General features: G+C 41.3%; 51 protein-coding genes. 39 read left to right on the plus strand and 12 right to left on the minus strand.

Going from position 1 to position 52,662, the window contains the following annotated elements:
- The 7 genes from LUCIF_RS14865 to ppsA form a co-directional block, all read left to right on the plus strand.
- Window positions 1–317, plus strand: a 317-nt coding sequence (locus tag LUCIF_RS14865; RefSeq protein WP_279386963.1) for a group II intron maturase-specific domain-containing protein, incomplete at its 5' end; no start/stop codon positions are given.
- A 186-nt stretch (window positions 318–503) separates the two neighbouring features.
- On the plus strand, window positions 504–2,429 hold the full coding sequence (locus tag LUCIF_RS14870) for a sigma-54-dependent Fis family transcriptional regulator (RefSeq protein ID WP_122628677.1): 1,926 nt from the start codon (window positions 504–506) through the stop codon (window positions 2,427–2,429).
- A gap of 203 nt (window positions 2,430–2,632) precedes the next feature.
- Window positions 2,633–3,832 carry a CaiB/BaiF CoA transferase family protein gene (locus tag LUCIF_RS14875; RefSeq protein ID WP_122628678.1) on the plus strand — a complete coding sequence of 400 codons (1,200 nt, stop codon included), beginning with the start codon at window positions 2,633–2,635 and terminating at the stop codon, window positions 3,830–3,832.
- 43 nt (window positions 3,833–3,875) lie between these two features.
- Window positions 3,876–4,787, plus strand: coding sequence for a hydroxymethylglutaryl-CoA lyase (locus tag LUCIF_RS14880; protein ID WP_122628679.1), 912 nt, complete (start codon window positions 3,876–3,878; stop codon window positions 4,785–4,787).
- Window positions 4,788–4,901: 114 nt separating this feature from the next.
- Window positions 4,902–6,131 (plus strand): MFS transporter, encoded by a 1,230-nt coding sequence (locus LUCIF_RS14885; protein WP_122628680.1) that lies wholly within the window; start codon window positions 4,902–4,904, stop codon window positions 6,129–6,131.
- A gap of 272 nt (window positions 6,132–6,403) precedes the next feature.
- The gene (locus LUCIF_RS14890; RefSeq protein ID WP_207857754.1) at window positions 6,404–7,024 is read left to right on the plus strand and encodes a TetR/AcrR family transcriptional regulator; all 621 of its coding nucleotides are present in this window, start codon (window positions 6,404–6,406) and stop codon (window positions 7,022–7,024) included.
- Between the two features lie 2 nt (window positions 7,025–7,026).
- Complete coding sequence (ppsA, locus tag LUCIF_RS14895) at window positions 7,027–9,651, plus strand: phosphoenolpyruvate synthase (RefSeq protein WP_122628682.1); 2,625 nt, start codon at window positions 7,027–7,029, stop codon at window positions 9,649–9,651.
- A gap of 122 nt (window positions 9,652–9,773) precedes the next feature.
- On the opposite strand, the gene LUCIF_RS14900 is transcribed toward ppsA, so the two are convergent.
- Window positions 9,774–10,763, minus strand: coding sequence for a sodium:calcium antiporter (locus tag LUCIF_RS14900; protein WP_122628683.1), 990 nt, complete (start codon window positions 10,761–10,763; stop codon window positions 9,774–9,776).
- Window positions 10,764–10,978: 215 nt separating this feature from the next.
- Here LUCIF_RS14900 and LUCIF_RS14905 point away from each other — a divergent pair, with 215 nt between their 5' ends.
- Window positions 10,979–11,479 (plus strand): GNAT family N-acetyltransferase, encoded by a 501-nt coding sequence (locus tag LUCIF_RS14905; RefSeq protein ID WP_207857762.1) that lies wholly within the window; start codon window positions 10,979–10,981, stop codon window positions 11,477–11,479.
- 30 nt (window positions 11,480–11,509) lie between these two features.
- Here the strand turns inward: LUCIF_RS14905 and LUCIF_RS14910 are convergent, their stop codons facing one another.
- Window positions 11,510–14,302: a sigma-54-dependent transcriptional regulator gene (locus LUCIF_RS14910; RefSeq protein ID WP_122628684.1), complete on the minus strand. Its 2,793-nt coding sequence runs from the start codon at window positions 14,300–14,302 to the stop codon at window positions 11,510–11,512.
- Window positions 14,303–14,588: 286 nt separating this feature from the next.
- On the opposite strand from LUCIF_RS14910, the gene LUCIF_RS14915 reads away from it, so the two are divergent.
- From LUCIF_RS14915 to dhaL, 6 genes are all read left to right on the plus strand, one after another.
- Window positions 14,589–15,050 (plus strand): PTS sugar transporter subunit IIA, encoded by a 462-nt coding sequence (locus LUCIF_RS14915; protein ID WP_122628685.1) that lies wholly within the window; start codon window positions 14,589–14,591, stop codon window positions 15,048–15,050.
- A 50-nt stretch (window positions 15,051–15,100) separates the two neighbouring features.
- Window positions 15,101–15,382, plus strand: coding sequence for a PTS sugar transporter subunit IIB (locus tag LUCIF_RS14920; protein WP_122628686.1), 282 nt, complete (start codon window positions 15,101–15,103; stop codon window positions 15,380–15,382).
- Window positions 15,383–15,595: 213 nt separating this feature from the next.
- Entirely contained in the window at window positions 15,596–16,951 is a 1,356-nt protein-coding gene (locus LUCIF_RS14925) for a PTS galactitol transporter subunit IIC (protein ID WP_122628687.1), read from the plus strand.
- Window positions 16,952–16,996: 45 nt separating this feature from the next.
- Window positions 16,997–17,662: a class II aldolase/adducin family protein gene (locus LUCIF_RS14930; RefSeq protein WP_122628688.1), complete on the plus strand. Its 666-nt coding sequence runs from the start codon at window positions 16,997–16,999 to the stop codon at window positions 17,660–17,662.
- Between the two features lie 12 nt (window positions 17,663–17,674).
- Complete coding sequence (locus tag LUCIF_RS14935) at window positions 17,675–18,682, plus strand: dihydroxyacetone kinase subunit DhaK (RefSeq protein ID WP_207857764.1); 1,008 nt, start codon at window positions 17,675–17,677, stop codon at window positions 18,680–18,682.
- A gap of 17 nt (window positions 18,683–18,699) precedes the next feature.
- A complete protein-coding gene (gene dhaL / locus LUCIF_RS14940; RefSeq protein WP_122628690.1) occupies window positions 18,700–19,332 on the plus strand; it encodes a dihydroxyacetone kinase subunit DhaL in 633 nt (210 codons plus the stop codon).
- Window positions 19,333–19,454: 122 nt separating this feature from the next.
- Here dhaL and LUCIF_RS14945 read toward each other — a convergent pair whose 3' ends face one another.
- Complete coding sequence (locus LUCIF_RS14945) at window positions 19,455–20,120, minus strand: helix-turn-helix transcriptional regulator (RefSeq protein WP_207857766.1); 666 nt, start codon at window positions 20,118–20,120, stop codon at window positions 19,455–19,457.
- A 26-nt stretch (window positions 20,121–20,146) separates the two neighbouring features.
- Window positions 20,147–20,344 (minus strand): helix-turn-helix transcriptional regulator, encoded by a 198-nt coding sequence (locus LUCIF_RS27330; protein WP_370745519.1) that lies wholly within the window; start codon window positions 20,342–20,344, stop codon window positions 20,147–20,149.
- A gap of 761 nt (window positions 20,345–21,105) precedes the next feature.
- Here LUCIF_RS27330 and LUCIF_RS14950 point away from each other — a divergent pair.
- The 8 genes from LUCIF_RS14950 to LUCIF_RS26130 all read left to right on the plus strand — a co-directional run bounded on the left by LUCIF_RS14950 (window position 21,106) and on the right by LUCIF_RS26130 (window position 30,337).
- On the plus strand, window positions 21,106–22,431 hold the full coding sequence (locus LUCIF_RS14950) for a replication-associated recombination protein A (protein ID WP_243638734.1): 1,326 nt from the start codon (window positions 21,106–21,108) through the stop codon (window positions 22,429–22,431).
- Window positions 22,432–22,535: 104 nt separating this feature from the next.
- On the plus strand, window positions 22,536–22,856 hold the full coding sequence (locus tag LUCIF_RS26125; RefSeq protein ID WP_122628691.1) for a hypothetical protein: 321 nt from the start codon (window positions 22,536–22,538) through the stop codon (window positions 22,854–22,856).
- 89 nt (window positions 22,857–22,945) lie between these two features.
- Window positions 22,946–24,430: a HAMP domain-containing sensor histidine kinase gene (locus LUCIF_RS14960; RefSeq protein ID WP_122628692.1), complete on the plus strand. Its 1,485-nt coding sequence runs from the start codon at window positions 22,946–22,948 to the stop codon at window positions 24,428–24,430.
- Window positions 24,427–25,116, plus strand: a complete 690-nt coding sequence (locus LUCIF_RS14965) for a response regulator transcription factor (RefSeq protein WP_122628693.1) — start codon at window positions 24,427–24,429, stop codon at window positions 25,114–25,116. The genes LUCIF_RS14960 and LUCIF_RS14965 overlap by 4 nt, the downstream gene beginning before the upstream one ends.
- 173 nt (window positions 25,117–25,289) lie before the next feature.
- Window positions 25,290–26,438: an efflux RND transporter periplasmic adaptor subunit gene (locus LUCIF_RS14970; RefSeq protein WP_122628694.1), complete on the plus strand. Its 1,149-nt coding sequence runs from the start codon at window positions 25,290–25,292 to the stop codon at window positions 26,436–26,438.
- Window positions 26,438–29,584, plus strand: a complete 3,147-nt coding sequence (locus LUCIF_RS14975; RefSeq protein ID WP_122628695.1) for an efflux RND transporter permease subunit — start codon at window positions 26,438–26,440, stop codon at window positions 29,582–29,584. The genes LUCIF_RS14970 and LUCIF_RS14975 overlap by 1 nt, the downstream gene beginning before the upstream one ends.
- Window positions 29,585–29,650: 66 nt before the next feature.
- Window positions 29,651–30,070: an early set domain-containing protein gene (locus LUCIF_RS14980; protein ID WP_122628696.1), complete on the plus strand. Its 420-nt coding sequence runs from the start codon at window positions 29,651–29,653 to the stop codon at window positions 30,068–30,070.
- 117 nt (window positions 30,071–30,187) lie between these two features.
- Window positions 30,188–30,337, plus strand: a complete 150-nt coding sequence (locus LUCIF_RS26130; RefSeq protein ID WP_165866015.1) for a hypothetical protein — start codon at window positions 30,188–30,190, stop codon at window positions 30,335–30,337.
- Between the two features lie 295 nt (window positions 30,338–30,632).
- On the opposite strand, the gene LUCIF_RS14990 is transcribed toward LUCIF_RS26130, so the two are convergent.
- Both LUCIF_RS14990 and LUCIF_RS14995 read right to left on the minus strand, forming a co-directional pair.
- Window positions 30,633–31,505 carry a metallophosphoesterase family protein gene (locus tag LUCIF_RS14990; RefSeq protein ID WP_207857770.1) on the minus strand — a complete coding sequence of 291 codons (873 nt, stop codon included), beginning with the start codon at window positions 31,503–31,505 and terminating at the stop codon, window positions 30,633–30,635.
- 358 nt (window positions 31,506–31,863) lie between these two features.
- Window positions 31,864–32,262: a hypothetical protein gene (locus tag LUCIF_RS14995; protein WP_122628698.1), complete on the minus strand. Its 399-nt coding sequence runs from the start codon at window positions 32,260–32,262 to the stop codon at window positions 31,864–31,866.
- A 255-nt stretch (window positions 32,263–32,517) separates the two neighbouring features.
- Here LUCIF_RS14995 and LUCIF_RS15000 point away from each other — a divergent pair, with 255 nt between their 5' ends.
- Window positions 32,518–32,964, plus strand: a complete 447-nt coding sequence (locus LUCIF_RS15000; RefSeq protein WP_122628699.1) for a MarR family winged helix-turn-helix transcriptional regulator — start codon at window positions 32,518–32,520, stop codon at window positions 32,962–32,964.
- Here the strand turns inward: LUCIF_RS15000 and LUCIF_RS15005 are convergent.
- Complete coding sequence (locus LUCIF_RS15005) at window positions 32,959–33,186, minus strand: hypothetical protein (RefSeq protein WP_122628700.1); 228 nt, start codon at window positions 33,184–33,186, stop codon at window positions 32,959–32,961. The two genes, LUCIF_RS15000 and LUCIF_RS15005, sit on opposite strands and share 6 nt — an antisense overlap.
- Before the next feature lie 330 nt (window positions 33,187–33,516).
- Entirely contained in the window at window positions 33,517–34,632 is a 1,116-nt protein-coding gene (locus tag LUCIF_RS15010) for an acyltransferase family protein (protein ID WP_122628701.1), read from the minus strand.
- Window positions 34,633–35,056: 424 nt separating this feature from the next.
- Between LUCIF_RS15010 and LUCIF_RS15015 the strand changes: the two genes are divergently transcribed.
- From LUCIF_RS15015 to LUCIF_RS27025, 4 genes are all read left to right on the plus strand, one after another.
- Window positions 35,057–35,635, plus strand: coding sequence for a DJ-1/PfpI family protein (locus LUCIF_RS15015; RefSeq protein WP_122628702.1), 579 nt, complete (start codon window positions 35,057–35,059; stop codon window positions 35,633–35,635).
- Window positions 35,636–35,816: 181 nt separating this feature from the next.
- On the plus strand, window positions 35,817–36,134 hold the full coding sequence (locus LUCIF_RS15020; RefSeq protein WP_122628703.1) for a hypothetical protein: 318 nt from the start codon (window positions 35,817–35,819) through the stop codon (window positions 36,132–36,134).
- Between the two features lie 640 nt (window positions 36,135–36,774).
- Complete coding sequence (locus LUCIF_RS15025) at window positions 36,775–38,277, plus strand: IMP dehydrogenase (protein WP_122628704.1); 1,503 nt, start codon at window positions 36,775–36,777, stop codon at window positions 38,275–38,277.
- 233 nt (window positions 38,278–38,510) lie between these two features.
- A complete protein-coding gene (locus LUCIF_RS27025) occupies window positions 38,511–38,645 on the plus strand; it encodes a hypothetical protein (RefSeq protein WP_279386964.1) in 135 nt (44 codons plus the stop codon).
- A 227-nt stretch (window positions 38,646–38,872) separates the two neighbouring features.
- Here the strand turns inward: LUCIF_RS27025 and LUCIF_RS15030 are convergent, their stop codons facing one another.
- The 4 genes from LUCIF_RS15030 to LUCIF_RS27575 form a co-directional block, all read right to left on the minus strand.
- The gene (locus LUCIF_RS15030) at window positions 38,873–40,384 is read right to left on the minus strand and encodes a nitrilase-related carbon-nitrogen hydrolase (RefSeq protein ID WP_122628705.1); all 1,512 of its coding nucleotides are present in this window, start codon (window positions 40,382–40,384) and stop codon (window positions 38,873–38,875) included.
- Window positions 40,362–41,249: an AraC family transcriptional regulator gene (locus tag LUCIF_RS15035; RefSeq protein ID WP_122628706.1), complete on the minus strand. Its 888-nt coding sequence runs from the start codon at window positions 41,247–41,249 to the stop codon at window positions 40,362–40,364. Before LUCIF_RS15035 ends, LUCIF_RS15030 begins: the two co-directional genes overlap by 23 nt.
- A 185-nt stretch (window positions 41,250–41,434) precedes the next feature.
- A complete protein-coding gene (locus LUCIF_RS15040; protein ID WP_243638735.1) occupies window positions 41,435–42,322 on the minus strand; it encodes a sulfite exporter TauE/SafE family protein in 888 nt (295 codons plus the stop codon).
- A 43-nt stretch (window positions 42,323–42,365) separates the two neighbouring features.
- Window positions 42,366–42,638 (minus strand): anaerobic C4-dicarboxylate transporter family protein, encoded by a 273-nt coding sequence (locus tag LUCIF_RS27575; protein WP_503100505.1) that lies wholly within the window; start codon window positions 42,636–42,638, stop codon window positions 42,366–42,368.
- Window positions 42,639–42,671: 33 nt separating this feature from the next.
- On the opposite strand from LUCIF_RS27575, the gene LUCIF_RS15050 reads away from it, so the two are divergent.
- From LUCIF_RS15050 to LUCIF_RS15105, 12 genes are all read left to right on the plus strand, one after another.
- A complete protein-coding gene (locus LUCIF_RS15050; protein WP_122628709.1) occupies window positions 42,672–43,100 on the plus strand; it encodes a DUF1259 domain-containing protein in 429 nt (142 codons plus the stop codon).
- Window positions 43,101–43,293: 193 nt separating this feature from the next.
- Window positions 43,294–44,121: a DUF2935 domain-containing protein gene (locus LUCIF_RS15055; protein WP_122628710.1), complete on the plus strand. Its 828-nt coding sequence runs from the start codon at window positions 43,294–43,296 to the stop codon at window positions 44,119–44,121.
- A 215-nt stretch (window positions 44,122–44,336) separates the two neighbouring features.
- A complete protein-coding gene (locus LUCIF_RS15060; RefSeq protein ID WP_122628711.1) occupies window positions 44,337–44,630 on the plus strand; it encodes an FTR1 family protein in 294 nt (97 codons plus the stop codon).
- A 97-nt stretch (window positions 44,631–44,727) separates the two neighbouring features.
- Window positions 44,728–45,537: a hypothetical protein gene (locus LUCIF_RS15065; RefSeq protein ID WP_122628712.1), complete on the plus strand. Its 810-nt coding sequence runs from the start codon at window positions 44,728–44,730 to the stop codon at window positions 45,535–45,537.
- Window positions 45,538–45,542: 5 nt separating this feature from the next.
- Window positions 45,543–45,974 (plus strand): hypothetical protein, encoded by a 432-nt coding sequence (locus LUCIF_RS15070; protein WP_122628713.1) that lies wholly within the window; start codon window positions 45,543–45,545, stop codon window positions 45,972–45,974.
- A 113-nt stretch (window positions 45,975–46,087) separates the two neighbouring features.
- Window positions 46,088–46,783 carry a phosphoglycerate mutase family protein gene (locus LUCIF_RS15075; RefSeq protein WP_122628714.1) on the plus strand — a complete coding sequence of 232 codons (696 nt, stop codon included), beginning with the start codon at window positions 46,088–46,090 and terminating at the stop codon, window positions 46,781–46,783.
- 378 nt (window positions 46,784–47,161) lie between these two features.
- Entirely contained in the window at window positions 47,162–47,725 is a 564-nt protein-coding gene (locus LUCIF_RS15080; protein WP_207857772.1) for a GrpB family protein, read from the plus strand.
- A 588-nt stretch (window positions 47,726–48,313) separates the two neighbouring features.
- Window positions 48,314–49,141 (plus strand): GNAT family N-acetyltransferase, encoded by an 828-nt coding sequence (locus tag LUCIF_RS15085; protein ID WP_126720603.1) that lies wholly within the window; start codon window positions 48,314–48,316, stop codon window positions 49,139–49,141.
- Between the two features lie 140 nt (window positions 49,142–49,281).
- On the plus strand, window positions 49,282–49,803 hold the full coding sequence (locus tag LUCIF_RS15090) for a GNAT family N-acetyltransferase (RefSeq protein WP_122628716.1): 522 nt from the start codon (window positions 49,282–49,284) through the stop codon (window positions 49,801–49,803).
- Between the two features lie 636 nt (window positions 49,804–50,439).
- The gene (locus tag LUCIF_RS15095) at window positions 50,440–50,988 is read left to right on the plus strand and encodes a histidine phosphatase family protein (RefSeq protein ID WP_165866017.1); all 549 of its coding nucleotides are present in this window, start codon (window positions 50,440–50,442) and stop codon (window positions 50,986–50,988) included.
- A gap of 293 nt (window positions 50,989–51,281) precedes the next feature.
- Window positions 51,282–51,785 carry a CD3072 family TudS-related putative desulfidase gene (locus tag LUCIF_RS15100; protein WP_370744767.1) on the plus strand — a complete coding sequence of 168 codons (504 nt, stop codon included), beginning with the start codon at window positions 51,282–51,284 and terminating at the stop codon, window positions 51,783–51,785.
- A 516-nt stretch (window positions 51,786–52,301) separates the two neighbouring features.
- The coding region (locus tag LUCIF_RS15105) for a YybH family protein (RefSeq protein WP_122628718.1) at window positions 52,302–52,662 on the plus strand (361 nt) is incomplete at its 3' end.

Genomic DNA, 52,662 nt, shown 5'->3' on the forward strand with positions numbered 1-52,662 from the left:
TCAAGAGGACAACCAGCCGGAAGAAATTTAGAGCGAAGTTGAAATACTTTGCTGAATGGCTCTATCAAAATATGCACACTGAGATAGGAGACTTAATCAAGCAGATAAATGCCAAGCTGGCTGGGCACTACCGCTACTATGGGGTGACCGACAACAGCAACGGAATTCATGCGTTTGGATACCGCATACGGCGCAAGATACTTGAAGTGCTCAATCGTAGAAGCCAAAAGAACAGCCTGACTTGGGAAGGATTTGCAAAACTCGAGGAGAGATTCCCGCTAGTTAACGCGAGAATCTATGTAAATATCTATGGCTAGACGTAAGTAAATGCTGCTATGAAGAGCCGGATGCCTTAATAGGGCAAGTCCGGTTCTGTGAGGGTTGCGCGTCGCAAGGCGCGTTTCTACTCGACCTGACTTACTGCTGTCCCCTGACTTACTGACTTATAAACTGACTCATGCTGATGTAGGGTCCTGAAACTAATCCGAGTTGAGGGGGAACGCATGGATAATCTAAATGGCAGCCTAAAAGCGGAACCGGTGCGTCTTGCACTAATTTATACTTATCCTAAAATGGCGGAGACATTCTCCGCGTTGGCAAAGCAGGAAAATCTCAAACCATACGTCGCTTTTGCAGCACTTGATGAAGCCGCCGCTATTGCAAAAGAAATTGAACCGAATATAGACGCTATTCTCAGCCGAGGAGGGACTGCGGAATATATCAAACAAGCAGTGTCGGTTCCTGTAATCTCTATCCCCATTACTCCGTTTGACGCTGTAAAATCAATAAATAGCATAAAGGATATCGGCAAAAAGATAGCTCTTTTTAATTATGGAAGTAACATGTACGGTATTCGAGATATCGAAAATATGTTTAATGCAACGATTCGCGAATATACTTTTTTTAATGAACAGGAAATAGAAGCAGGTATAATCAATGCAAAGTCGCATGGAATCGAAATTGTTATTGGCGGTATAATTACCATCAACCTGGCGGAGCAGCACGGCTTGAAGGGAGTCTTAATTGAAAGCGGTGAAGAAGCGGTTTACCGGTCAATGATTGAAGCAATCCATATAGTTGAGGCAAGTCGCATGGAACGCCGTAAAGCTGTAAGGTTTAAAGCTGTGCTTGATTCGATTGCGGAAGGCATTATTTTCACTGATGATCAGAACCGGGTTATTGTGTACAATCCAGCGGCCGAGCGAATTTTTCGATTGCCGGAAAGGGCAGTAGTCGGAAGCTTTGTTCAAGAGACAATTCCGAATACCAGGATGCACACTGTTTTTGAAACTGGAAAATCTGAGTTAGGTGAGTTGCAAGAAATTCATGGCGGGATCATCGCAACAAGTCGTAGCCCTATTTTTCTTGATGGAAAACCAATCGGGGTAGTTAGTGTATTTGAGGACATTACTAAGATCCAGCAATTGGAACAGCAGATACGAAAGCAAATTCATGCTAAAGGTTTTGTTGCAAAACACCGCTTTCAAGATATTCTGACAGTTAACCCGCAGGTATCTGAAGTTAAAGAACTGGCTGCGTTATATGCAACTACCGATTCCTCTGTATTGATTGAAGGGGAATCGGGCACCGGAAAGGAGCTGTTTGCCCAGAGTATTCATAATGCGAGCAAACGGGCTGGCCGACCGTTTGTTGCCGTAAACTGCGCAGCGATTCCGGAATATCTGTTGGAAAGCGAACTATTCGGCTACGAAAGCGGTGCATTCACAGGGGCTAAAAAAGGAGGAAAGCAGGGCCTCTTTGAACTGGCGCATAACGGCACAATATTTCTTGACGAAATAGGAGAAATCCCGAAGGCATTACAGGCCAGATTGCTGAGGGTATTGCAGGAAAAAGAAATTATGCGGGTTGGCGGCGACAAGCTGATACCTGTGGATATACGCATTATAAGTGCGACAAACAAAAATCTTGAGAGTAAAATAGAGCAAGGAGAATTTCGGGACGATTTATACTATCGGCTAAATGTATTCAGTCTGAAATTACTTCCGCTTAGAGAACGGAAGGAAGATATTCCGTTACTTGCGTCGTCTTTTTTGCAGCAGCTTAATGCTCATGCTGACTATGAGCTATTGGAAAAGGAGTTGGCTCCGGCGTTGAAGGCATACAATTGGCCGGGTAACATCCGTGAACTGCGCAATATATGCGAGCGGTTAGCTTTACTGCTCGAACGTCCGGAACAAAAACTGACTTCAACGGAGCTGTTTAAAAAAGTGATGAATGTATTCCCGGTTGACGATGGAGATTCATTAACTGTGAGAATAGAGCTCGAAGGCAATTTAAAGCAAGTAATCGACAGTGTAGAGAAAAAAATTCTCGATTATATGCTTGAAAAATACGGGCGCGATCAAGATGCAGTAGCGAAAAGATTGGGGATTGGCCGAACTACTCTTTGGCGAAAAATAAATACGTGATATGTTTCAAATATGAAAAACGAATTTCAAAAAAGAATAATGGATGCAGTGTGTTAAAACTATAGGCTTGATTGAAGAGTCAAGTATGTTTTCTTTCCAAAAATGAAAATAGATGTTCGAAAGCATGCCAATACTAAAGGATTTTAGTATTGGCATGCTTTTTGCGTTTAAATAAAGCGAAACCCCAATAAGGAGATGGAGATATGAGTAATCGCAAAGGAGCACTGGAAGGTTTGACGGTGCTGGATTTAACCAGGGTATTAGCAGGGCCATTTTCCACAATGATGCTGGCCGATATGGGGGCCAATGTCATTAAGATCGAAGAAGCCGGTAAAGGTGCGGATGAACGCCAAATGGGGCCGTTTCAAAACGGTGAAAGCGCTTATTTTATGAATCTAAACCGCAATAAAAAGGGGGTTACTTTGAACCTGAAAGATCCGAAGGGCAAGGAAGTCTTTAAAAAGCTTGTCCGGAAGGCTGATATCGTGGTTGAAAACTATCGGCCCGGTACAATGAAAAAACTTGGCCTGAGTTATGACGTGCTTAAAGAAATTAATCCCCGGATTATTTACGCGGCGGTTTCAGGTTTCGGACAATACGGTCCTTATACCAAGCGGCCGGGATATGACATTATTAGCCAAGCTATGAGCGGTCTTATGAGCACAACCGGCTGGCCCGGCGGTGAGCCTACCCGGTCGGGAACCGCGATGGGAGATGTACTCGGGGGACTATCCGTAACTATTGGCATTTTGGCTGCCGTATATAACAGAAATCATACCGATCAGGGGCAAATGGTCGATGTAGCGCTGGTGGATTCGGCGGTGGCGAGCCTTGAAATCATCAATATGATTTATTTTGTCGAGAAAAGATTACCACAGCGCATAGGAAACCGCTATGAATCGGTCTATCCTTATGATTCCTTCCAGGCGAAAGATGACCTGGTTATCATCGGTGCTGGCAATGACAAGTTGTGGGGCTTGTTCTGCGGCGTAATTGGCTGTCCCGAACTAACTAGTCATCCCGATTTTCTGCGGTCACGTGATCGGGTGGAGAATCATGAAGCCGTCAAGAAAATCGTTGAAGAGTGGACACAAACAAAAACGGTTGAAGAAGTGGTGGATGAACTCTTAGCGGCCGGCATACCCGCAGCACCAATTTATAACATCGAGCAGGTTGCACAAGATCCCCATATCGCAGGTGCCCGGGAGATGTTCGTTAAGACGGAGCATCCAAAGGCAGGCGCAGTAACCCTGACCGGTTCGCATATCAAGCTTTCCGACACGAATCCGGCTATTCAAACTCCTGCTCCCAGCCTAGGCCAGCACAACCATGAGGTTTTGGCGGAGTTGGCCGGACTGACGGAAGCTGAGATTGAAGAGCTCAAGTTGCGTGGGACCATTTAATTAACATAAAAAACTTGTTGATCAATAATTTGAGGTGAATAACATGATTGCTTTGCCCAAGAACATTGAATTTGTGGAGGTTGGTCCTCGCGACGGATTCCAAAATATAAAAGAGTTTATTCCCACGCAAACCAAGTTAGCGGTAATTGAGAAAATGATTGCTGCCGGAGTGCGGACCATGGAAGTGACATCTTTCGTTCATCCCAAGGCTATCCCTCAAATGGTGGACGCGGCGGAGGTGGCTAAAGCCATTGTTGCTAACTATCAGGATCACGGCCTAAAGGCAATGGCCTTAGTTCCTAACCTGACGGGGGCCAAAAAAGCGTATGAGTGCGGTATTAAGGAAGTTACCTATGTCATATCCGCCAGCGAGAAGCACAACATGGCTAATATTAACCGCACCCGGGAGCAGTCTTTGGCGGATTTGCAAGGCATCACTGCCGAAATGCCGGATTTGAAAATAAGGATCGGTGTGGCAACCTCCTTTGGATGCCCCTTCTTGGGGAAGGTGGACTATGACTTGGTTCTCAGCCTGATCGAGGCGGTGGTGGGCTACGGGGTAGATTCCATTATTCTCTGCGATACCATTGGCATTGCTAATCCTAAGCAAGTATCTGAGTTGGTGACAGCCGTGAAAGAAAAATTTAAGAATATTAGGCTTGGTCTGCACCTGCATGATACCCGGGGAATGGGCCTTGCCAATACGTTAGCTGGCTTAGAGGCAGGTGTAACCATCTTTGAAACATCGGTCGGTGGACTTGGCGGCTGCCCCTTTGCGCCGGGGGCCGCGGGAAACACGGCCTCCGAGGATATGATCAATATGCTTCATGCCATGGACATTGCCACAGGGGTTGACCTGGACCAATATCTGGAGGCAGTCAAGATTGTGCGTGAGCAAATCCAGCCGGTTCTTACTGGACATATGGCCTATGCTTGTAAGTACGGGAATGTCTAGGTTGGTAATATCGAATCCCTTGTTAAGCGGCGTATAGAAGGGAGGGGAACAAAAACTGTAATTTACGGAAACAGAGAAATGGATTAAACGACTAAAAATTGGGGGTATGGTTAAGTGAATGAGCTAATGGGTCAATCGAATAAAAATCAGAAATGGACTATGTTATGTTTAATGTGGCTGACAATGTTTGTCTCATATCTTGATCGGGTTAATATTGCCGTCGCCGGACCAACTATGATGCATGATCTGAATATGAGCCCGTGGATATTCGGTAGTGTCTTGTCCTCATTTACTTTTGGCTATGCGCTAATTCAAATTCCGGGTGGATATTTGGCAGATAAATTCGGAGCCAAACGGATGATGCTTATAGCAATTATTTGCTGGTCAATCTTTACAGGATTGACAGGAGTTGTTTCGTCAGTAAGTTTGTTGATTGCGGTACGCGTATTATTCGGTATAGGAGAAGGCATAGCTCTTGGGGCCCAATTCAAGCTGGTTGCCGACTATTTTTCCTCAGAAGAACGTTCCTCAGCGAATGCTTTCTTCTTGACTGCACTGGCAATTGGACCGGCTTTTGTGGGACCAATTGCGGCATGGATCATCGGTTTGACCGGGTGGAGGGAACTGTTCCTATATTTTACTATTCCGGGTTTGGTTATGGCGGTTTTACTTTTTAAATTTTTGCCCGAAAAACCGGTGGCAGGGGTAGTCCATACTGAAATTCTGAACAAACACGGTTCAAAAGCAGGGTGGAAAGATATAGTAACTTATCCGACGGTCTGGCTTTTGTTTTTTACTTATATGTTTTTTAACATAGCCTTTTGGGGATTTCTTCTTTGGATACCCAGTTATTTGAGTCTTGCCCGTCATATTGAATTGAAAACAATGGGATTTTATGCATCAATGCCTTATATCTTTGGATTCTTTGGAATGATCATTTTGGGTTGGCTCGGAAACAAAATTATGAAACATCAAACGTCTTTAGTTGCCGTTGGTTACCTAATGACGGGTTTCGCGCTTTATGTCGCTTTTACCCAGGAATCAGCGCTGGGCTGTCTGGCGGCCCTATCCTGTGCCGGATTTTTCCTATATGGCGGTTTTGGCCCGTTCTGGGCAACAGCGCAAGACCAAATACCTGATGAATTGCGCGCTACCTTTAGCGGTTTCGTGAACTTCGGCGGGCAAATAGGAGGCTTTTTCGCCCCTATAGTCGTTGGCGCGATCGTTTCGTTTACGGGATCTTTTTGGGGTGGTTTCCTATTTTTGATTAGTGGACTTATACTGGCGGCTGGCATGCTGTTTATATTGCAGATCCTTTCGGCGCGTTCGCGAATACTTCGTTAGTATAGAGTAGTTAAACAGCCTCTAAAGCTTATGAAGTAATATGATTGAACTCATGCTAGTGAGCCAAACTAAGCCTTAGAGAAGAAATAGTCCGGTAACTGCGGTTGCCGGATATTTCTATACTATGCATGCAAGGGGGCAGGTTGCTTGTCCCTCCAATAAATTGTGAAATTGCTTCTTATCGGAACATTACATATTTCTGGTTAATTTGTATAAAATAAATATGACAATATTGTCATATGACATGATTGTCATATTCGGCATGTTATGCTATGATGGCTTTAAAAGGAGATGATGGCGTGCCGAAAGACACTTTCCATAATTTGAGTGATGATAAGAAACGGAAAATTTTTGATGCTGCCGTACAGGAATTTTCAACCCGACGTTTCAGCGAGGCGTCCATCAACCAGATCGTGAAGGCTGCCGGCATACCCCGAGGAAGTTTTTACCAGTATTTCAGCGGTAAAGAAGACATCTTTTGTTATATGTTCGAAGAGATTCTAAAAGAAAAACGGGATGTTATCCGCCAGTCAGAATCCGTTGACCCGGATGCCGACGTTTTTGAAATTTGTATACAAGCAACCGGCGCTTCCTTCGAATGGGGGCGCTTGAATCCGAAATATAGCCAGATAGGAATGCTGATGGAGATAGACAACAGTGAGTTTATTACCAAACTTCGCGGCGCGTCATTCGAAGGTTTGCGAAAAATGATCGAGCGCGATAAAAAGCGCGGCCTCATAAAGCCGGAAACCGATTCCGACCTGGTCGCGGATATGATTTATGCCCTGATCTGGAAGCAGTATTCCTTGGTTGGGTTTAACGAAGAACTGTTCTTAGAAAAGGTTAACGATGGCTTCAAGATAATCAGGGAAGGAATTGCGGGAGGGAAGTAGATATGAATTCATATGTGCTTAGTTTTCCGGAGATTGATAAAACAAAACTCATGGTAGTCGGGGGTAAGGGTGCCAACCTGGGGGAACTATCCAGGATTGAGGGTATACAGGTACCGGAGGGCTTTTGTGTTATCACCGAAGCGTATAAAAAGATGATCGGGCAAACGCCGGAACTTGACTTGTTGCTCGATCAACTATCACAGCTCAGAGTGGGAGAACGGGAAAAAATCAGTGATATCAGCGGCAAGATTCGCAGTTTCATCGAAGGAATCGCTATTGCCGAGGATATCAAGGAAGCGATTGCCTACCACCTCTTAAAGCTTGGTGAGAAAAATGCCTACGCAGTACGTTCCAGCGCTACGGCAGAAGACTTGCCTAACGCTTCCTTTGCCGGCCAGCAGGATACGTATTTGAACATCAAAGGAAAAGATGCCATCCTGGCGCATATCAGCAAGTGCTGGGCGTCTCTGTTTACCGACCGTGCCGTAACTTATCGCATCCAAAACGGCTTTGACCATCGCAAGGTCTATCTATCCGTCGTCGTCCAGCGGATGGTCTTCCCCCAGGCCGCGGGGGTCATGTTTACGGCTGATCCCGTCACCTCCAACCGGAAAGTACTGTCCATCGACGCCAGCTTTGGGCTTGGCGAGGCGCTTGTTTCCGGCTTGGTGAACGCGGATGTCTATAAGGTGTGGGACGGCGGCATCGCCGCCAAGAAGGTGTCCGCCAAGAAACTGGCCGTCTACGCGCTGGCAGAAGGCGGCACCCAGGAGCGGGAGATCGAGCCCGGGCGGCAGAACATACAGGCGTTGACCGATGAGCAGATTTTGCGACTTGAGCGCCTCGGCCGGAAGGTCGAGGCCTATTTCGCCTGTCCGCAGGACATCGAATGGTGCCTTTATGAAGATACCTTCTTTATCGTCCAGAGCCGTCCTATCACCACCTTGTACCCGATACCGAAAGCGGGCGACGGGAAGAATCGCGTGTATATATCGATGGGCCACGGGCAGATGATGACAGATGCCATCAAACCGTTGGGCATATCCTTCTTCCAGCTTTTATCCGGGGATGTTCCCATGTATAAAGCAGGCGGGAGGCTGTTTATCGATCTTTCGCACGATTTGGCCTCCCCCGTCGGGCGCAGGATCGTAATCGGTATATTGGGTCGAAACGACCGCCTGATGCGGAGCGCGCTATTGAACGTATTGAGTCGAAAGGCTTTCATCAAATCGTTGCCGCGCGGCAAGAGGGTCATTCGGATAAGCCGGGAGGGGATGTCCTGGGCAATGTTTGTTCAGGCCGTCCTGCTTTACTTCAAAAACGACGTAGCGCCCATCCGAGCGCTCATTGCCCGTAACGAGACGTCAATCGGCGAACTGCGGCGGAAAATCGCCAACATATCGGGTGATGAACTGTTTTCTTTTATCATGGAAGACCAAAAACAATTAAAAGAAATCATGTATGACCCACGTGGCTTTGGCGCGATTTTCCTTGGGGCGTATGTTGTGAACTGGCTCAACAAGAAGATGGAGAAATGGCTGGGCGAAAAGAGCGCGGCCGACCCGCTTTCCCAGTCGGTGGCCAACAACATCACGTCGATGATGGGGCTGGCGCTGCTCGACGTGTCGGACGTCGTCCGGCAGTACCCGGCGGTGATCGAATATTTTCAGCATGCCAATGACGAGACCTTCTTCAGCGATCTGACCGGGCTGGACGGCGGCGAAGCCGTCAGCCACGCAATAAGGGCCTATCTTGAAAAATACGGGATGCGCTGCACCGGCGAGATTGACATCACCCGCACCCGCTGGAGCGAGCGGCCTACCTCCCTCATTCCGATGATTCTCAGCAACATCAAAAATTTCGTTCCGGATTCAGGCCGGGTTAAATTCGAACAGGGGCGGCTGGAGGCCAAACGGAAGGAACAGGACCTGTTAAGCCGGTTGTCGGAACTGCCCGGTGGCCGAAAAAAAGCCGAAAAGACGCAAAAGATGATCAGCGTGCTGCGCAATTTCATCGGCTTCCGGGAATATCCCAAGTACGCCTTTATCCAGCGGTACTGGATTTATAAGCAGGCGTTGCTGAAAGAGGCTGCCATGCTCGCGCAGGAGGGTGTCATACGGGAAAGGGAGGATATCTATTATCTATCGTTTGAGGAACTGCGGGAGGCCGTTCGTACAAAGCGGCTGGATTACGGCATCATAACCGAAAGAAAGGAAGAATACGAAGTCTACGAAAAGCTGACGCCGCCGCGGGTCATGACTTCCGAGGGCGAGGTCATAACCGGCGAATACGACGCCGGGAATATTCCGCGTGGCGCATTGCCGGGCCTGCCCGTTTCGGCTGGCGTGATCGAAGGACGGGCGCGGGTCGTATTAAAGATGGAGGATGCGGCTATCGAAAATGGCGATATTTTGATCACCGCCTTCACCGACCCCAGTTGGACGCCTGTATTCGTATCCGTCAAAGGCTTGGTGACGGAGGTGGGCGGGCTAATGACCCACGGCGCCGTCATTGCCCGCGAATACGGCATTCCCGCGGTGGTGAGCGTGGAAAACGCCACAAAGCTGATCAAAGACGGCCAGCGAATCCGGGTGAACGGAACGGAAGGGTATGTGCAGATCTTATAGCAGAAAAGATTGCATTTTCACAATCAAATGACGGAGAACATTATGATGGAATAAGGAACGTCCTAGGTGTCTTAACAGCAAGCTCGGCAACCCCGTCCCTGACAGTTATTAATGTACAGACATTATTTAATTAAAAAGATGGAAGCAAAAATCAAATAGAAAAGTCCTGCATAAGTTAAACGAACAGGTGATAGCTTGTCTCTCCTAAGGGTCATTAATAAGTAAATAATGACTAGTAATGTTACAATTCCGGCCCAAAGCAGATGTGAGTCAAATAACCAAGGAGTAAAGAATAGACCAAAGGCACTTGGTACAGTAGCCTGAATCATCATTGCACCGCTAATATTACCCAAGGCAAGGGTCTCTTTTCCTTGTCTAACCCATATAACTGCATTGAGAATTTCCGGAAGTTCTGTAGCAACCGGACTTAGGAGAAGTGATACAATAAGCGGCGATATATTCCAATAAGCACTTACGACTTCGAGGTTTTTTACAAATAAGTGTGAGCTAATAAAGATAAGTATTAATGCTATTACTGTCTGTACGATAACCCAGGATTTTTGTGGCTCTGTTTTAGATGGTTGAAATTTAAGCGGATCGAGAATCAAACATTCATCTATACATTCGGCACGCATTTCTTTGAAGAAATATAAGCCATAAGCTGTTAGAAATAAAACACCTAATAAAGGTTTAATATTAAAAATAAACAGTCCCAATAAAACTTTAAAAATGAATATGGATACAAACCATAATTGATCCCGACTCAATTTTTTACTATCAATATCAATATCTGTTCCTATTTCGCGTTTTTTTCGGAAAAGAATAATGCATATCCCTACAACAGCATAAGCAATTGTGCCAAGTACGAGAGGGCCACCTAATGCTGCTCCCACCCCAATAGCTTTTTGTTCGCTGCTAGCATTAAAGGCCACTGCTACGAAAGTAACAACACTTTCAGGCAGGGCAGTTCCCAAAGCTGCTAAAATAGTTCCTACAGCACATTGTGAAACACCAAATTTTTTACCGACCCACTCAATACCGTTAACAAAAAGTTCACAGCTATAATAGATTACGAGTACGGATACTAATAGAGTTAAATAAACAGTAAACATAGACAGCCTCCATTTTTATAGAATAGGTAAAAATAAAAAGACCTAGGCGCTATTAAAAGCGCCATAGGTCTCATTACGCACTTTTTATGCGGATACTACCAGGCAATTGCCAATATGTTGATAGTATCTAGTTAATTACTCCCCTAAAGCAGTTAAATTATATCCAAAAATGATAAAAATGTCAAAACAATTCCATTATAAGGGAGGACTATGCCGTGGATAGATATATTTTTCAAAAGGCAATAAATAAAGATGTTGATGAAATTTTGATACTTATACAAAAACGTATAAAATGGATGGATGAAAATAACATAAGTCAATGGAATAAAACGAATTATCTTAAATACTATCCCAAAAACTATTATGAAGAATTAGTATCAAAGGGTCAACTTTATGTTGTTAAATATGGGAATTTAAATAGTGTTATAGGAGCATTTGCATTATTAGAACAAGATAAGTGTTGGAATGACAGTTCGCAAAGTTACTATATTCATAATTTGGTTACCGACATAGGGGTTTCGGGTATTGGAGCGACTATAATTAAATTCTGTGAACAAATTGCAATTAAACATGGTAAAAATAAAATTAGATTAGATTGTCAGGCTTCAAATCATAAGTTAAATGAATATTATAATGGACTTGGATTTGAGTATGTTGGAATGGTTCAAGAAGGTAATTATACTGGAATCAAACGAGAAAAGAAACTTAACTTATAAGTAAACCGCAAATGGGGTTGTTTTGATGCTTTATATGCGATATTTTATAATTTTAACAATATAGCAGACCTCATCGTCGTTAATTACCGTATCATACTCATTTGCTAAATCATTAATAATATTACGAATCTGTTCAAAATCAGCCTGATTTTCTTTTCTAAAAGAATGGATGTTTTCAAATAAGATAGCATCCTTATGTATACAGCGGTCAAGCATACATCCCATATGTACAATCAGGTCCAATAGCAAGTCTTCATTACTCGGTACATTGTGAATTTTATCGATACATTTTTTTATACTAATAACTGCAAACTTGGGATTAATATATTTTACATATTGCTCTAGCATTTCTTTGGCTGTTTCGTATACCGTTTTAGTTGTTTGAACGGCGGGAAGTGTATTTTGCAGATTACTGTCTAAAAGGTGGAAAAATTGCTTTTGAAACGAGGTATCCAATAACTTATTTATAGGAAAGTAAGGCAATCCAAGATCAGGGTTAATATTGCCGATAACAGCAACGACATCATAGTTCTGTTGAATTGTGGGAAGTTGTTTTTTTGCATCCAGATAATTGACGATAATAATTTTTACTGTTTCATGATAATGCCTATTTATTAATTCTTCTAGGATGTTTTTAGCTAAAAGACTAGAACCTTTTCCTGTTATGCATACGGATAAAATCGCCGTTTGCTTTTTTTTCACAGGTATCGGCGCTATGTTCTTTTGTGCTGTCAATGCATCATACAAAGTGTCTAAGTCATCCATTTTATAAAGCACATTGCGTAATACTTCCAGTGCCAGCGGAGTTGATACATTATCAATTGTTTTAACTTTTATGCCGGTATCGGTCATTAATTGTTCGTTAAACTTCATTAGAGAACCCATATCTACCAATAAGAGAATTCCCTTGCCCCGGTTAATCGCATAGGCTGCATTTTTGACTTTATTATATGTTTCATTAATTGTGGCATTAAGCGGCATATCGATCGCTTTGATCCAGTCTGCGTTAAGCAGGGAATTGGCTACATTGGCAATACTTGTCGCCGTAGCTTCACCATGGCAAACAATAATAACCCCAATTTTTTCATCATTTGGCGACTCGAGCTTATTGTGAGCAAGCAGCAATGCCAAAAAGCCCTTTTCCGCTTCCGGAATTAGAATGCCAAATTTTTCACTTAGAATTTTTACTAATTCTTTTGCTAAGCGGAACTCTTTTGGATTTTCCCGTTTTATTTTGGCCAGATGATTATTTTGAATAAGTTTTCCTTCTTGTATACGTTTTAATAATGCTTGAATATGAAAAGATAAACCAAAAATAAATTTATTATTAAACTTTGTAACTAAATAATGTTGAGAAAATTCTATCAGTTCCGAGGTTATATCCACAATTTCCTTAGGAATTAGTTTATAAAGCATAGTAATATTTATATGAGCATTGTGAAAATTTTTCATAATGCCGCTAAAATACTGGTCGACCTCTTTTTTCAATGATTCATTTATATTTTCACTGCTTAGTCCCTGTTGCTTTAAATCATTTAATTTATTAGATATTAAATCATAAATATCATTTTTTATTTCAAATGGATAATAGTCATATTCCTTAGTCGGCGAAATAATAATATTTTCCGAAAATACATTCAGGTAATTTTTTACATCCTTTTCCTGTTTGGCATAATTAAAAAGTCCTTCGCGAATCTCTTTAGTCAACATCGAAAATTCGATACTGATGGCCTGATTATTTTGCAAGTGCTGCAAAAACGCTTTAGCGCATAACAGTTTAATTTCTGAACGGAGCTGGCCGATATTTCCCACTTTAAAATCATAAATAGCAAGGGCTTTAAGCACTTCCGGGGTAATTGCGATTCGCTTATTTAAATTTACTGCTTCTACATAGAAAAAGTGTTCAACAATTTCTACTTTCTCGCTGATTGGCTTTTCAATAAAAGATGGCAGCGTAATGGTCACTGGAATTCGCCGTATAAAAGTGGCTAATAAAGACCCATTCGGTTCTTCTGTTGTTGCACCGATAATTAAAAGGTTGCTGATCCGTTTGCTGCCGGTTTCGCCCAGTCGGTTATACTCTCCTTTATCCATAAGATGAAAGAGCATTTCTTGTCCGTCTGGAGGCAGCCGATGTATTTCGTCTAAAAATAGGATTCCGCCATTTGCTTTTTCAACGAGCCCTTCTTTATCTTTGTCAGCGCCGGTAAACGAATTTTTGGCATGCCCAAATAACTGTGATAATAGTAAATGGGGATTATTAAAATAATCTGCACAATTAAACGTTATGAAGGGGAATTCTTCTAATGTTTTATTTTTTAGCAGCATCCCATACTCATGCATGGCCGAAGCAAAAGTTGTTTTTCCAACGCCGCTTTCTCCCAATATCAGCGTATGCAAGCCCTTAGGCGGATAAACAATCGCCGCTTTAGCCTGGCTAATTTGATTAAGCAGACTACTGTTATTACCCAATAATCGTAAGAAGGGATCCTTTTGTGTTTTCTCTACATTAAAAGTTATAAGCGCGTGTTTTAGTTCAGTAAATGTATACATATTTTTTCGTCCAAGAGAACATTCCTTTGTAATTTGCGTTAAGATATGGCCGGGAAAAAATGTAACAGGGCGGCTGCTGATTTTTATCAGGCGGTTTTGTTTCCAAAGATTATTTAATATCGTACTTGCATTATTGCGGATAATTCCCAGTTCCTGTTGAATTTGTGCAGCATCAATTCCAGGATTCATATCTTGCTGTATTTTATTGATAAAACTATCATAAGAAACATTATTTTCAATAAACTGCATAACAAGATCCAGCTTTTTCAATCGTGATCACTCCATAAACTTTATAACGGTATAGAGCCTGCTTTTTCTATAAATAAAAAATATTTTTAGCGACCATAAAAATTATGCACTAAACAATTTATAGAATTCTAACATCAAAAAGGCTTGTATAATCTTTCTTAGATTATACACTAGTCAAAGATTTGTTGAAAAGTGCATAAAAAAATTCTCTGAAGCATTCCCTTTGCAGAGTTTATCCGCTAGACACTAATATGGCATGATATTTGCGAATAATAAATGCATTCACTTAAACAAGGAGGTCATTCGCATGACTACGTCGCTGCTACATGAAGAATTAGTATTTTTAGACTATAAAGCCCAGGAAAATGAAGAGTTGCTCAAAAATCTGGCAACTATTTTAAATCATAAAGGGTATGTAAAAACCAGCTATGCCAACGCAGTTATCAGCAGAGAAAGAGTTTTTCCTACGGGATTAAATACGTTAGGCGTGAAAGTTGCAGTTCCGCATACAGATCCCGAACATGTAAATAAAGCTGCTATTTTAGTCGCTAAATTGTCAACTCCAGTCCGTTTTAAGGAGATGGGAAATAGTGGCGGCGATGTTGACGTTCAACTGCTTTTTATGTTGGCGGTTACTGATCCTAAAGAACACTTGGCAACATTAAGTAAGTTGATGTCTATCTTTTCGAATGGAGATAAGCTGTTAGATTTGTACCAGTCCGATACCAAAAAAGCCATTATTAACAAATTAGATGAAATCCTGGCGTAAATACCGGTTTTATCCGGTGTTTAAAATAATAAAAAAGAGGAGTGTTTGGTATGAAAAGAATCTTTGTGGCATGTGGCTCAGGTGTTGCAACATCTCAAACGGTGGCATCCAAGATAAGCAGCATGTGTGAAGACGAGGGACTTGCTGTAACCGTTGAAGCCGTCGATATCAAATCGCTGGAAAGTATCATTGACCAATGTGACATTTATGTATCAATTGTTTCTACCGGCGCCAATAACTGGAATGTCCCAACCATTAGCGGAATTCCATTTCTAACAGGTGTTGGTATGGACGAAGAATTTGAAAAATTAAAAGAATTTATTAAAAAATAATCGGATGTGGCGGCTTTTATAAGAAAAAAAGCTTCTTTGCTAAAAAACAAAAGAAGCTAAAAAAAGTAATCCAAATTTATTATATCATTTCGGCTGCTAAAGTGTAAGTGAAGTGGTGTAATTGATCCTAAGAGAAGATGAATCGTGCGATGATTAACGGGTTAATCAATTATGTACCGGTGTAATAAAAATAAAATTTAGGGGATGGGAAGAATGCAAGCGGTATTAAATTATATATTGAGTCTGGGTGCGGCGATATTTTTGCCGGTTATTATGATTTTGCTCGGTTTACTGATGAAAATGAAACCGAAAAGAGCAATTATAGCCGGGTTGACATTAGGGGTTGCTTTTACCGGAATGAATGTTGTATTAGGCTTTATGTTTAATGCGATTAGTCCGGCGGCGGCGGCGCTAGTAAAACGCACCGGATTGGAACTAACCGCAATTGACGTTGGCTGGTCACCCATTGCGGCCATTGCCTGGGCTTGGCCGTATGCGCTGGTACTATTCCCGATACAGATTATTATTAATCTAATTATGTTAGGCTTTAAATGGACAAATTGTTTAAATGTTGATTTATGGAATGTATGGGGCAAGATCTTTGTAGCCAGTATGGTATCGTACTTAACCGGCAGTTTAATGCTGGGTTATGCGGCTGCTGCAATTCAAATAATTCTGGAACTTATTAACGCCGACCTGATTCAAAAACAGCTAAACCATATTTCCAATATTCCTGGTGTTACCTGTACACATCCGATGGCATTGCAGAGCGCATTTTTAGCCCTTTTAAACCGGATTCTCGATTTTATTCCCGGCATTAATCAGATTAATTTAAATGCTAAAGAGCTGAAAGATAAACTTGGTATTTTTGGTGAAAACAGCATTATGGGTTTTATTGTTGGTGCGTTAATTGCACTAATGGGCGGCTATGCCGTCAAAGCAGTTTTGACAACGGCAGTGCAGGTTGCAACCTCACTGGTGCTGTTCCCCATGGTGGCAAAGCTGTTTATGCAGGCGCTGGCTCCCATTGCAGACGCTACAAGCAGCTATATGAAAAGTAAATTTAAAGGCAGAGATTTTTATGTCGGTCTCGACTGGCCTTTCCTGGCAGGTCAAAATGAAATTTGGGTAACGGCGATTGTATTGGTGCCGTTTGAATTGGTCTTAGCGTTGGTTATGAGTAAAATGGGCATGAACAACGTGATTCCGCTTGCTTCTATTATTAATGTTTGTGTCGCAGTTCCTGCTCTGATTGTTACAGGTGGCAATTTATTCCGGATGATCCTTATATCTATCATAGCGACTCCTATGTATCTGGCTGTGGCAACCAGCTTTGCTCCTATGATAACCAAAATGGCGGCTTCGACCGGAACGCTGCAAGTGCATGCCGGACAATTCATTACCTGGATACAGCTCGAAGCACCGGAATTCCGTTGGTCACTTGTCCATGCTTTTAACGGAGAGATGCTGGGAATCGCCGCACTAGCCGGATTTGGCATACTATTTGTCTGGTACTACAACTATATGAAAAATCTTAATAAAAAGTTAGATGAAGTGAAATCGCATTGATCATACGGCGATTCCGATTATAAAAGTAAAGTGGAGTTGGTATATATGTTGGAAGAATTAAAACAGCAAGTCGTAAAATATGCGCTAAGCGCTGACCGTTCCGGATTATGCAAACACAGAGCAGGTAATTTCAGTGCGCGGGATCTCCAGAGCGGTTATGTATGTATAACTCCTACCGGGGTAGACAGAGAGGAACTTAGTTATCATGATATTGTGGTTATTGATTTAGCCGCCAACGTGATTGAAGCGGAAACCGGCTTAAGGCCAACCAGTGAAAGTTTAATGCATTTAGCAGTTTATAGATCAAGAGCGGATGTAGCGGCCATTGCGCATACTCATTCACGCTATGCAACGGCTTTTTCCGTTCTAAAAAAGGAAATTCCCGCTATTGTCTATGAAGTTGCCGGACTTGGCTGCAAAAAAGGCTATATTCCGGTTGCCGGGTATGGCCGGCCGGGCACGCCGGAACTGGCGGAATCCGTTATCGGACCGTTACAAATATCCGATGTCGCGCTAATGGAAAGCCATGGTGTTATTGCCGTAGATAAAGTATTAAAAGAAGCTTTATTAAAAGCACATTACGTAGAAGAACTTGCCGAAATATATTATCGGACATTGATGCTTAACAATGGAAAAGAGCCGCACGTTGTGCCATTGGATGAGTTGCAGAAATGGGAATATCCGAAACAAATTAAATTATTGAAAAAATAAAAAGGAGCCGCAATGATGAAAAAGCTGATTAATAAACCGGAAGATTTTGCCCGGGAAACTGTGGAAGGTATCGTACTTGCGCATCCGGAATCTTTAAAAATGTTAAATGGCAGTTATCACTGCCTGGTAAGAGCGGACCGGAAAAAAACGGGTAAAGTAGCGATCGCGACAGGCGGAGGCTCGGGCCATTTACCGGTATTTTTAGGTTATGTAGGCTATGGGCTCGCTGATGGTGTAACGATTGGCAATGTTTTTGCTTCACCAAGCGCGGAAGCGATGCATGAAGTCGATAAAGCAATTCATGCGGGAGCCGGCGTTCTTCACTTATATGGACGGTATGGCGGCGACATAATGAATTTCGGGATGGCGAAAGATCTGGATGAGATGGAAGGAATTGAAGTTACGGAAGTTTTAGTTTCGGACGATGTCGCTTCGGCGTCCAAGGGCAAAGAAGATAAGCGGCGTGGCGTTGCCGGTCTGGTATTTGCATATAAAATAGCCGGCGCCGCAGCCGAAAAAATGGTATCCCTTGCGGAAGTAACCCGGATTGCGCAGAAAACCGTAGACCGTACAAGAACAATGGGGGTTGCCTTAACGCCCTGTATCGTTCCTGAAGCCGGCAAAGCAACGTTTTCCATTGGTGAAGACGAGATGGAAGTCGGCATGGGCATCCATGGCGAACCTGGCATTCAGCGTACGAAACTAAAATGCGTCGATGAGGTAGTAGAGGACATTTTGCTCAGAATTATCGAAGATTTGCCCTATAGCGCCGGGGATGAAGTTGCTATCTTAGTGAACGGCTTAGGAGGAACTCCCAAAGAAGAACTTTATCTTGCATATCGTAAAGCACATGAAATTTTGCAAGAAAAAGGGATTGCCATCCACAGAAAATATATTGGTGAATATGCTACTTCACTGGAAATGGCAGGAATGTCAGTTAGTTTGTTAAAATTGGATGACGAATTAAAAGAACTAATTGATGCGCCGTGTTACTCTCCATTTTTCGAACAATCCAGGTAGAAAAGGGTGAATTTATAATGGGAAAGATAACCAAGGCGGCTATGAAAGATGTGTTAGCTTCTATTGTCGCCATATTAGAAAAAGAAAAAGCATATCTTATTGAACTGGATGGCTCTATGGGTGATGGTGACTTAGGTCTTACTATGCATACCGGTTTTCTGGCTCTATATAATGAAATGGATGCAATTCATGAAACGGATATGGGAAAGGTTTTTATGAAATTGGGGATGAAAATGAATTCGGTTGTTCCATCGACAATGGGGACGCTGATCGCAACCTGTTTCATTAAAGCCTCCGCAGTAGCCAAAGGGAAAACGGAGTTGGAATTACATGACCTGGCGGCGATGGGCCAAGCGGCGATCCAGGGTGTTATGGAGCGCGGTAAAAGCAAAGTTGGCGATAAAACTATGCTGGATGCCTTATATCCAGCCATAGAGGCATTAGACAAAGCAATGAATGAAGATAAACCAGCGGCTGACTTATGCAAAGCTGTTTATTACGCAGCAGTAGACGGCGTTGAACAAACCAAAAAAATGCAATCAGTCCATGGAAGAGCCGCCTATTATAATGAAAAATCAATTGGAAAACCTGACCCGGGTGCGACGGCTGTTATGTTTATCATCAAAGGAATTACGAATCGGTTCTGCTGATAATAAGTGGATTTCTATTGTGTTTTTGCGAAAAAATTCAGGGTATAAAAATAAAAGCAAAGGTTAGTTAGTTCCTCAAAACCCCAAGAAACCTTAAAAAGATCAAGGATTCTTGGGGTTTTTCAGCTTTTTTTATAAGCAGCCAATAAGTTTTCAATTCTGCGAATCACTTCTGAACGGACATTTTCTGGTGCTAAGTATTCACATTTATCACCTAAGCGAAGCAGCATATTATACCAAAACTCATCTTCCACAAATGGACAGTGAGCTATAAATTTATTATCTCCATAGGATTCAATGTTTTCCTCTCCGCAAAATTCCACCATCAAGTCTCTTATTGAATCGTCAATAAGAAGTTTAACGGTAGTAGCTTCACGTCCTGTTCTGAATGAAAAGTCTTGCGATTTATAATTAAATTCCCTGGGAAGAAAGGTTTCTTTAAGGATTTCAAGTGACGAAGTACGGGAGAGTCTAAAAATCCGAAAATCCTTTCTGGTAGTACAGTATCCCTGTATATACCAATTCGAATCCTTTAATACTAACCGATAGGGTTCGACTATTCTTTGGCTTTTCTGGCTAAGCCGGTCAGAATAATCAAAAGACAGGAGGCGGTTTTCGCTAATGGCAGTTTTAATCTCCTCAAGCTTCAGCCTTAGGCTTTTATTTCCAAACCAAGGAGTATGGTCAATGGCAATCTGACTTGATTTTGATTCAATAGCTCTCATTTGTTCCGCTGGGACTAAGCCTTTCACTTTTGCTATAGTATTAAGGATATCTTCACTGGACATGGTTGGGTGAATACTTCCAAGACCTATTAATAAGGCGGTGATATTTGAAGAGTAAATAACCTTTTTTCTATCTTGTACTCCTCCATAATGCCAATGCCGCCATTAACTCTGGGATAAGTTACAATTGGAATACCCGCCGAGTTTATGGTTTCTATATCTCTGTAGATTGTTCGAGGCGTTACTTCAAACATTTCCGCGAGCTTAGTGGCGCTGATTTTTTTTATGTTCGAGCAGCAGCATAATAATGGATACTAATCTGCCTAGTTTCAACGATATCACCTTAGATTTTTATTTTATCCTATCATAAAATATGACACATAGATGTCAAGGTTTCTTGGTTATAATAAAAATATATTGGTCAATGACGTAACCGGTTGATCAATTTTATATGACCAGGAACTATCATGGAACAATGAAAGCAATTGCCAAGTTTAAATTTAATTTATTAAAGGGGGATTTTATATGACCCAAATTTATAATGATTTACACCAGTTTACGGATTATATTGAACCAATCAACCTATCTCTTCATCAATATTTATTACTATCTGCAGAGCCCACTCTAATTCATACGCAGAGGTTATAGAACGCAGTTGGGAAGATGCTGTTGCCAATTGTGGTATCGAATCTATACCCAATAAAGAAATGCAAGATAAACTGCTAAATAACCTCAAAAGTATTAATCTAAAATTCGTAGCCACTGGGCACGGTGTATGCATTAAGCTATAGAAAAGGATCATTCTTTAATACGACAGAAATAATGCAAAAAGGGAATAAAAGCTGATTTCTGTATTATGCAGGATTCAGCTTTTATTAATAATTATGAGATAATATTATTTTAGGAGTGCCTATTTATGGAAATGAATAAAAAGCCATTTATATTTGAGCTGGTCTTTGTATTTGATCTTGTTAAGGCTCTCGAACAATTAGTAATTAGATGATAATATATAAAATAGAACCATGTAAATTCGAGGAAATTGGGTGTAATGATGGCTTTTGTACAAGGCACCTTTTTTGAAAATATGCATAGAGCTCCTTTGGCTGACCGGCTCAGGCCAAGAACTTTAGATGAATACATTGGTCAGACACATATCCTTGGTAAAGACAAGGTACTGAGACAGCTCATAGAATCAGATAATATTACTTCGATGATTTTATGGGGGCCGCCTGGGGTTGGTAAAACTACCCTTGCGATGATTATCGCCAATATAACCAACGCTAAATTTATGAACTTTAGCGCTGTAACCTCTGGTATCAAAGAGATCAAGGAGATAATGGCAAAAGCGGAACAGAGCAGGCTGATAGGCGAGCGGGTTTTAATCTTTGTAGATGAAATTCATCGCTTTAACAAAGCGCAGCAGGATGCTTTTCTTCCACACGTTGAGAAAGGCAGCATTATTCTTATTGGCGCTACTACCGAAAATCCTTCTTTTGAGGTCAACGCAGCCTTGCTATCGAGAAGTAGAGTGTTTGTTCTGCATTCTCTGCAAACAGAAGATATTGTGAAGCTATTAAAGCATGCCTTACAGGATCAAAGAGGCTACGGGGGTCAAAATATTGAAATTGCCGATGAACTGCTGGAATTAATCGCCGTATATTCAAATGGAGATGCCAGGACGGCGCTTAATGTGCTGGAAATGGCTGTAACGAGCGGTGATAGGCAGAGTGACACCACGATTATAAGTAAAGGTGTCGTAGAAGGTTGTATCCAACAAAAAGCATTGTTATATGATAAAAACGGGGAAGAACACTATAATCTTATCTCTGCCTTGCACAAATCCATGCGCAACAGTGATCCTGATGCCGCGGTCTACTGGCTGGCCAGAATGCTTGAAGCCGGAGAAGAACCGCTGTTTATTGCCAGAAGGCTTATCCGCTTTGCGTCAGAAGACATCGGACTGGCTGATCCCAGAGCTCTGGAAATGACTATTGCCGTATATAATGCCGCCCATTATCTAGGCATGCCCGAGTGTAACGTGCACTTAACTCAGGCGGTAGTATATCTTTCTATTGCAGCTAAGTCCAATGCGCTATATATAGCTTATGAAAATGCCAAGAAAGATGCGCAAAACACACTTGCCGATGGTGTGCCGCTGCACCTTCGGAATGCTCCCACCAAGCTGATGAAAAGCCTTAACTATGGTAAGGATTATCAATATGCACATGATGCCAAGGATAAAGTTGCCAACATGCAATGCCTGCCGGAAAATCTGAAAGACCGCCAATATTATCAGCCTACTGAACAAGGTCTTGAAAAAAATATAAAAGAACGTTTGGAGCTTATCAAAAAGCTCAAAACAAAGAAACTTTAGGAATCAGTTAAGGAAGAACAAGTTATATATTAATTTGAAATGTGAGCCTCAATACATAGATGAGATAAGAGAACTAAATAAAGATGTCCTAATTAGAAATGCACATGCGGAAATACCTTCCCGCCCAGCTCACTACCACCTTTCCAATTTTTCATAAATTAGTTGCCGAAAGTGAATCCACCCTCCAAACCAAAATTTTATATATTATACTTGTTATTAAACCACGTAAACTCCTGCCCAATGTGCAAAATTTGGCAGGAGTTTTGTTTTATCCCATGGCGTTATTTGGCGTCATCACCGGCAGAATATTAAATAGTCGTATTGTTACCGTTCCGCCAAGAGAAACCAAGAATGGTATCGAATCGTATACCATTCCGTTTTTTCCATTACTGTTTTATACTAATATTGAGCTAATCTTGTTGTGAATGCTCTGTCGTTTATCCATGGGAGTAACAAAATAGATGTAATCTCCTTTGCGCCTCTCTAAATTACATAAAAGAATTGAGGCATCATTATGACAATAAAAGAACGGCTTTCTATTTCCAACATTCTTATGATTATTGTGCCGGTGATAATCACGACTATTATTGCTGCCGTCTGCCTTGAAATTGTTTGGTTGGCTATGATAAACGGCGCTGGCTTTGTTCTGAAGGATTCTCCGCATTTTTATAATGCAAGTCAAAGGATTTCATCTATAGCAGAAAACTTTTTGAATACAACAGACCCAAATGAACAAACCGAACAAATTAAGCATCTGGAAGAGCTGTTAAATCAAGGTTCGTTTTCCTTGACTATTAGCGCATTAGGTGTGGAACGATATCATTTTGGCAAAGATGTAAAATTAGATAATTCCAAGCTGTTGGCAGCCATGGCGGCGTTAAATGGTGAAGGAGTAATATCTAGTAATGGATACAACTATTATGTTCATCAGACAGAAATTAAAGGAACTTTGTATAGCATAAGTATTTTAGGTAAAAAGATAGAAGATTCCCCTCATTTAGGCCAACAGATAGAAGATTCTCCTCATTTACGGCATGGAATGCTAATACCATTCGGAATAATCCTAACTTTAGGTATTTGTCTTTCCGTTTTTTTAACAAATAAATTTTTAATTAGATTTGTGTTTCAAAAAATTGAAGATCCAATGAATATCTTATCAAGTGGCGTGCGACAGATTCGAGATGGCAATTTAGATTGCCGAATCAAATATGACCATAAGGATGAATTTGCATCAGTTTGTGCCGACTTCAATGATATGGCAACTCGTCTAAAGGAATCTGTTGACTTGTTGCAACGGCAGGAGGCAAGCCGTAAAGAACTATTAGCAGGGATTTCCCATGATCTGCGTTCACCGCTGACCTCTATACGCGCCTATGTGGAGGGATTATTAGACGGGGTGGCCAAAACGCCGGAGGCACAGCGCAGCTATTTGGAAACAATCAAGACCAAATCCATAGATATTGATCAAATGGTGTCAAAAATTTTCCTATTTTCTAAAATGGAAATTGGTCAATGTTCAGAACACCCTGAACCGTTGAATCTGGCAAAAGAAATCGACACACTTATTCATGAGGTCGGTGCAGAATATAAGGAAAAGGGCCTGCAAATAACAATGCAGGATTTGTTACCTGTCACAGTATTTGGTGACCCGGATTCACTGCGCCGAATTCTGGTCAATATCATGGAAAATAGTTTGAAATATAAAAATAAGGTGATGGGTCAGCTTACAATTTACTCCACACAGACAGAGGCTGCCTATGTGATACTTACGTTGTCGGATGATGGTCCTGGCGTATCGGAAGAATCACTCCCCCGGATTTTTGATACTTTTTATCGAAGCGATCCAGCTCGGCAAAATCCACAGAAGGGCAGCGGGTTGGGGCTTGCTATTGTTTCCAAAGCGGTTAGTCAAATGGGCGGTACAGTTACAGCCAAAAATGGAAAAAATGAGGGACTAACTATGGAAATCAAATTACCTATACAGGAGAATAAAAAATGAGCAAAATTTTAATTATTGAAGATGATAACGATATTGCCATGATTGAACGGGACTATTTAGAAATTGACCATTTTACGGTTGAAATTGCCTCAGACGGACTTTCCGGAGTAGATCAAGCTCTGCGCGGTAATTTTGATCTAATTTTATTAGATTTAATGTTGCCGGAAATGGATGGTTTTTTAGTCTGCCGAAAACTTCGCGAGCAACTGGACATTCCCATCTTAATGGTAACTGCACGCCAGGAGGATATTGACAAAATTCGCGGCCTTGGACTAGGTGCGGACGATTATATCGAGAAACCATTTTCGCCTGGGGTACTGGTTGCACGTGTCAAAGCGAATCTGGCTCAGTATCAGCGACTCAAGAATAGTTGCAAAGAAATGTCCGATAAAATAACCATCGGCCCTATTTGTATCTACACTAAATCACATCGTGTTTTTGTAAGAGGACAAGAAAAGGAATTGAAAAATAAAGAATATGAGTTGTTGCTTTTTTTAGTGATGAATGCCGATGTTGTATATAGCCGTGAAACTCTTTATGACCGTATTTGGGGTTATAATGCATTGGGTGAGAATGCTACCGTTGCGGTTCATATCAATCGACTTCGGGAGAAGATCGAGGAAAATCCGGCGGACCCCCGTTATATCCAAACTGTCTGGGGTGTTGGATACCGTTTTAAGGTATGAAAGATTTTATAAACAGTTTAAATTTAATTAAAGTTTAGTTTAATTCATTCGTTTATACTGATTTTATAGCAGATAAGCGAATGAATTTTTTTTCGTAAGCGAATACCACAGGCAATACAGGTGGTCCCAAACAAACTCTTAAGGTGCGAAATTTAGAAGAAAGGTGTTTGCTAATGGAAAGTAACTTGTACAAGCATAGATTCGTATGGACGGTTTTATTGTTAGTCCTTTCTAGCCTTATTTTTGGCTGTGGCGATAAAAAGGCCGCTTCTCCATCAACGGTTGCCGTTACGGTAGGCAAGGTAGAAACGCGCACTATGCCTATCCAACTCGACGCGGTGGGGAACGTACAGGCCTATAATTCTGCGGCAATTACGCCTCTGGTAACTGGACGGGTACTGCAGCTTCACTTTCAGCAAGGGCAAGATATAAAGGCCGGTGATCTTCTGATTACAATTGACCCGGAACCGTTTGAACAACAATTGGCTCAGGCCAAGGCTCAGCTGACCCATGACAGAAACCAGGCGGCTTTTAACCAGGCAACTGCTAAACGTTATGATTATTTGCTCCATAACGATGCTGTATCACGGCAGGATTATGAGCAAATGGCCACCGCCGCGAGCACCGAAAATGCTACGGTTGCGCAGTCGGAGGCGGCGGTGGAGAATGCTCGTATCAATCTCAATAACTGTTATATCCGGTCTCCCATTAACGGACGTACCGGCGCTATCCTGGCAAATATAGGTACATTGGCCACCGCGAACCAGACTCAACTAGTCGTGGTCAATCAGATTACTCCTATTTTTGTTCAGTTTAGTATTCCTGAGAAATACCTGGCGGCGGTAACTGCCGCTCAAAAAAACGGCCCGCTACCGGTTATGGCCAACATTTCCGATCAGGGGATGCGGGTTACTGACGGGGTGCTGACCTTCATCGATAATACGGTAGACACTACCTCCGGTGTAATTCAAATGAAAGCCCAGTTTCCCAACACTAACCGGCAGCTCTGGCCCGGACAGTTTGTCCGTATTACCGTCAAACTGGGTGAACAGTCCAATGCTGTCGTAGTGCCTGATGCGGCAATAATGGATGGACAGCAGGGCAAATATGTTTTTATAGTAAAGGATGATCTGACGGTAGAAGTACGCCCGGTGACAGTGGACCGGGTATTTGACGGATTAGCGGTAGTTACCAAAGGATTGGATCCTGGAGAGACAGTCGTCACCGACGGGCAAGTCAACTTACGTCCCGGAGCTAAAGTCAGTGTCAAACAGGCAGTTGCCGGCAATGCTCAATCTATTGCCCAAGGTGGTGGTGCATAGTGAATATCTCCGCTATTTGGATCCGCCGTCCGGTAATGACTATTCTTATAATGATTACGCTGTTGTCTTTCGGGGTAATCAGCTACTGGAAACTGCCGGTTAATGATCTGCCGGATGTAGACTATCCGGCGATTCAAATTTCTGCCAGCTTGCCGGGTGCCAACCCGGAAACAATGGCATCATCGGTGGCTCTACCTTTAGAAAAACAGTTGTCGACAATTTCCGGTGTGGACTCGATGACTTCGATAAGCTACACGGGTACAACGACCATTAGTATGACTTTTTCGTTGGATCGTGACATTGACGGTGCAGCGAATGATGTTAGCGCCGCTATATCGGCGGCTACCAAACGGCTGCCAACGAATATGCCGTCCCCGCCGACTTATACGAAAACCAATCCGGCCAATCAGCCGGTCATGTACTATGTAGTATCCTCAAAAACGATGAAAATGCCGGAGATAGAGGACTATGTTCAATCTCAACTTATACCGGCTGTATCCGCAGTCAACGGTGTTTCGCAGGCGTTGATTTTTGGGCAGGCCCAATATGCTGTGCGTCTCAGAATGGATCCGGATAAGATGGCGGTCCGCGGTGTAGGTATCAATGAAGTATCGAACGCTATCATTAATGGCAACGTGAATCTGCCGGGAGGGACATTAAACGGACCGGACGTTACCTACAATATCGATTCGTCTGGCCAGCTTATGAATGCCAAAGAATACAATTCTTTAATTGTCGCCTACCATAACGGCAATCCGATTCGCCTTCGAGATATTGGCAAAGCCACCGATAGCAGCGAAAACGAAAAAATTGTGAAGAATGTCATTACTCCCGGTGAAGAAGCGCCGGGCGTATTAGTGGCGATATTTAAGCAGCCTGGGTCCAACGCTGTACAGATTGCCAGCGATGTCAGGAAGAAAATGGAAACAGTAAAGAAATCGCTTCCCCAGAGTCTCACCGTATCATTGTTGTATGACAAGGCTAATTTCATTCATGCATCGGTTGATGACGTGGAAGCCACCTTGGCCTTAACGGTGCTGTTGGTCATCTGCGTCGTTTTCCTCTTCTTAGGCAGCCTTCGAGCCACGTTAATTCCCGGTATTACCGTTCCCCTCTCGTTAATGGCGACCTTTGCAATCATGAAAATCTCCGGCTTTAGTCTGAATACCATATCATTGATGGCGCTATCCTTGGCGGCGGGTTTTGTTGTTGACGATGCCGTGGTCGTAATGGAGAATATTGTCCGGCGGGTTGAGAAAGGCGAAACTCCAATGGCAGCCGCCTTCTCCGGCTCAAGGGAAATCTGTTTCACCATTCTGTCAATGACCATTTCGCTTGTTGTTGTCTTCGTACCGATTCTGTTCATGAGTGGTATTATTGGCCGTTTATTCCGTGAGTTTGCAGTCAGCATCGCTGCGGCGATCCTATTTTCCGGCTTCATTTCCCTGACTTTGACCCCGATGATGTGCGCTTATATTATCAAGCCCAAGAATGGTGACAGTAAACCGAGCCGCATTATGGAGATTTCGGAACGGGTTTTCGAACGGGCCAGGAACTTCTATGGACAGACGTTGACAATAACCTTAAATCACCCGCTGCGGGTGCTGGTGTTTATTCTCGGAGTATTTGTTCTGGCGGGATTTCTGTACACCAAAATTGACAAGGGATTTATCCCCAGCCAGGACATGGATATGTTTACCATTCGGACCCAGGCCGATGACCGGTCTTCCTTTGACTATCTTAAGAATCATCAGGAAGAGATAAACAAGATATTGGAGAAATTACCGGGGTTGAGAGGGGCGGTGTCCACCGTTGGCTCACCTACATATAATACGGGTTTTATTATAGTCAGCCTTGAGGATCGAAAAAACCGTGCCGAGTCCGTGGACCAGATTATTAATCGGCTCAGGCCGGAATTTAACAATGTTCCTGGACTGCGGGTAACCTCATACAATCCCCCGCCGATTAGCATGGGAAGCCGCCAATCCTATGGCGTTGGCCAGTATACTATTACCAGTCCCAACCTGGACCTTTTGTATAAAGCGGCTAACGATATGGAAACGCAAATAAAAACGATCCCCGGAATTACTGATGTGGTTTCCAGCCTGCAAACAAAAGTTCCTACAATGTATCTCACGATTGACCGGGACAAGGCGTCGGCTCTCGGGCTTTCCGCCAATCAAATCCAGGATGCCCTTTATTCCGCTTATGGTGATCGTCAGGTGAGCACCATTTATTCTGCCAGTAACGAATATGATGTATTCTTGGACCTAGGGGTCAACTTTCAGACCGACCCGTCGGTACTTAACAAGTTGTATGTGAAGACCGGGTCATCTCTTGGACCTTCCGTTACCACGCCGGCGTTGGTTCCGCTGTCGACGATCGGTAAGCTAACGCAAACAATGATGCCGTTATCAATAAATCATAGCGGCCAGATGCCGTCAGCTACTATTCAATTCAATCTCAAGCCGGGATATGCGCTTGGTACGGCAGCTGCTGAAATTCAAACCCTGGCCCAAAAGACCTTGCCTTCAAGCGTAGTGGGCTTTTTTGAAGGCAATGCTTCAGCTTACCAGAGTTCGTTTAAAAATATGGGATTTCTCCTGCTCATTACCGTATTTCTTATCTACGTAGTGCTGGGAATTTTGTATGAAAGTTTTATTCACCCGATTACCATCCTGACCGCATTGCCGCTCGCCGGCGCCGGGGCACTGATATTCTTGATGCTATTCCATATGGAACTCGATATCTATTCCTATGTAGGGATTATTATGCTCATTGGTCTTGTCAAGAAGAACGGGATCATGATGGTCGATTTCGCCCTGGAGTTAGCGGAGAAACAGGGACTCCCCTCTAAAGAAGCTATTCACCAGGCTTGTCTGATTAGGTTCCGGCCGATTATGATGACGACAATGGCTGCGGTGTTTGGCGCGTTGCCGATTGCCTTGGGATACGGTTCCGGTGGTGAGGCTCGACAGCCTATGGGAATTGCAGTGGTTGGCGGGTTGGTATTTTCTCAGTTTTTAACCCTGTATGTAACCCCGGTTTTTTATGTATGGTTTGATCATTTGCAGCAAAAATTGAAAGCCAGACGACAGGAGACGGAACGCTATGTTCCACCCCGGAGACGACAGATGTTTGAGTAAGGAATCATTAATTTGTGTTATGAACCTATAAACAGGCAAGAAAAATCGGAAATAGAGGAGAAGAAGATGAGAGTTTACAAAATAGCATTGGCGTCAATCTGGATGCTTTGCGTTGTAATTTCAGCTCAAAACATAGCACCGGCGCTGGTGTCAGCTCAAAACGCTAAAACCCTGGAAGCAGCGCCGCAAGATAGGGCAAGGATGACGGTGCTGCCCCCATATCAGGTCCTGCCCGATAACCGGGTGACATTCCGCCTCAAGGCTCCGCAGGCAACGAGCGTCGAGGTGGAGGGTGAGTGGCCGGGCGGCCTGGAAGGATGTAGTACTATTCCTATGATCAAGGATAAACAGGGTATTTGGACCGTGACGGTCGGTCCACTCCCGTCTGATATCTGGAGTTACAGCTTTGTTGTCGGCGGGGTACCTGTTATGCCCTCTTTTGGGCCGTTTGGCGGGCCAACGTCCTTATCGCCGGCAATTTCGTAATCCCCGGTCCATACGGTGACGATTTTGCCCCTCACGGTGCTCCCCAGGGAGTAGTGGAAGGTTATGCAAGAAGGATCGAAGCTTCAAAGTGCGAGACCACGACAAATTAGGGGCATAATGGATGAGATTCAAACAATTCGCAATAAAGCATTAAGCGAAATACGTGGGCAGCTTGACCAAAATCAGCAAGCCGTTTTTGATCAATGGTCAGCTCAGCGGCAAAGTGAAAATGAAAGAAAAAAGGAAATGCTGAAAAGCGTGGATTAACTAGACAGCAAAAAATTCAAATTGCCAAAATTAGTGAAAGCTCCGAAGAAGCCGCCTGGAGAATAGTTGGCGATAACTCAATTACGAAAAGTGAACTCCGTCAACAACTTACCCAGCTGCGTGCCAATACCATGCGAACGATTCGTCAGCAACTTACGCCAGAGCAGCAGGTTAATTTTGACACATGGCAACAGCAAAAATAAACGTGACGTTTCCTAATTACACCACAAGGAAAGCAGCTGCCTTATGCGTTTTAACTGTCTATCAAAGAAGGATGGGGTAATTATATGGTAAGCTATACACAAGGCTTTTTAGGCAAACCGAAGACTCTGTGCAAATCCGGGGATGACACACCATGTCTATTCACAAAAAACTGAACAAAATTATAACTGTTATAAATTAAAGGTATTGATGTATCCAACGGTGCTCCTGCTCCACCCGTAAGCACGTAATCCGTACCTATTCCGACTATCAACTCACCTGTAGGACTTAGGCTGATGAATTGTTCATCATAGGCGTGCACATGGCTGACAAGTACCTTTTTCACTTTATGCCTAAACTGCTCAATCAATTGAAAAAACCGCTGACTTTCCGGTGTGTCAACGGGAAAGCCGTCAAGGGTACTCCATCTTCCGATGCTCGGTTGAGCATGCATTGCTACTATGGTATTCCGCGGACTGATCTCCAATTGATGCCCAAGATAGTCCAATTCCAAATCAGTAAAACCATATATGCTATTGCTGGGGCTGATGATATTGTTCAGGGAAAAACAGCGGAAGTCAAATTTCGGAATATCAATTTTCCAGTGTACCTTACCTATTGTAGCTTCAAAATTCTCTACATTGCTTTGATTTAGAAACAACTCGTCATGATTCCCGATGGCGACGAACATAGGTATATCCGGGACATGTTTCTCCACGTAGCGTACAAAATGCGCCAAGTATTGCACCTCGCCCGTAAATACCGTATCTCCGCCATGAACAATAAATAAAGGTTTTAATTTCAATGTCTGCTCTAAAACCAGCTCAAATTCACCGGCCATTGTAAAACAACCATCCGCTGGTCCCCTTCCCCTGCTGTCGCCCATAAAGACGAAACGGAATTCTTGGCGATGTAAGTTTCTTATTTTACTCTTAAGTAATTTTTCAGAGCGTTCATGCAGTGTCACGGCTGTTCTCCCCTTCATAAAATTCCTGCATCGAATTAACATTATGTCTACTCTAATATATGAAGGGAAGGTTCAAAATGTGTAGACTGTATCCTGTCCCAATTTTGAATGAGGCACCAATGCCGTGCAGCGTCACCAACACAGTATAAGAGCTATTAAGAAAATTTAGTCCCGAAATTAAGATGTCGTTTACTGGCATTTTAATTTAGTTATGTTATGCACCCAGCAAAAGCAAAGTACTTGACCGCTGTACTCTTCTCACTAAACACCGTCTTTTCAGGTAGAGTTGTGCAACATGCCGAATATTACTTTCGCCATCAGCAAATAATATTTTAATACTCATATATCGAATGCCTTCCTAGGAATACCTGGTGATAGTGTCCACTAGTCGGCCTTTTCTCATCGACTCGACTGTGGTAAACGGAGAGAATACATTAACGGCCTTTAGCTCACGTACTGTCACACAAATTCCATAAAAACGGAACGCTCCTGCTAACAGACACTTGATAAACTCTTCTAAGCTCCAATCCTCCAGCCATTTTATAAATTGATCAGAAAATTGGCCGTTCTCGAATTCGTCCTCCATTTTGATGACATATCGTTTACAGACTTTTTCTGCCTTTAATGCATTGGTTAAATCAGTGATGTACATTAATTTATCATATACTATTACATGAACATTTAAATCCTCGATATAGTTCTCTTGATGACTGACTAACAACACATTCTCAGTGATGCTTTTGTAAATTTTAAACATTTCATCCTCCGTTCTGTCGCTACCGCTGGCGGCGTAAATAATAATTATATGTACTTAACATTTTTCATTTTTTCTAGACCATAGTAGTTCATAAGATATATGGACGCCGACCTTTATTTGTGCTAAAATATTATTAAATGACAATTATTAATAAAAATATAAAATATCGTTATGTATATAGTGCGCAAATGTTAACTATATATAAGTGTATACTTGTTTTGCAGTGTTGTCAAGAATAATAAGGGGTGAAATTTTTTGGATAACAACAAGGGAGAGAACGCTGTTGAGCAATTAGCCCAATTAACGATGCTTCTTCAGAAGAAGATTGCGAGGACTGTAATGCATCATTCTAAGGTAGACCTTAGTTCTTTGCAAATTCATGCATTGGAAACACTTAGAGGAGAGAAGATCGTCACAATGACAGTGTTAGCAAACGAATTACGGATGCCTAAAACCCAAACAACCCGTATTGTCGATAAATTAGTTTCTCGCAAACTTGTTCAGCGAGAATATGATTCAACCGATAGGCGAATTATAAAAGTAAGTCTTACCGAAGCTGGTTTAGAGTTATTAAATTTTGTGGTAAATGACGCTATCGAAATATTGGCTGACAAACTCAAGTCTTTGGATGAGAAAGACTTGTCGGTTTTAAGCAGTACTGCAACCAGGATGATCGAGGTTGTCAAAGCGTTGCCTTTATGAAATGGTAAAGAGTTTTAAGTTTTTGTATTCGAATTTGACGAAATCTTGGAATTTAACAAGCGGCATTCTTAAAAGGAAGGGGCTGCGGAATGCAGTATACCTGCCGGATAGGCTGGCGGGAATTTTTTCTGTTTTGCGATGAGGGGCGTTGGTTTGTGGAAAAAAAGTAATAGTTGCCCGGTGGTTTCGGCTGCCAGGCTTTTTATTTGTTTTCAACCGCATGGAGTGTCGCTAACCCCCATCCCCATGACACGTCCTGGTAATCTTTTACTACGGAGGGGAGATTCAATGAAGGGGATAAAAGGGGACGTTCCTGTGCACCAAGAGGCGCACAGGGTATAGCGGGTGGGAATCCCGCCTGGGAAGGCCTAGCCAGCCACTCGGTATCTAGCCTTGGGAATTGGATAAGGTAAATAAATTATCTATCATAGCACACATTGAGTGTGAACATTAACAACCCGAAAACTTATACTTTCCGATCCCATAAAAAACGGCAAGGTTCAGAATTTCTGAAGCCTTGCCGTTGCTGTGTTTTAAATGGCGCGCCGGGTACTATAATACTTTGTTTAAAAGTGGTATTCTCCGGATGACAAAGTGTGTTATAGCAAAACATAGCGGTATACAAATGACGCATAACATGACCCATTTAACTATTGGTAATAATGCTACAGACCCAAATAACAGAGCGACCGCGACAATAATCGGGGGATGAAACATATAAACAGCAAAGGAATTATCTGACAGTGTCTTGACAAATCTGCTTTGATAATTGAATTTTTCTCTAAATACGGCGATCAGCCCGATGCTCATGGAAACTGCCACAAATGATTCCCACAGAGAATATACTGCGCTCTCCCAGGTCACCCCTCCGAAAAGGGCGGTCATTCCCCCTGGCACAGCGCTGGCTCTCTTTGTCAAAACCAACCAAAATAGCAAGCCCAGGACAATACCACAGATAAGCCATCTTTTACCGGTCTGATAGCCGATCCTTGCAAACAGGTTGTTTCTGTAAGCTACAATACCCACGATGAACAGTACGATATACGAGGCAAAAAAACAGAGTTGCATATTCAAAATATTTGTTCCGATCGGCTCGACGGTCCTAATTAGAAATGCACATACGGAAATAATCAGGATAAGGATGACTGCATTGATCAATGATGGCCTGACTCGCTCCCTATCAAAAACAGGAGCAGTTTTTCGCGAAATCAGGCGCACCAACCCGTAGAACAACGAAAAAATGAAGAGCGCTACTGCAAACCACATCACCCCGGTGCCTGACAAAAAGTTAAAAATATTAAAACCGTTCATCTTCCCACCCAGCTCTACTAACCCGATAAACGGCGTAATCACCGCCATATAGATTAGTGAGGGGATGAGCAAGCGATTAAAACGCTCTCCGACGAACTTTTTAAAACCCTTCCGGTCGAAGCTCCCTGCAGCAAAATAGCCGGCAATCATGAATAAGAGTCCCATGAAATATCCTTGTTGAAAGGATAAATAAAATCCGAACCCAATTCTGGACAATAAGTTTAAAGGCCTTCCTTCAAAATAGTACCAACTGCCGTAGCCAGAGTACGTCACTGCTAGATGATGCATGACAACAAACACGATCATCAAGAGTCTCAGGTTATCAAGATACCGGAGTCTTTCCTGTTTAACTCCCACAGTACACTACCACCTCTCCAATTTTTCATAAAATTAGTTGCCGAAAGGGAATCCCCCCTCCAAACCAAAATTTTATATATTATACTTGTTATTAAACCACGTTTTATGATTAATTCAAGTGACTTTGCCTCAAACATACACTTTAATGCCTTAATTGTCACTCCCCGAAAAATAGGCCTTTCTGATATAACCCCATTTAGCGTCCTCCCCTGACACGTAGGATTGTTTTTCTATCGTAATAAACTTCTGCCTTAATCTGTAGAATTTGGCAGGAGTTTTGTTTTATATGGGAAATAAAGGTTGTTGTAGGCGTTTAGATAAACGAAAATGGTCATAGTTTTTCGGAAAATAGGTATAGTTTTAAAAGCGTAAAGGGGTGTCGCTAACCCCATCTGGTAATCTTTTATTACGGAGGGGAGATTCAATGAAAACCTTATTGTTTGCTCTAAAGGGATTTGAAACTATGGAATTCAGTGTTTTTGTTGATGTTTTAGGATGGGCTAGAAACGACTATGGATATGAGGTGCCGGTCGTTACATGTGGATTTCAAAAAGAAGTAACCAGTACTTTTAATATTCCAATTTTGGTTGATAAGACAATTGATGAGATAAATGTTAATGATTATGCGGCATTGGCAATTCCAGGCGGTTTTGAGGAATTTGGGTTTTACGAAGAAGCCTATAATGAACGATTTTTGAATCTTATTCGTGAGTTTGATAAGCAGGGGAAAATAATTGCTACAATTTGCGTAGCGGCGTTGCCTGTGGGGAAAAGCGGGGTGTTAGCGGGGCGAAAAGCCACAACATATCATTTGAGGGATGCATATCGCCAAAAACAGTTAAAAGAATTTAATGTTGATGTAGTAAATGAGCCTATTGTCGTTGATAAAAACATCATTACCTCATATTGTCCTGAAACTGCTGCTGGCGTAGCGTTCAAACTTTTAGAGAAGTTGATTTCTACAGAAAAAATGGAAATTGTAAAACATGCAATGGGCTTTTAAATGAGACATTGGTAAATTTACTGATGCATGCCTAGTTTTCGGTTGTATATTATCTTTAGGAGTAAAGAACGGAAGTATTAGATACAGAACGTTATTAAAAATTGTTAATGAGACGGAGTTAATGACAATTGTGTCGTCCCCTTGACACGCCCTAGATTAGAAAAAAAAGGAGAACTATGTCGTGGATAGATATAGTTTTCAAAAGGCAATAAATGAAGATGTTGATGAAATTTTAATACTTATACAAAAACGTATAAATTGGATGGATGAAAATAACATAAGTCAATGGAATAAAACGAATTATCTTAAATACTATCCCAAAAACTATTATGAAGAATTAGTATCAAAGGGTCAGCTTTATGTTGTTAAATATGGGAATTTAAATAGTGTTATAGGAGCATTTGCATTATTAGAACAAGATAAGTGTTGGAATGACAGTTCGCAAAGTTACTATATTCATAATTTGGTTACCGACATAGGGGTTTCTGGCAGCTCCTAACCTTTGCTGTGGAGAAAATGCGCCGCAGGTAATTCCGAATTTAAACGAAGATCAGAGTATAGATAATTTGTTCCAGCAAATTATCTATTTTTCTTTTGTTTTAGTTGTTAAGGAAATCCATCTCTTCTTTTGCGAGAAAAAACTTTAAACCCGAGAAAGAATCCGCGGTTTGGGCAGAGGTGGTGTGCTTTAATAGGGAACATCCGTTTCATGAGAGTTGCGCGCCGTGAGATGCGCTTCCACTTGACCCTGACACGTGAGCTTGTTTTTCTATCATAATAAACTTCTGCCTAATTCTGTAGAATTTGGCAGGAGTTTTGTTTTTTTATGGGAAATAAAGGTTGGTATAGGCGCTTTAGATAAACGGAAATGGTCCTAGTTCTTCGGAAATAGGTATAGTTTAAAAGCGTAAAGGAGTGTCACCAACCCCGTCCTCCCCTGACACAACCTCTGGAAATATTCGTTATTTGCAAAGGCTTTTTTGCTATACCCTTTTTGAGTAACTATTTAAAAAAAAGGACTTGACTGAAGTTAGCTGGTCTTTGACAATTCCTTGACAAGCCTTATAAAAAAGTAGTATTATACAAAACAATATCAAATTCGCTGTAATTTTAAAATATGGACAAAGAAGGGGTATAAATTGGCATATTATTTTAGCGAACCATCCCATACGTTTGGCGAATACTTATTAGTTCCGGGATATTCCAGCAAAGAGTGTATACCAAATAACGTAAGCCTAAAGACTCCACTGGTAAAATTTTCAAAATTTGAGGAACCAGTAATCACCATAAACATACCGCTGACCTCAGCAATCATGCAAGCTGTATCAGATGATAAAATGGCCATTGCCTTGGCAAAAGAAGGTGGCATTTCTTTTATCTATGGTTCTCAATCAATTGAAGATGAAGCAGCTATGGTGGCCAGAGTAAAAAATTATAAGTCCGGCTTTGTTGGCAGCGACTCCAATATTAAACCAACCACAACTTTGGCGGAAATCCTTGCGCTAAAAGAAAAAACCGGACATTCTACTATGGCTGTTACCGATGATGGTACACCTACCGGCAAATTAGTCGGTATCGTAACAAGCCGTGACTATCGTGTCTCTAGGATGAGCAAAGATACCAAAGCCGAAGAATTTATGACGCCGTTCAGCAAATTGATTTATGCTAATGCGGATACTACATTAAGAAAAGCAAATGACCTGATATGGGAACATAAATTAAACATGCTGCCGTTAATCGATAAAGATCAACGTTTGAAATATATGGTGTTCAGAAAAGACTATGCGGATAACAAGGAAAATAAAAACGAATTAATTGATGCCAAGAAACGATATATGGTAGGTGCCGGTATCAATACCCGCGATTATGCCGAGCGCGTTCCGGCGTTAATTGAGGCAGGCGCTGATTTGTTTTGCATTGACTCTTCCGAAGGATTTTCTGAATGGCAGAAAATCACCTTAGAATATATCCATAAAAATTTTGGCCCGCAAGTTAAAGTGGGTGCCGGCAATGTAGTAGATAAAGAGGGTTTCTATTTTCTAGCAAAGGCTGGCGCTGATTTTATTAAAGTTGGTATTGGCGGTGGTTCCATATGTATTACACGCGAACAAAAAGGTATCGGGCGCGGCCAAGCAACCGCCCTGATTGATGTTGTTGCCGCCCGGGATGAATATTTTAAGGAAACAGGCATATATATTCCTGTCTGCTCGGATGGCGGTATTGTCCATGATTACCACATGACATTAGCATTAGCTATGGGCGCCGATTTTCTGATGCTTGGTAGATATTTCTCACGTTTTGATGAAAGCCCGACCGATAAAGTAGAGATTAACGGTAACTATTTAAAAGAATATTGGGGTGAAGGTTCAAACCGCGCTAGAAACTGGCAGCGCTACGACATGGGAGGCGATAAAAAACTGTCCTTTGAAGAAGGTGTAGATTCTTATGTCCCCTATGCTGGCAGTCTAAAAGATAACCTTAATCTCACTTTGAGTAAAGTCCGCTCTACAATGTGCAATTGCGGCTCATTAAACCTAAAAGAATTTAAAGAAAAAGCTAAACTTACCTTAGTATCTTCAACAAGTATCGTTGAAGGCGGTTCACATGATGTTATTCTTAAAGATAAATTTTCTCATGAATAAAAAATCTACAGGGGACGGGGTTAATGACAACTGTGTGTCGACGCCCCCTTGACACGTCTGTCATTTCTCCTCCTGCACTCCAAGAAGAAATCAAACGCCGTTTAAGCAAAATAAATTCCTGCTATAAAGGTGACATATAGTTGTCACCTTTTTTGTTGTAGAATATCAAACAGAAGGAGGGGACAAACAATGAAAAAAGAAGTACTGGTATTTATTTTCGACGGATATGCCGATTGGGAAAGCGTATTGCCAATGGCACGGCTACATTGGAGTTTGCTAAAGAAATCTTATTGTTGCTGAAAGCGAAGCCGGAAGCTGCTGTTTTAAAATGGTATAATACAAATAAGTCCGGCTTTTATCGGTCATAAAAAATAGAGCCGTTTCCTCATAGCGACGGGGAAACGGCTTTTCTCCTATAAAAAATTACCTAGCGTACGAAATCCGCGTTTTGCTGGTGAGACCCCCTTTAGAGAAGCTGACTTCTACAGAAAAAATGGAAATTGTAAAACATGCAATGGGCTTTTAAATGAGACATTGGTAAATTTATTGATGCATGCTTATTTTTCGGTTATATATTATTTTTTGGACGGTTCTGTTAATCTGGGCGGTTTTTTGAACACGCAAGAAGAACGGGAGTATTATGAAAAAATAATAAGAAGCGAGAAAAAAGGGGCCTTAATAATATAGTGAAGATGATTATACAAAACCAGCCAAACCAATCCCCCAATTTACTATACACTGATTTCCCTTCACCAAGTTGTAATTCTCCTGTTAAAAGAGTCTCACCTTGGGCCGCATCCGTTGAACTCATGCCTATAATACGCCCCTTACTGTCGGTTAAGGTCAGTAATCCCCATTGACCGGCTCGCGCTATTGCATAGTTGCCTTCAATGCCGCGCATGATGGCGACCCTCCCATGAGCCCAAGCGTCATCATGAAAGTCTAGTGCGGGGACAAACATAATATTTATGCCTTGCCGACTGTAATCTAAAGCCGGATGAATAAAATCCATATCTTTGCAAATTTCTATACCCCAAGTACCCAACGATGATGTTTTTATCAGTCCCAAGCTGCTGCCGGAAGTAAACTTATTTTCGAAAGGTGGCAGAAGGTGCTGTTTATCATAGCGCAATAATATTTCTCCGCTCGGTGAAAATACAAAAGCGGAGTTAAAAAGATTATCATTTTCCGGGTAATTTAGTCCGACAATCAGATATGTTCCATACTGCTTTGCCGTATTTCGAAAGTGTTGTAGCAAATCGTACTGACTTGAATCCGATAAGGTAAATATTTTTTCAGGCAGCAGTACGACATTTGCGCCTTTTTGGGCGAGAATTTCAATATCCCTCGTGTATTTCTCCAAGAAAGTCAATACTTGCCGGGGATCTTTGTTTGCTTCAATAGAAAAATATTGCTTCAAGGTTGTGGGCTCTGCAACTATTCCGATTTTAATACTTGGACCTGACGAAGCCAGGTCCAAGTGGTAGGTCCCGAACAGTATTGTCAAGACAAGCAAGCTAAATGGAAGAATTAAAATTTTATTGCTAAGCGGACGATTTTGACGGAAATGCCAGGCGGTTGCTATACCAGCGGGAATGAGAGACAGTAAAAAAGTAATACCCCAGATACCTGTAAGGGAGGCAATCTGAATAATAGGCAAATTTGTTATTTGCGTGTAGGCAACACTAGAGATAGTCCCGTGACGTGAAAAAAGGGAGGTGATAAATTCATAAGCCGTAAAACCACTGGCAAAAACCAAACTGCTGGTCCAATGTTTATATTGGATCGTCATATAACGAAATATAGCAAGAATGATGCTAAAGGCTATTGTTCCAAGAATATTTCCGTAAATTATGGCTGTAATCAATGTTATGGGATAAGAAGATTCTGCAAGAAAAGCCGAGTTGCCAATAAAATATGCGAAAAATGCCACACAAATAGTAGAAACAAATGATGCATTTAATGCGTAAATACAAAGTGGCAATGGTGCCAGCCATATCAGCATCCATAGGTTATGAGAGCCTGTTGAATAATGGTAGGCGGCAGAACTTAGGGCTATTGCAACAATGAAATTTAATATCCGGTTAACATGAATTTGACTGGTCATGTTTGCACTCTCCTGTTACAGGAATATAAAAATGATACTCGGAATTGGGGTTGTTTGGAATAAAGGATTCGGTAAACAATTCGAAATCATAATTGCTGGTAGGAGTAAGGCCGGTTTCTGGAAGCCATACAGTGTATATCTTTTTCATAACGGAAGGGATATCGTCAATAATAGATGGGATAGTATAAACAGCATATTTACTTGGTGGTATTTCGATAGAAACCATACCTGGGGGAATCGTACCGGCACTTTTTACTTCAACAGATGCAATATAAGTTATTTCTTCCGTTTTCTTTAGTTTGCCGGAATATATTTGTAAGCCATAGTAGTTATTGCTGGCAATATTCTCGATTTCACCTATTCGTAAAGCCAATCTATTCCAAAGTTTTGGTATTTCCCGATCTTTGTTTTTTACGTGATATTGTATTCCTAGTAAAGAAAAGCCATCTTTTTTTATTACAATAGGTTTAGTTTCTTTTGGCGTTACTTTTATATCCAAAATGTCCTTGGTAAACCTGATTGCATCTAAATTAGCAAAATGAACTTTGTTTCTTCGATATGTATTAGGGGTTAATCCATACATATTTTTAAAAGCCCGTGAAAAAGATTCTTGAGACATGTAGCCGGAAGATAGTGCAATACTGATGATAGGATCGCGGGTATTAATTAAATTACTAGCCGCCATGGTTAGCTTTCGCCTTCGTATGTATTCGGTCGGGGTATTGCCGGTCAGCATACTAAAGATCCTTAGAAAATGAAACTTTGATAAGTTGACAGAGGAAGCAATGTCATCAAGAAAAATATCGCAGTCAAAGTTAGTTTCAATATAATCAATAGCTTTACAAATATCGTCTATATAACTCAATATATCTACCTCCTCAATACCATTATATTCTAAATTCGAGAGTATATTTTGATAGTAATTGCTATTTTTTCTAGGATGTCACCAACCCCGTCAGACTGTGTGAAAAGTAATAACTGTTAGGGGGACGGGGTTATCGACACACAAGTGTCGATAACCCCGTCCCCCTGGTACTAAAAACAAGGATGTTAACTTGGAACGAACTCATTTTTCCGACTTTCTTTTTGTTTGAAGGCAGATCGAATCATTGTTATACCGGTAAAAACGATTACGCACACGACAATCCATTTAAGCATAGTTAGTGGTAATGATTTGACAATATATGCGGCAATAAGTACTCCGGCTGAGCCTAAAAGTGTAATCCACAGACTGGCTTTACGGTCATAAGCGCCTTCCTTGATGAATTTCATACTGGCAGTAGGTTGTAAAAATGCGCATGAACCCATCATAATTGGGAAAGCAACCCGGGGACTGAGTCCTAAAAGGTAAACTAAAGCCATGCAAGGAGCGAATAAACCAATGCCAATAGTCATTAAAGCACCTAGTATAAAATTGCCGATAATCCCCAAAATAAATTTCGAACCGGTTAATTCAATGGCCTCGCCGCCAACAGGCATTACTCCAAGAAGACCTGCTGTGATAATACTTGCTACTATCAATAAAGACGCTCCCATATAAAGTTGGACCTGCTTTTCCGGCAAGCGCGAGACCAACCCGGCCCCCAGAAAGGCACCTACCATGGATGCAGCTAACATGCTGATTAATGTAATCGGTTCAACTTCAATGATTGTCATGAAAATTAGAGCTTCCAGGATAACCGGTATGCAACAGCTTACATTGAGCGTACCTGGAATAATCCGATCAGGTACTAATTTGAAAAATTTAAAAAAGGCCGTTAGTTGGGCGAAGCTTCCGATACCCAGTGTGTCCAAAAAATTTGCAATAAAGCCGATGGCAGAAAGCGTGAAAGGGCTGGCGTCCGAAAATGTATTTCGGTTTTTGTATAGATCCCGGAACAGGGAAAGGGAAAAGAAACCTGTAATTGTAAGTAAACATCCGATAACAATAGATAACACCCATATTTCCCCTCTCGACATGTATAAATTAAAAAAGACCTTCTTAAGATAACATCAAATGAGCATTGTTGCAATAGTATTCATTAATAAAATTCGCTTTAGCTGTTAACCCGGGGACAATAAAGCTGTGATTGATAATAAATTTGCCGATACGGATGGTTCCGGAACGGTCAAAGCCAGATCGCTTGGATATGTTTGGCAATACAAAATAACCGTATCTTACAGGGGACGGAGTTAATGACAACTGTGTGTCGATAACTCCGTCCCCTCGACACGTACTCCCCACGGTCCGGAACGCCTGGAATCGAATATACATAAGATAAACTAGATAAATCGAGGGGAGGATTTTATGTCTACATTAAGCGATCTTTGCTCAGAATTTGCCAATATATTGGGTGGAACACCCAAATTTCAAAATGGAGTCTGTTCCGTTGCGATTTCACGAAAAAACATAAACGTCACCATTGAGGGGATTCCCACCCAAATTCCACTTGGGACTTCATTTTCATTTCAAATGATTCCCGGCACGAATAAGGCACTTAATCTAGGGGATGTGGTTCTGCTCCAGGAAGAAGTACCGGTGGCAATCCGGTTTCTCTATAATCAGGGAATTATGGTATCTGCTTTACACAATCATTGGCTGCTTGACGAGCCTCACCTTATGTATGCGCACGTCCAGTCCATAATGAATCCCCTTCATTTCGCACGGGCAATAGCTAGAGTTATGAATCCGGCGCATCCTGAGTCTGACAATTGCATGGAATGGGAAGAATGCTAGTTTAAAAAATGAACCGGTCATTTCCTAGTTATAGATAGGAATGGCAGGATCAAGTATTATTACAAAATGAGAAATAACGCCATCTGATCATTTATTGGAATATTATGTAACAAGACGCACATTTTCGCATTGATTCTGATAACCTCGTGGTTCTATTTTTCTGTATAAAAGGAATAACGAAGGAGGATTCAGCATGGATATCTTTTGCCCGAGTGTAAAACCGTATGAGTGTTTAAACTTGTGTCGGGTGCAGTTTTGGTTAAGAATCATGAAAGAGCATTCCCTGTTTATGAAACTGGGTTTCGCCTGTAAAGATGCCGGGCTTATTTGCGAGGCAGAACAATTTTATGGTGAGTTTGCCGCCTTCGAGAAAGAGGCTCAGTGTATCGATTGCGATGAACAATTTATGGCCTTTGTTGAAAAGATTATAGTCGCTGTTAAAAACTTGTTTGCCTTTAAGCGGCATGTATTACATTTGATTGTCCATTGCGAGATTGGGGGATATAACTATCCATTATTGATCGACCATCTTTCCCGTGAGGCAATGTACTTTCTGAAATTGCTCGAAAAAATACAGGATGGGGATATGAAACATCCTGTGGATTCCATTGTAAGCGACAACGTGTTCTGGCTCAGGCATATGGCGGACCATGCAAGATTCATTGCCGGACTGCTCGACCCATCAGAACGTGATTTCGTCGAGAAAGCAAATGATTTTGCTGTTCAATTCGAAAAATTACAGCTTCAAGCGCGTGACCTAGATAGCATGTTATGGCATTCCGCTCCCGATAATAACCTTGTACGATTTGAAAAAGATGTAACGAAGGCTACGGCTAAATTGCGTGACTTTAAAATGGCTGCTAGAGATTTAATTGCCGCATGTAAAATTGTCTCCCTTATTCCCCCTCTTTTGGCAGACCATGTTCTACGGGAAGCCGAATATTTCTTACAAGTTCTCGAAACGATTCAGCAGGATTTAATGAGTATAGAGGAATCACCAATCAAGGTGTGTGACTTTTAGAGGGAAAGCTCCCATTACGCTGAAAATGGCACAAGCCTGAAAAACAAGCGTCAGCAACCTGACGTTTGTTTCGTTTCTGAGGTTAATGTGGTAAGCGGAGGCATGTCAAATGCATTGATTCTAAATTCTTACTTGCAAACAGTAAGGGAGAAGGTTATACCATAGATATAATTAGTAATGATAATTATTATCAAAACAATTGAAAGGGGTGTGAAATGTTACCGACGTTAATTGTGACTCTGCGGGAAGGTTTTGAGGCTGCATTAGTTATTGGAATCATTCTCTCCTATCTCCATAGAGTTGGTCTCTCTAGCGAGAGTAAGAAAGTTTGGATCGGAACCATTACAGCAATAGTACTTAGTGTAATCGGTGGATTCGGCGTTTTTTTATTGCTGGGCAGCACAACCGAAGGCTTGTTTCAGCAGTTGCTGGAAGGTTTTGCAATAACGACTGCGGTTGTTGTACTTACTTATATGGTTTTTTTAGGGACCTTCGTCCTGTTTATTTGAAAAAAGGAGGAATATGGAATTTCATGAAGTAATAGGAAAATGGTAATTTTACTTTAGTAATACCTGTGCCAGCGGTAGTGGTGAAGTGGAGGTTTTTATGAAACGTATACATATGAAAACGATGGAGCAATTCCCCCAAATACCATGCAAAATACTCTGGGCAATAGCCATTAGAATGATATTAACATTGGTATTAACAATCTTATCCATTATGTATAGTGATTATAAACAAAACCTATATATGATAAGGGAAGTCAGTATGTTTTCTTTACTCGTAGGTCCATATTTAATAGCTTGGGCAATTTTATGTTTTAAGAGAAAGCTGGGTATGCAGTGCTTAGTTATTGTTTCCGGTTTTGAATTTTTAGTTGATATGATCAGCCTTATATTTAATTATCAGGTATTTGGTGAAACGTTAATTTCTTATGTGCAAATGGGAAGTGGCTACATAAATACTCCATTTAGCAGTTACGTTTTTTTATACCTAGGAACTAATTGGAAAACAATATGTAATCCGGTAGAAAGTAATTTAAATAACAATAGTGCAACGTTAAGCAGTGATGATAAGAAATTCTATTATAGTGATTTGCTTGCTACTTTCCTGATAATAATTTTAGGTATTTGGGCTTATGGTAGTTTCAATTTAGGCGGGAACGATAATTTTAAGTTGTTTGCACTAATAATATTATTAGAAGGGATTCTAATTAAATTAAAATGTTATTGGAAATGGATTGCCATTACAATTGGAGTTATGTTAATGAGAGAAGCTCTAGGAGCAGGATTTAATACTCTTGAAGATATAATTTTGGATTTTTTAAAAGCGATCTATCCAGTGGGATATGGTGCATGTATGTTTTCAGTAGCTGTTTTGGTTTATGTGATAAAAAGAAATATAAAGGTGGAGTAATAAAAATGGCTACTTCAAGATATGAATTAATAGTTTATATTGCTGAATGTTTTTCGCCATGCATAAAGAAAGATGGAACAGAATCTTTCTCTAAAGTCGGACATGCATGGATTGGCTTAAAGGATACCCAAACAGGATTAAATGAAAACTATGGCTTACATTCAAGTGTAGATGATGAAAATAATTTACCAGGGGTTATCGATAAAGAAACATTGAAATTATTTAAATGGTCATTAGTTACTGCCCAGAATGCAGATTCCTATAGAGACGTAACTGTTAAGGTAATTACTGCTGATCAAGACTTTAGAACCATACATTTTCCGAATGCCTTTATAATTGATTATAACGAGAGATATTTCGATAGTTCAGGTATGGGTGAATTTTCACTGGTTTTACGACAGAAAGCTGATAAATTTACTGATGTACAGGCTGAATAAGTTAACATATATATGTTGTCAACATATAACGTAAGACGAATTTTCTATAAGTATGCCTTTTGGAACCTGTCCCAGTGTCCCTCTGTACACTCGATACGGAGTCTGTACCGCTTATGGGTAGACGACCAGGACCAAGCTCTCCTTTTTTGCTTTTCATAAAAGAGGAGAAGATTATGGTTTTAAGAGAGCTTGACGCTCGAGGGTTTTTCTCCGTCCCCTTGACACGCTATTTGTGTCGCCGCGGTAGCGGCGAAATGGAGGTTAGAATGAAGGTAGGTTTGGTACGTCACTTTGAAGTTGAATGCAAACTTCCAGGTATCAGCAATTTGGTGACTCCTGGTCAATTTCAGGAGTGGCTGCATGAATATGAAATGTCTGACATTATAGAAGGCAACATTGAGCCTAGCGCGATTATATGGGAAAAATGCTATTCCAGCGATCTGCCTCGCGCATTAAAAACGGCACAAAAAATATACAGTGGCCAAGTTGTTGAAACAAAAGCATTAAGGGAGCTTGTTATATGTCCGCCTACGGATAGAAACATTAAACTGCCGGTTCCATTGTGGCTAATTTTAGGAAGAATGGCCTGGATGCTATCACATAAATCACAAATTGAAAGCAAGCTATTGTTTGAAAAAAGAGTAAAGTACATTCTGGAAGAATTAATTCTAAAAGAAGATAGGAATGTTCTTTTAGTAAGCCATGGATTCATAATGATGTTTCTACGTAAAGAGCTCATAAAGCGGGGTTTTATCGGCCCTGGTTTTGGAAGAGCGAAAAACGGAAAGATTTACGTGTATGAAAAATGATGGGTAGCCGGGTATGAGTTACGATTCGTTACCTTTGTTCATATGAGTTATTGTATAAAGTAAAATTACGCAACAAAACTACCACCTTTGTATTAAGGGTACCGAATTCCGCAAATAGGGACGCTATGAAAGCGGGAAATGTCGATAACTCCGTTTTCCTGACAAACCAGGAAAATTGTTAGAGGGACGGGATTAATGACAAGCGTGTCGACAACCCCGTCCCCTGTAAGTATAGGCGTTTTAGATAAACAGAAATGGGCATAGTTTTTTGGAAATAGGTATAGTTTAAAAGCGTAAAGGGGTGTCACCAACCCCGTCTCCCTAACACAACCCAATCTTACTGATGAGGTGGTAAGCATAAAAAAAAACTTGTCAGGAATGTCATTAAAAGAATTGTGGGAGTTGTTTCCAATTATCTTAAAAGAGCACAATCCCAATTATAAAGAATGGTATAAAACCGAAGAAAGACAACTTTTTAATTGTATCAACAATGAGTATATAAAACGTATCAACCATATTGGAAGCAGTGCGATAGAAGGACTACTTTCAAAGCCGACTGTGGATATTTTATTAGAGATAGGAGATAATTTCCACATTGTAAATTTAATTGAAATCCTAAAAACTAATGGCTGGATACTTATGTCAAGTAAGTATGAGCCAGATTTGAGACTTGTGTTTAATAAAGGTTATACACCGTTTGGATTTGCCGAAAGAGTATATCATCTTCATGTCAGGTATCTGGGCGATTGGGATGAATTATATTTTAGAGATTATCTAACAGATCATCCTGATATCGCCGTCCAGTATGGAAATCTCAAATTGAAGTTGTGGAAAGAATACGAGCACAACAGAGATGGATACACAGAAGCAAAAACAGAGTTTATTAAGAGATATACGGAAAAAGCCAAATTTGAATATGCAGGTAGATACATACCTAAGTAATATCTGTCAATAACTTGTGAAAATGTCACCTCGTAGTTAAGCCTATTTGCATAGGAAAATGGATTCCAGCATTGCTAGAATGTCTTTGTCGGTGTCTTCGAAGGAGACTTTTTTAATCAAGGTATGGCCGTATTTACAGCAAGCTCATCACCCAGTGGAAATTGTTAGTGACGGGTTTAATGACAGCTGTGTGTCGACAACCCCGTCCCCTGACATCTATTTGCACTTCCTCTGCAGTTATTCTTACCTTTGCAATTTTTTTAATCCCGGTTTGAACATTCAGGAATAAACTATCTATTAAGCCCAATACACTTACGCTGCCATGCTCACCGAGCAATGTGGGGGGACTCAGGCGAAATGCAGGCTGGGGAAGCTAAGTTAAGAGTACTAGGAACAGGCTTGTGAAAGTAACAGTCAAGGTTGTTGTAGGCGTTTTAGATAAAGGAAAAAAGGAGATTAATATATTGTTATAATTTAAACGATAACCATATCGAAGCGGCTGCTAAGCTTGCTTTGGCAGAATACCATGAGGAAAGAAGTGCGGTGCCGCTATTGCCGGATGGCGAATACTATGATCTTTTTTGCAGCATGCTTTTAAAAATGGTTGATCATAACTTGGGAATCGTTGCAACAGAAGAACGGCAGTTAGTTGGTTTTTTAACCTGTTACGAACCATGGAATAATCATTTTGGCACTGCAATGGGCACATTTTCGCCAATTCATGCGCATGGCGCAATCAAAAATAACCGCAAACGGATTTATTCGCAAATGTACCAACAAGCTGCTAAAAAGTGGGTGAAGGCCGGGGTCTTAAGTCATACAATTGCGCTATATGCCCATGATACAGAAGTAGTGAACACCTTTTTTGGGAATGGCTTTGGATTGCGGTGCATTGATGCGATTCGGGCTGCCGCTTCGGTCACATGTGATGAATTTCCGGACTATTTTTTTGGTGAACTTCCCATCGAAGAGATCGCTCAAATTGTCCCATTAAAAAATCTGCTTATTGAGCATTTACAAAGTGCTCCGATATTTATGCCATGTTTCTTTAGTTATGATGTTGCTGATGTCAAGCAAGAAAATGAGCGCCGCCAGTCAAGGTATTTTATCGCTAAAGACAATAATAAAACAATTGCATTTATTGAAATCATGCAGTCCGGTGAAAATTTTGTTTGTGATTCTCCGGAGATGATAAATATATGCGGTGCCTATATGTTGCCGGAGTACCGGGGGAGTGGTATTTATACAAAATTACTCGCGGTGCTGCAGGAAAAAGTTAGGGCGGAGGGGTATACTCTTTGCGGAGTTGATTTCGAAAGCTTAAATCCTACGGCGAATGGCTTTTGGTTGAAATATTTCACTGCCTATACTTATAGTGTGGTACGGCGGATTGATGAACGGATTTACCGGACTTAATTTTTTTACTGCAGCTATATGTCTGGTAGTTCGTAAGCGTCATAACTGGTAAGGGCGGGGTTAATGACAACTGTGTGTCGACAACCCCGTCCCGTTGACACAACTTAGTAAATAGAATTATAAATGAAGGATGGTTGATTATGGAGCAGAGCATAGTCATTGAAACACCTAGGCTAATCCTTAGGGAAATAACCATTGATGATTATTTGAGTATATCAAAAATTCTACAAGACATTGAAGTCATGTATGCTTGGGAGCATGCCTTTTCTGATAAAGAAGTCACTGATTGGATTAATGAAAACATTATGAGATACAACAGAGATGATTATAGTTATTGGGCTGTGATTGAAAAGCGCATTGAAAAATTAGTTGGTGTTTGTGGAATAATCGCGGAAAGCGCAGATAATGAAGATTATATTGGTATTGGTTACATATTCAATAAAGCATTCTGGCATCAAGGCTTGGCTTTTGAAAGTGCAAATGCCTGCAAAAGCTATGCTTTCCGTACTTTGAAAATTTCTGAATTAACTGCGCAGATTAGACCTGAGAACTTAAGTTCCAGAAAAGTAGCTGAGAAACTTGGCATGGCTGTTATTAAGCAGTTTAATCGTTTGTATAGAGGCGAACAAATGCCCCATCTTTTATACGGATGCTCGCATTAAACTGTTAGGGGGACGGGTTAATGACAAATGTATCGACAACTTCGGCCTCTGACACCTGGCCACCTCTGCACGTCCGGGCAACCTAATTGAGAATTATTTTTGGACCGTCAACCTTTGCCGAGGTTGGCGGTTCTAGTGATAAAAATGGATTTCTATTGCATTTTTGCGAAAAATCAGGGTATAATAAAAGCAAAGGTTAGTTAGCTCCTAACCTTTGCTGTGGAGAAAATGCGCCGCAGGTAATTCCGAATTTAAACGAAGATCAGAGTATAGATAATTTGTTCCAGCAAATTATCTATTTTTCTTTTCTATTCCAAATTGCGCTAATTAGAATTTTTAAGTATGGAAGCTTAAAAATGCAAAAATTCATCCTTCCTCGTTATAACAGCGGCGGTTCTGAAACGTGGGCTTGTTTTTCTATCATAATAAACTTCTGCCTTAATTCTGCAGAATTTGGCAGGAGTTTTGTTTTTTATGGGAAATAAAGGTTGTTATAGGCGTTCTAGATAAACGGAAATGGTCATAGTTTTTCGGAAAATAGGTATAGTTTTAAAAGCATAAAGGGGTGTCACGAACCTCGTCCCCCTCTTGCCATGCCATTTGTGTCGCCGCGGTAGCGGCGAAATGGAGGTTAGAATGAAGGTAGGTTTGGTACGTCACTTTGAAGTCGAATGCAAACTTCCAGGTATCAGCAATTTCATGACTCCTGGTCAATTTCAGGAGTGGCTGCATGAATATGAAATGTCTGACATTATAAAAGGCAACATTGAGCCTAGCGCGATTATATGGGAAAAATGCTATTCCAGCGATCTGCCTCGCGCATTAAAAACGGCACAAAAAATATACAGTGGCCAAGTTGTTGAAACAAAAGCATTAAGGGAGCTTGTTATATGTCCGCCTACGGATAGAAACATTAAACTGCCGGTTCCATTGTGGCTAATTTTAGGAAGAATGGCCTGGATGCTATCACATAAATCACAAATTGAAAGCAAGCTATTGTTTGAAAAAAGAGTAAAGTACATTCTGGAAGAATTAATTCTAAAAGAAGATAGGAATGTTCTTTTAGTAAGCCATGGATTCATAATGATGTTTCTACGTAAAGAGCTTATAAAGCGGGGTTTTATCGGCCCTGGTTTTGGAAGAGCGAAAAACGAAAGATTTACGTGTATGAAAAATGATGGGTAGCCGGGTGCGAGTTACGATTCGTTACCTTTGGTTCGGATTCATATGAGTTATTGTATAAAGTAAAACTACGCAACAAAGCTACCCCTTTGTATTAAGGGGACCGAATTTCGCAAATAGGGACGCTATAAAAGCGGGAAATGTCGATAACCCCGTTTTCCTGACAAACCAGGAAAATTGTTAGGGGGACGGGGTGAATGACAACTGTGTGTCGACAACCCCAATCCCCCTGAAAGGTTAAAGGAGGACCTGATGTTTACTGATAAAAGAAGTAAAAAGGTCATATTTGTAGCACACTGTATCTTAAATCAAATGCTAAGATTGATGCGTGTGCTTATTATCCTGGAATCATACGTGAAGTAATGAAGGTTTTTCTTGAATCAGATGTTGGACTGGTACAATTACCATGTCCTGAATTTTTATATCTCGGTCTTGATAGAGAAGCAATTCATGGAGAAAATACAACTATCGAGTCAGAAGATACTAGGGTAGCTCTTCGGATGAACGAAGAGATTGCTCAAGAGTTATGTCATCAAATAGTAAGCAATATTATTTATCAGATTGATGAGTATCGAAAGCATGGGTTTCAAATAGTAGGGCTTGTGGGGATAAATTGCTCACCGACTTGTGGGGTAGAAACAACCTGGTCAAATGATAGAGAACATTTGGGGCAGGGAGTATTTATAAAAATGATTAACGATGAGCTTGTAAAAAGGCAGATTTCTATGAAAATGGTAGGTATAAAGGCCAAAGATTCAAAGCAAGCCGTTATTGCTATAAAGGAAATACTATATAGTTAATTGCAGTGCAATCATTTAGGAAGGCAATTTATATGACCGGGAAACGCGGGGACAGACACTTTTCGCTTGAGTTAAAAATGACCTTTCAGAAATTGGTAGAGGGATATATTCGGATTCTTCAAAGTTGATAAAAGAAGAGGCAAGGGGACGTTTTTTGCTTCTTTCCAGTTACTTTATTTCTCCGACAAGGCGTCCGGATGCATCCAAAATACGCATGAGTAATAAACTTCTGCCCGAATATGTAGAATTTGGCAGGAGTTTTGTTTTTTATGGGAAATAAAGGTTGTTATAGGCGTTTTAGATAAACGGAAATGGTCATAGTTTTTTTGGAAAATAGGTATAGTTTTAAAGGCGTAAAGGGGTGTCACCAACCTCGTCCCCCCGACATTAATGTAGTGTACCGTCCCACAGAGTGAATGTTAGCACCACGCTGACGGTAATTTAAATCTAAAGCGACTGGTGCCGCCTCGTTTCATTTCTTGTTGGTGCCTTTCGCAGAAAGGAATGGTCTTTATTATGGAGCATGAATTAAGAGAATTAATCCAAAAATGTGACCTCGCAATACAACAAGAAGATTTTGATACGCTTATGAATTATTATACAGATGATGCAATTTTGGTTGTAAGACCTGGGATGATTGCACGAGGTAAAGAAGAAATCAAAAAAGCATTTATTGCCATTGCGAAATATTTCAATAATAGCCTTGTCCCGGCACAAGGGGAAATGGTTATTTTGGAAACCGGAGATACTGCGTTGGTTATTTCACAAGCCTTCCTTAAAGCCGATATAAAAGATTCAAAATATTCCATGGAAAGAAGATCAACCTATGTATTTAAAAAAGATTCGCACAATGCCTGGCTTTGTGCTATTGATAACT

The organism is Allolucifera butyrica (assembly GCF_900476375.1).
Lineage (GTDB): Bacteria > Bacillota > Negativicutes > Sporomusales > UPPP01 > Lucifera > Lucifera butyrica.

What these genes read in the sequence shown, in the direction of transcription:
- LUCIF_RS14945 (WP_207857766.1), bottom strand. Translation starts at nt 20,120, where the DNA reads ATGTCCAGTGAAGATATCCTTAATACTATAGCAAAAGTGAAAGGCTTA.
- LUCIF_RS26130 (WP_165866015.1), top strand. Translation starts at nt 30,188, where the DNA reads ATGGATGAGATTCAAACAATTCGCAATAAAGCATTAAGCGAAATACGT.
- LUCIF_RS14935 (WP_207857764.1), top strand. Translation starts at nt 17,675, where the DNA reads ATGATGAAAAAGCTGATTAATAAACCGGAAGATTTTGCCCGGGAAACT.
- ppsA (WP_122628682.1), top strand. Translation starts at nt 7,027, where the DNA reads ATGAATTCATATGTGCTTAGTTTTCCGGAGATTGATAAAACAAAACTC.
- LUCIF_RS15090 (WP_122628716.1), top strand. Translation starts at nt 49,282, where the DNA reads ATGGAGCAGAGCATAGTCATTGAAACACCTAGGCTAATCCTTAGGGAA.
- LUCIF_RS15075 (WP_122628714.1), top strand. Translation starts at nt 46,088, where the DNA reads ATGGGTAGACGACCAGGACCAAGCTCTCCTTTTTTGCTTTTCATAAAA.
- dhaL (WP_122628690.1), top strand. Translation starts at nt 18,700, where the DNA reads ATGGGAAAGATAACCAAGGCGGCTATGAAAGATGTGTTAGCTTCTATT.
- LUCIF_RS15055 (WP_122628710.1), top strand. Translation starts at nt 43,294, where the DNA reads ATGGATATCTTTTGCCCGAGTGTAAAACCGTATGAGTGTTTAAACTTG.
- LUCIF_RS14995 (WP_122628698.1), bottom strand. Translation starts at nt 32,262, where the DNA reads ATGTTTAAAATTTACAAAAGCATCACTGAGAATGTGTTGTTAGTCAGT.
- LUCIF_RS14930 (WP_122628688.1), top strand. Translation starts at nt 16,997, where the DNA reads ATGTTGGAAGAATTAAAACAGCAAGTCGTAAAATATGCGCTAAGCGCT.
- LUCIF_RS14960 (WP_122628692.1), top strand. Translation starts at nt 22,946, where the DNA reads ATGACAATAAAAGAACGGCTTTCTATTTCCAACATTCTTATGATTATT.
- LUCIF_RS15085 (WP_126720603.1), top strand. Translation starts at nt 48,314, where the DNA reads ATGCTTTTAAAAATGGTTGATCATAACTTGGGAATCGTTGCAACAGAA.
- LUCIF_RS14875 (WP_122628678.1), top strand. Translation starts at nt 2,633, where the DNA reads ATGAGTAATCGCAAAGGAGCACTGGAAGGTTTGACGGTGCTGGATTTA.
- LUCIF_RS14970 (WP_122628694.1), top strand. Translation starts at nt 25,290, where the DNA reads ATGGAAAGTAACTTGTACAAGCATAGATTCGTATGGACGGTTTTATTG.
- LUCIF_RS14900 (WP_122628683.1), bottom strand. Translation starts at nt 10,763, where the DNA reads ATGTTTACTGTTTATTTAACTCTATTAGTATCCGTACTCGTAATCTAT.
- LUCIF_RS15060 (WP_122628711.1), top strand. Translation starts at nt 44,337, where the DNA reads ATGTTACCGACGTTAATTGTGACTCTGCGGGAAGGTTTTGAGGCTGCA.
- LUCIF_RS15005 (WP_122628700.1), bottom strand. Translation starts at nt 33,186, where the DNA reads ATGCGGTTGAAAACAAATAAAAAGCCTGGCAGCCGAAACCACCGGGCA.
- LUCIF_RS14925 (WP_122628687.1), top strand. Translation starts at nt 15,596, where the DNA reads ATGCAAGCGGTATTAAATTATATATTGAGTCTGGGTGCGGCGATATTT.
- LUCIF_RS14950 (WP_243638734.1), top strand. Translation starts at nt 21,106, where the DNA reads ATGATGGCTTTTGTACAAGGCACCTTTTTTGAAAATATGCATAGAGCT.
- LUCIF_RS15050 (WP_122628709.1), top strand. Translation starts at nt 42,672, where the DNA reads ATGTCTACATTAAGCGATCTTTGCTCAGAATTTGCCAATATATTGGGT.
- LUCIF_RS15095 (WP_165866017.1), top strand. Translation starts at nt 50,440, where the DNA reads ATGAAGGTAGGTTTGGTACGTCACTTTGAAGTCGAATGCAAACTTCCA.
- LUCIF_RS14870 (WP_122628677.1), top strand. Translation starts at nt 504, where the DNA reads ATGGATAATCTAAATGGCAGCCTAAAAGCGGAACCGGTGCGTCTTGCA.
- LUCIF_RS26125 (WP_122628691.1), top strand. Translation starts at nt 22,536, where the DNA reads ATGCGGAAATACCTTCCCGCCCAGCTCACTACCACCTTTCCAATTTTT.
- LUCIF_RS14980 (WP_122628696.1), top strand. Translation starts at nt 29,651, where the DNA reads ATGAGAGTTTACAAAATAGCATTGGCGTCAATCTGGATGCTTTGCGTT.
- LUCIF_RS15070 (WP_122628713.1), top strand. Translation starts at nt 45,543, where the DNA reads ATGGCTACTTCAAGATATGAATTAATAGTTTATATTGCTGAATGTTTT.
- LUCIF_RS27575 (WP_503100505.1), bottom strand. Translation starts at nt 42,638, where the DNA reads ATGTATATTCGATTCCAGGCGTTCCGGACCGTGGGGAGTACGTGTCGA.
- LUCIF_RS14965 (WP_122628693.1), top strand. Translation starts at nt 24,427, where the DNA reads ATGAGCAAAATTTTAATTATTGAAGATGATAACGATATTGCCATGATT.
- LUCIF_RS15065 (WP_122628712.1), top strand. Translation starts at nt 44,728, where the DNA reads ATGAAACGTATACATATGAAAACGATGGAGCAATTCCCCCAAATACCA.
- LUCIF_RS14915 (WP_122628685.1), top strand. Translation starts at nt 14,589, where the DNA reads ATGACTACGTCGCTGCTACATGAAGAATTAGTATTTTTAGACTATAAA.
- LUCIF_RS14920 (WP_122628686.1), top strand. Translation starts at nt 15,101, where the DNA reads ATGAAAAGAATCTTTGTGGCATGTGGCTCAGGTGTTGCAACATCTCAA.
- LUCIF_RS14890 (WP_207857754.1), top strand. Translation starts at nt 6,404, where the DNA reads ATGATGGCTTTAAAAGGAGATGATGGCGTGCCGAAAGACACTTTCCAT.
- LUCIF_RS15015 (WP_122628702.1), top strand. Translation starts at nt 35,057, where the DNA reads ATGAAAACCTTATTGTTTGCTCTAAAGGGATTTGAAACTATGGAATTC.
- LUCIF_RS15080 (WP_207857772.1), top strand. Translation starts at nt 47,162, where the DNA reads ATGTCATTAAAAGAATTGTGGGAGTTGTTTCCAATTATCTTAAAAGAG.
- LUCIF_RS14880 (WP_122628679.1), top strand. Translation starts at nt 3,876, where the DNA reads ATGATTGCTTTGCCCAAGAACATTGAATTTGTGGAGGTTGGTCCTCGC.
- LUCIF_RS15030 (WP_122628705.1), bottom strand. Translation starts at nt 40,384, where the DNA reads ATGACCAGTCAAATTCATGTTAACCGGATATTAAATTTCATTGTTGCA.